At 71.9% G+C, this 56436-nt stretch carries 54 protein-coding genes (1 of these 54 only partly in view); 18 read left to right on the top strand and 36 right to left on the bottom strand.

Translation table 11 applies throughout. From position 1 onward, the window contains the following. Positions 1–1646 carry the 3' portion of an aconitate hydratase gene (locus ACLJN9_RS30445; protein ID WP_410815137.1) on the top strand. 1207 nt of this gene lie to the left of the window's left edge, so only the last 1646 of its 2853 coding nucleotides appear in the window; its start codon lies beyond the left edge, outside the window; the stop codon is at positions 1644–1646. Positions 1647–2333: 687 nt separating this feature from the next. On the opposite strand, the gene ACLJN9_RS30440 is transcribed toward ACLJN9_RS30445, so the two are convergent. The 8 genes from ACLJN9_RS30440 to ACLJN9_RS30405 all read right to left on the bottom strand — a co-directional run bounded on the left by ACLJN9_RS30440 (position 2334) and on the right by ACLJN9_RS30405 (position 11076). Further along, positions 2334–2849: a GNAT family N-acetyltransferase gene (locus tag ACLJN9_RS30440; RefSeq protein ID WP_410815136.1), complete on the bottom strand. Its 516-nt coding sequence runs from the start codon at positions 2847–2849 to the stop codon at positions 2334–2336. Positions 2850–2913: 64 nt separating this feature from the next. Continuing rightward, positions 2914–3525, bottom strand: coding sequence for a GTP-binding protein (locus ACLJN9_RS30435; RefSeq protein WP_410815135.1), 612 nt, complete (start codon positions 3523–3525; stop codon positions 2914–2916). Next, positions 3506–3892: a DUF742 domain-containing protein gene (locus ACLJN9_RS30430; RefSeq protein ID WP_410815134.1), complete on the bottom strand. Its 387-nt coding sequence runs from the start codon at positions 3890–3892 to the stop codon at positions 3506–3508. The genes ACLJN9_RS30435 and ACLJN9_RS30430 overlap by 20 nt, the downstream gene beginning before the upstream one ends. Before the next feature lie 5 nt (positions 3893–3897). After that, the gene (locus tag ACLJN9_RS30425; protein WP_410815133.1) at positions 3898–4320 is read right to left on the bottom strand and encodes a roadblock/LC7 domain-containing protein; all 423 of its coding nucleotides are present in this window, start codon (positions 4318–4320) and stop codon (positions 3898–3900) included. Positions 4321–4403: 83 nt separating this feature from the next. After that, entirely contained in the window at positions 4404–7076 is a 2673-nt protein-coding gene (locus tag ACLJN9_RS30420) for a nitrate- and nitrite sensing domain-containing protein (RefSeq protein WP_410815132.1), read from the bottom strand. 124 nt (positions 7077–7200) lie between these two features. Further along, positions 7201–8835, bottom strand: coding sequence for a prenyltransferase/squalene oxidase repeat-containing protein (locus tag ACLJN9_RS30415; RefSeq protein WP_410815131.1), 1635 nt, complete (start codon positions 8833–8835; stop codon positions 7201–7203). Next, positions 8828–9742 (bottom strand): terpene synthase family protein, encoded by a 915-nt coding sequence (locus ACLJN9_RS30410; protein ID WP_410815129.1) that lies wholly within the window; start codon positions 9740–9742, stop codon positions 8828–8830. The genes ACLJN9_RS30415 and ACLJN9_RS30410 overlap by 8 nt, the downstream gene beginning before the upstream one ends. After that, positions 9739–11076, bottom strand: coding sequence for a cytochrome P450 (locus ACLJN9_RS30405; protein ID WP_410815144.1), 1338 nt, complete (start codon positions 11074–11076; stop codon positions 9739–9741). Before ACLJN9_RS30405 ends, ACLJN9_RS30410 begins: the two co-directional genes overlap by 4 nt. Positions 11077–11529: 453 nt before the next feature. Between ACLJN9_RS30405 and ACLJN9_RS30400 the strand changes: the two genes are divergently transcribed. Then, on the top strand, positions 11530–11778 hold the full coding sequence (locus ACLJN9_RS30400; protein ID WP_410815128.1) for a DUF2630 family protein: 249 nt from the start codon (positions 11530–11532) through the stop codon (positions 11776–11778). A 50-nt stretch (positions 11779–11828) separates the two neighbouring features. On the opposite strand, the gene ACLJN9_RS30395 is transcribed toward ACLJN9_RS30400, so the two are convergent. The 3 genes from ACLJN9_RS30395 to ACLJN9_RS30385 form a co-directional block, all read right to left on the bottom strand. Continuing rightward, positions 11829–12761 carry a serine protein kinase RIO gene (locus ACLJN9_RS30395; protein WP_410815126.1) on the bottom strand — a complete coding sequence of 311 codons (933 nt, stop codon included), beginning with the start codon at positions 12759–12761 and terminating at the stop codon, positions 11829–11831. 187 nt (positions 12762–12948) lie between these two features. Further along, on the bottom strand, positions 12949–13593 hold the full coding sequence (locus tag ACLJN9_RS30390; RefSeq protein WP_410815125.1) for an HAD family hydrolase: 645 nt from the start codon (positions 13591–13593) through the stop codon (positions 12949–12951). 65 nt (positions 13594–13658) lie between these two features. Continuing rightward, a complete protein-coding gene (locus tag ACLJN9_RS30385) occupies positions 13659–14519 on the bottom strand; it encodes a carbon-nitrogen hydrolase family protein (RefSeq protein ID WP_410815124.1) in 861 nt (286 codons plus the stop codon). Between the two features lie 89 nt (positions 14520–14608). On the opposite strand from ACLJN9_RS30385, the gene ACLJN9_RS30380 reads away from it, so the two are divergent. The 6 genes from ACLJN9_RS30380 (at position 14609) to mug (ending at position 18934) form a co-directional block, all read left to right on the top strand. Then, positions 14609–15181 (top strand): TetR/AcrR family transcriptional regulator, encoded by a 573-nt coding sequence (locus tag ACLJN9_RS30380; RefSeq protein WP_410815123.1) that lies wholly within the window; start codon positions 14609–14611, stop codon positions 15179–15181. Positions 15182–15257: 76 nt separating this feature from the next. Continuing rightward, entirely contained in the window at positions 15258–16193 is a 936-nt protein-coding gene (locus ACLJN9_RS30375) for a TIGR04222 domain-containing membrane protein (protein WP_410815121.1), read from the top strand. Next, positions 16190–17008 carry a DUF692 domain-containing protein gene (locus ACLJN9_RS30370; protein WP_410815120.1) on the top strand — a complete coding sequence of 273 codons (819 nt, stop codon included), beginning with the start codon at positions 16190–16192 and terminating at the stop codon, positions 17006–17008. Before ACLJN9_RS30375 ends, ACLJN9_RS30370 begins: the two co-directional genes overlap by 4 nt. Then, positions 17005–17592, top strand: coding sequence for a hypothetical protein (locus tag ACLJN9_RS30365; protein WP_410815119.1), 588 nt, complete (start codon positions 17005–17007; stop codon positions 17590–17592). The genes ACLJN9_RS30370 and ACLJN9_RS30365 overlap by 4 nt, the downstream gene beginning before the upstream one ends. Next, a complete protein-coding gene (locus ACLJN9_RS30360; RefSeq protein ID WP_410815118.1) occupies positions 17577–18338 on the top strand; it encodes an SDR family oxidoreductase in 762 nt (253 codons plus the stop codon). Before ACLJN9_RS30365 ends, ACLJN9_RS30360 begins: the two co-directional genes overlap by 16 nt. After that, positions 18335–18934, top strand: coding sequence for a G/U mismatch-specific DNA glycosylase (mug, locus tag ACLJN9_RS30355; RefSeq protein ID WP_410815117.1), 600 nt, complete (start codon positions 18335–18337; stop codon positions 18932–18934). The genes ACLJN9_RS30360 and mug overlap by 4 nt, the downstream gene beginning before the upstream one ends. Positions 18935–18960: 26 nt before the next feature. Here the strand turns inward: mug and ACLJN9_RS30350 are convergent, their stop codons facing one another. From ACLJN9_RS30350 to ACLJN9_RS30335, 4 genes are all read right to left on the bottom strand, one after another. Beyond that, on the bottom strand, positions 18961–20937 hold the full coding sequence (locus ACLJN9_RS30350; protein ID WP_410815143.1) for an ABC transporter ATP-binding protein: 1977 nt from the start codon (positions 20935–20937) through the stop codon (positions 18961–18963). Positions 20938–21050: 113 nt separating this feature from the next. Then, on the bottom strand, positions 21051–21818 hold the full coding sequence (locus ACLJN9_RS30345) for an enoyl-CoA hydratase/isomerase family protein (protein ID WP_410815115.1): 768 nt from the start codon (positions 21816–21818) through the stop codon (positions 21051–21053). A gap of 46 nt (positions 21819–21864) precedes the next feature. Then, positions 21865–22092: a helix-turn-helix domain-containing protein gene (locus ACLJN9_RS30340; protein WP_007462679.1), complete on the bottom strand. Its 228-nt coding sequence runs from the start codon at positions 22090–22092 to the stop codon at positions 21865–21867. 280 nt (positions 22093–22372) lie between these two features. Continuing rightward, positions 22373–23977 (bottom strand): ABC-F family ATP-binding cassette domain-containing protein, encoded by a 1605-nt coding sequence (locus ACLJN9_RS30335; protein ID WP_410815114.1) that lies wholly within the window; start codon positions 23975–23977, stop codon positions 22373–22375. Positions 23978–24241: 264 nt separating this feature from the next. Here ACLJN9_RS30335 and ACLJN9_RS30330 point away from each other — a divergent pair, with 264 nt between their 5' ends. After that, the gene (locus ACLJN9_RS30330) at positions 24242–25168 is read left to right on the top strand and encodes a neutral zinc metallopeptidase (RefSeq protein ID WP_410815113.1); all 927 of its coding nucleotides are present in this window, start codon (positions 24242–24244) and stop codon (positions 25166–25168) included. A gap of 119 nt (positions 25169–25287) precedes the next feature. Here the strand turns inward: ACLJN9_RS30330 and ACLJN9_RS30325 are convergent, their stop codons facing one another. The 10 genes from ACLJN9_RS30325 to ACLJN9_RS30280 all read right to left on the bottom strand — a co-directional run bounded on the left by ACLJN9_RS30325 (position 25288) and on the right by ACLJN9_RS30280 (position 33801). After that, positions 25288–25944, bottom strand: a complete 657-nt coding sequence (locus tag ACLJN9_RS30325) for an acVLRF1 family peptidyl-tRNA hydrolase (RefSeq protein ID WP_410815111.1) — start codon at positions 25942–25944, stop codon at positions 25288–25290. A 259-nt stretch (positions 25945–26203) separates the two neighbouring features. Further along, complete coding sequence (locus ACLJN9_RS30320) at positions 26204–26827, bottom strand: LysE family transporter (protein WP_410815110.1); 624 nt, start codon at positions 26825–26827, stop codon at positions 26204–26206. Between the two features lie 248 nt (positions 26828–27075). Beyond that, positions 27076–27501 (bottom strand): metal-sulfur cluster assembly factor, encoded by a 426-nt coding sequence (locus ACLJN9_RS30315; RefSeq protein ID WP_410815109.1) that lies wholly within the window; start codon positions 27499–27501, stop codon positions 27076–27078. Next, entirely contained in the window at positions 27498–27974 is a 477-nt protein-coding gene (sufU, locus tag ACLJN9_RS30310) for a Fe-S cluster assembly sulfur transfer protein SufU (protein ID WP_410815108.1), read from the bottom strand. Before sufU ends, ACLJN9_RS30315 begins: the two co-directional genes overlap by 4 nt. Next, a complete protein-coding gene (locus ACLJN9_RS30305) occupies positions 27974–29278 on the bottom strand; it encodes a cysteine desulfurase (RefSeq protein ID WP_410815107.1) in 1305 nt (434 codons plus the stop codon). The genes sufU and ACLJN9_RS30305 overlap by 1 nt, the downstream gene beginning before the upstream one ends. Positions 29279–29298: 20 nt before the next feature. Then, positions 29299–30072, bottom strand: a complete 774-nt coding sequence (sufC, locus tag ACLJN9_RS30300) for a Fe-S cluster assembly ATPase SufC (protein WP_410815105.1) — start codon at positions 30070–30072, stop codon at positions 29299–29301. Then, complete coding sequence (locus ACLJN9_RS30295; protein ID WP_410815104.1) at positions 30072–30398, bottom strand: non-heme iron oxygenase ferredoxin subunit; 327 nt, start codon at positions 30396–30398, stop codon at positions 30072–30074. Before ACLJN9_RS30295 ends, sufC begins: the two co-directional genes overlap by 1 nt. Further along, positions 30398–31546, bottom strand: a complete 1149-nt coding sequence (gene sufD / locus ACLJN9_RS30290; RefSeq protein ID WP_410815103.1) for a Fe-S cluster assembly protein SufD — start codon at positions 31544–31546, stop codon at positions 30398–30400. The genes ACLJN9_RS30295 and sufD overlap by 1 nt, the downstream gene beginning before the upstream one ends. A 96-nt stretch (positions 31547–31642) precedes the next feature. Continuing rightward, on the bottom strand, positions 31643–33073 hold the full coding sequence (gene sufB / locus ACLJN9_RS30285) for a Fe-S cluster assembly protein SufB (protein ID WP_410815102.1): 1431 nt from the start codon (positions 33071–33073) through the stop codon (positions 31643–31645). Further along, the gene (locus ACLJN9_RS30280) at positions 33070–33801 is read right to left on the bottom strand and encodes a helix-turn-helix transcriptional regulator (RefSeq protein WP_410815141.1); all 732 of its coding nucleotides are present in this window, start codon (positions 33799–33801) and stop codon (positions 33070–33072) included. The genes sufB and ACLJN9_RS30280 overlap by 4 nt, the downstream gene beginning before the upstream one ends. Before the next feature lie 167 nt (positions 33802–33968). On the opposite strand from ACLJN9_RS30280, the gene ACLJN9_RS30275 reads away from it, so the two are divergent. Next, on the top strand, positions 33969–34934 hold the full coding sequence (locus ACLJN9_RS30275; RefSeq protein ID WP_410815101.1) for a COX15/CtaA family protein: 966 nt from the start codon (positions 33969–33971) through the stop codon (positions 34932–34934). 262 nt (positions 34935–35196) lie between these two features. Here the strand turns inward: ACLJN9_RS30275 and ACLJN9_RS30270 are convergent, their stop codons facing one another. The 3 genes from ACLJN9_RS30270 to ACLJN9_RS30260 all read right to left on the bottom strand — a co-directional run bounded on the left by ACLJN9_RS30270 (position 35197) and on the right by ACLJN9_RS30260 (position 37725). Beyond that, complete coding sequence (locus tag ACLJN9_RS30270; protein WP_410815100.1) at positions 35197–36117, bottom strand: RimK family alpha-L-glutamate ligase; 921 nt, start codon at positions 36115–36117, stop codon at positions 35197–35199. Positions 36118–36131: 14 nt separating this feature from the next. Then, complete coding sequence (locus ACLJN9_RS30265; RefSeq protein ID WP_410815099.1) at positions 36132–36467, bottom strand: hypothetical protein; 336 nt, start codon at positions 36465–36467, stop codon at positions 36132–36134. Between the two features lie 304 nt (positions 36468–36771). Next, positions 36772–37725: a heme o synthase gene (locus ACLJN9_RS30260; RefSeq protein WP_410815098.1), complete on the bottom strand. Its 954-nt coding sequence runs from the start codon at positions 37723–37725 to the stop codon at positions 36772–36774. Between the two features lie 265 nt (positions 37726–37990). On the opposite strand from ACLJN9_RS30260, the gene tkt reads away from it, so the two are divergent. The 6 genes from tkt (at position 37991) to pgl (ending at position 46699) form a co-directional block, all read left to right on the top strand. Then, on the top strand, positions 37991–40129 hold the full coding sequence (gene tkt, locus ACLJN9_RS30255) for a transketolase (RefSeq protein ID WP_410815097.1): 2139 nt from the start codon (positions 37991–37993) through the stop codon (positions 40127–40129). 16 nt (positions 40130–40145) lie between these two features. Then, a complete protein-coding gene (gene tal / locus ACLJN9_RS30250) occupies positions 40146–41321 on the top strand; it encodes a transaldolase (protein ID WP_410815096.1) in 1176 nt (391 codons plus the stop codon). Positions 41322–41385: 64 nt separating this feature from the next. After that, the gene (locus ACLJN9_RS30245; RefSeq protein ID WP_410815095.1) at positions 41386–43035 is read left to right on the top strand and encodes a glucose-6-phosphate isomerase; all 1650 of its coding nucleotides are present in this window, start codon (positions 41386–41388) and stop codon (positions 43033–43035) included. A gap of 2 nt (positions 43036–43037) precedes the next feature. Next, on the top strand, positions 43038–44588 hold the full coding sequence (gene zwf / locus ACLJN9_RS30240) for a glucose-6-phosphate dehydrogenase (protein ID WP_410815094.1): 1551 nt from the start codon (positions 43038–43040) through the stop codon (positions 44586–44588). A gap of 169 nt (positions 44589–44757) precedes the next feature. Further along, positions 44758–45774, top strand: coding sequence for a glucose-6-phosphate dehydrogenase assembly protein OpcA (locus ACLJN9_RS30235; RefSeq protein ID WP_410815093.1), 1017 nt, complete (start codon positions 44758–44760; stop codon positions 45772–45774). Positions 45775–45928: 154 nt separating this feature from the next. Then, complete coding sequence (gene pgl, locus ACLJN9_RS30230) at positions 45929–46699, top strand: 6-phosphogluconolactonase (protein WP_410815092.1); 771 nt, start codon at positions 45929–45931, stop codon at positions 46697–46699. A 50-nt stretch (positions 46700–46749) separates the two neighbouring features. On the opposite strand, the gene ACLJN9_RS30225 is transcribed toward pgl, so the two are convergent. The 8 genes from ACLJN9_RS30225 to rapZ form a co-directional block, all read right to left on the bottom strand. Next, entirely contained in the window at positions 46750–47094 is a 345-nt protein-coding gene (locus ACLJN9_RS30225) for an RNA polymerase-binding protein RbpA (protein ID WP_410815091.1), read from the bottom strand. A gap of 137 nt (positions 47095–47231) precedes the next feature. Continuing rightward, positions 47232–47492: a preprotein translocase subunit SecG gene (gene secG, locus ACLJN9_RS30220; protein WP_410815090.1), complete on the bottom strand. Its 261-nt coding sequence runs from the start codon at positions 47490–47492 to the stop codon at positions 47232–47234. 95 nt (positions 47493–47587) lie between these two features. Then, positions 47588–48379, bottom strand: coding sequence for a triose-phosphate isomerase (gene tpiA, locus ACLJN9_RS30215; RefSeq protein WP_410815088.1), 792 nt, complete (start codon positions 48377–48379; stop codon positions 47588–47590). After that, complete coding sequence (locus tag ACLJN9_RS30210) at positions 48380–49582, bottom strand: phosphoglycerate kinase (RefSeq protein ID WP_410815087.1); 1203 nt, start codon at positions 49580–49582, stop codon at positions 48380–48382. It abuts the gene before it with no gap. Between the two features lie 52 nt (positions 49583–49634). Then, positions 49635–50639, bottom strand: a complete 1005-nt coding sequence (gene gap / locus ACLJN9_RS30205) for a type I glyceraldehyde-3-phosphate dehydrogenase (protein ID WP_410815086.1) — start codon at positions 50637–50639, stop codon at positions 49635–49637. A gap of 263 nt (positions 50640–50902) precedes the next feature. Continuing rightward, positions 50903–51883, bottom strand: coding sequence for a DNA-binding protein WhiA (gene whiA / locus ACLJN9_RS30200; protein ID WP_387204572.1), 981 nt, complete (start codon positions 51881–51883; stop codon positions 50903–50905). Between the two features lie 54 nt (positions 51884–51937). After that, complete coding sequence (locus tag ACLJN9_RS30195; protein WP_410815084.1) at positions 51938–52987, bottom strand: gluconeogenesis factor YvcK family protein; 1050 nt, start codon at positions 52985–52987, stop codon at positions 51938–51940. Beyond that, complete coding sequence (gene rapZ, locus ACLJN9_RS30190) at positions 52984–53868, bottom strand: RNase adapter RapZ (RefSeq protein ID WP_410815139.1); 885 nt, start codon at positions 53866–53868, stop codon at positions 52984–52986. The genes ACLJN9_RS30195 and rapZ overlap by 4 nt, the downstream gene beginning before the upstream one ends. A 271-nt stretch (positions 53869–54139) precedes the next feature. Here rapZ and ACLJN9_RS30185 point away from each other — a divergent pair, with 271 nt between their 5' ends. Continuing rightward, on the top strand, positions 54140–54484 hold the full coding sequence (locus ACLJN9_RS30185) for a hypothetical protein (RefSeq protein ID WP_410815083.1): 345 nt from the start codon (positions 54140–54142) through the stop codon (positions 54482–54484). Between the two features lie 75 nt (positions 54485–54559). Next, positions 54560–56413: a DNA helicase RecQ gene (gene recQ / locus ACLJN9_RS30180; protein ID WP_410815081.1), complete on the top strand. Its 1854-nt coding sequence runs from the start codon at positions 54560–54562 to the stop codon at positions 56411–56413. The last annotated feature ends 23 nt before the right edge of the window (positions 56414–56436 follow it).

Raw genomic sequence — 56436 nt, 5'->3', positions numbered from 1 at the left:
CCGGTGACCGCGACCTCAAGCCGGGTGTGCCCCGCGAGCAGCTGCCGGTGGGCGCCAACGGTCCCGCCGACGAGGCCAGCGCCGAGTCCTTCCCGGCCAGCGACCCGCCGGCCAACGAGTTCAGCGACCCGGCCGACGAGCCCCGCGACCTGGAGACGGCGGCGGTCGGCTCCGGCGGTCGGGTCACCAACCCGATCCGGGTCACCGGCTCCGACGGCGTCGAGTACGAGCTGGACCACGGCGCCGTGGTGATCGCCGCGATCACCTCCTGCACCAACACGTCCAACCCGCAGGTGATGATCGGTGCCGCGCTGCTGGCCCGCAACGCCGTGGAGAAGGGCCTGACCCGCAAGCCGTGGGTCAAGACGACGCTGGCGCCCGGCTCCAAGGTCGTCATGGACTACTACGAGCGCGCCGGCCTGACGCCCTACCTGGACAAGCTCGGCTTCAACCTGGTCGGCTACGGCTGCACCACCTGCATCGGCAACTCCGGCCCGCTGCCCGAGGAGGTGTCCGCCGCGGTCAACGAGAACGACCTCGCCGTCGTCTCCGTGCTGTCCGGCAACCGGAACTTCGAGGGCCGGATCAACCCGGACGTCAAGATGAACTACCTGGCGTCCCCACCGCTGGTGGTCGCGTACGCGCTGGCCGGAACGATGGACATCGACCTCGCAAACGAGCCGATCGGCGAGGACACCGAGGGCAACCCGGTCTACCTGCGCGAGATCTGGCCGAACAGCGCCGAGATCCAGGACGTCATCGCCCAGGCGATCGGCGCCACCGGGTTCAGCGCCGCGTACGCCGACGTCTTCACCGGCGACGAGCGGTGGCAGTCGCTGCCCACCCCGACCGGCGACACGTTCGCCTGGGAGAACGACTCCACCTACGTGCGCAAGCCCCCCTACTTCGAGGGCATGCAACAGGAGCCGGCGCCGGTGTCCGACATCGGTCCCGCCCGGGTCCTGGCCAGGCTGGGTGACTCGGTGACCACCGACCACATCTCGCCGGCCGGCTCCATCAAGGCCGACTCCCCCGCCGGGGCGTACCTCGCCGAGCACGGCGTGCCGCGGCACGAGTTCAACTCGTACGGCTCCCGCCGGGGCAACCACGAGGTGATGATCCGGGGCACCTTCGCCAACATCCGGCTGCGCAACCAGCTGGTGCCCGGGGTCGAGGGCGGCTTCACCGTCAACCACCTCACCGGCGAGCAGACGTCGATCTACGACGCCTCGGTGGCCTACCAGGAGGCCGGCGTCCCGCTGGTCGTGCTGGCCGGCAAGGAGTACGGCTCGGGCTCGTCCCGGGACTGGGCGGCCAAGGGCACCATGCTGCTGGGCGTCCGGGCGGTCATCGCCGAGTCGTACGAGCGGATCCACCGCTCCAACCTGATCGGCATGGGCGTGCTGCCGCTGCAGTTCCCGGTGGACACCACCGCCGAGTCGCTCGGCCTCACCGGCACCGAGACGTTCACCATCACCGGGGTGACGGCGCTCAACGACGGCGAGACCCCGCGTACGGTGACGGTCACCACCGACACGGGCGTCGAGTTCGACGCGGTGGTCCGGATCGACACGCCGGGTGAGGCGGACTACTACCGGCACGGCGGCATCCTGCAGTACGTGCTGCGCCGCATGATCGCCAACTGACGTCGTACACCCGATAAGGGGCCGCTGACCGCGATCGCGGGCAGCGGCCCCTTTCACGTTCCTGTCGGCGGACGCTCGCTCCCGAACCGGCAGCGGTCTGAAATGGCCGGCTGGGCAGGTGAGCACTGCCCCCGCGGTGCCTGTAGAGCTGCCCCAGATGTGGACCGGGTCGGGCCGCCACGGCAGTCCGGTCGGCGGCGCGTGACCGTCTGCCTTCGCGATGATCGTGGCGTGCGCCGCCGGACGTGAGGCCCCCGCCGGACGTGAGGGCACCCCGCTCGACGTGCAGCCCCACCGGGCGTCAGCCCCACCCGGGCCCAGCCCACCCGGCCTGAGCCCACCGTCGGCGACGTCGTCATTGCCCCAGTTATGGGGCAGCTCTACAGGCAAGCACCGGAGGGGGTCGGTCCGCACAGCCCGCCGGAGCAGAGGCTCGCCGGGCAGACGAACCGCCGGGTGAGGAGGGGCAGTGCGCCGTTCCGAATGGTTCCTCGCGTCCGACGACACGACGTACCGGTTCTCCCGGCCTGACCCGGTCGGCGACTCGCCGCGGCAGCCGCGCTTCACCTGGTCCTGCTGTGAGCGGCCGCGGTGTTGCCCGAGACGTACCAGCGGTTCTGCCGGCCGTGCCACGAACAGTCGCTGGCTCCGGCCGGAGCGGCGGCGACCTTCCTGCCCTGTCGCAGCCTAGGGAGCGAGCGTGTCCGCGTCGGGCCCAGCCGACGTGCGGAGATCCTTGCGCATCTGCTGGGTCGTCACCCGGTAGCCCGCCGAGCCGTACAGGGTGAGCGCCGTCGTGTTGTAACCGAACACGTTGAGTTCGAGGGCGTGGGCACCTCGTTCCCGAGCCACCCGCTCCCCGGCCGTGAGCAGGGCGCGCCCGAGGCCCCGACCGCGATGCTCGGCCGCCACCTCGATGTCGTACAGGAAGGCGCAGTGCGCGACGCCCCGCGGATGCGTCAGACCGATCCACAGTCGTCCGATCGGTGTCCCGTCGGCCAGCAGGCCGAGCAGGAAGATCATGCTGGGCGTGTCCATTCCCTGGGGAAGCAGGGCCGCGTTGGCGTCCTGCGAGCGGCCCAGAGCCTCGTCAGCGGTCCAGTTGCCGGCCTCGACCTGCTCCTGCGCGTAGGCGTCGACGACCTCGGTCTGCCACGTGTCGAACTCTTCGCGCGACATCGCTCGCACGTCCACCTCGATCATGCGGGCATCCTGTCACGAATCGCGGAAGCGGCGGTCCCCGTTCTCCGGCGGTTGATCAAGTCGCTCACTCGTGGCCGGCGGCGCGGCGGCGGGCCTCCCTGGTCTTCATGGCGTGCTCCATGAGCGTCACGAGCACGTCCTTGCTGGACTCGCGCTGGCGGGCGTCGCAGAGCAGCACCGGCACCCCCGGGTCCAGGTTCAGTGCGGTCTGCACCTCGTCGAGCCGGAACTGCCGGGCGCCCTCGAAACAGTTCACCGCGACCACGAACGGGGTGCCCCGCCCCTCGAAGTAGTCGATCGACGGAAAGCAGTCGGCCAGCCGACGCGTGTCGGCCAGCACCACCGCGCCGATGGCACCCAGCGCCAGCTCGTCCCAGACGAACCAGAACCGGTCCTGCCCCGGGGTGCCGAACAGGTAGAGCACCAGGTCGTCACTGATGGTGATGCGGCCGAAGTCCATCGCCACGGTGGTGGTGGTCTTGCCCTCCACCCCGGACAGGTCGTCGATGCCGACGCCCGACTCGGTCAGCACCTCCTCGGTGCGCAACGGCCGGGTCTCGCTCACCGCGCCGACCATGGTGGTCTTTCCCACCCCGAAGCCACCGGCGACCAGGATCTTGATCGCGGTGGGCAGTGGGGTCGCTCCCGCCGGCCGGTCAGAGTGCCCGTAGTCCATTGATTACCGCCTCGAAGATGCTGTTGTCGGGAAGACCGGCCGTGGTCTGCGGCTCGCGGACCTGCACCAGGCTGCGAGCCGCCAGGTCACCGAGGAGCACCCGGATGGTGCCCACCGGCAGGTCGAGATGGGCGGCGATCTCGGCGACGGACTGCATGCGCTGACACAGCCCGACGATCGCCAGGTGCTCCGGACCGAGACCGACCTCCGGTGTGACCTCGGCTCGGGTCGCGGTGACCAGGGAGATCAGGTCGAACGTGCCGGTGACCGGGCGTGCCCGGCCGCGCGTCATCGCGTACGGGCGCACGACCGGACCGGCATGGTCATCCACCCACTGATGGTCCGCGGACTCTCCCTGCGCCGTCATGGCCGCTACTTCTCGCCGGCCGGCTGATCGGCCCCACGAGATGGTGAGGCCACGTACTTGCCGACCCTGGTGACCAGCATCGCCATCTCGTAGGCGATCAGGCCGACGTCGGCGTCCTCGCTGGCCAGGACCGCCAGGCAGGCGTTGCGGCCGGCCGCGGTGACGAACAGGAAGGAGGACTGCATCTCGATGATGGTCTGCTGCACCTGACCACCGCCGAAGCGCTTGCCGGCGCCCCGGGCCAGGCTCTGGATGCCCGCCGCCATCGCCGCGAGGTGCTCGCCGTCGTCCCGGCTCAGCCCCTGGGAGGAGGCCATCAACAGCCCGTCGGTCGAGAGCGCGACCGCATGCTCGGCCTGCTTCACCCGGCCCACCAGATCATCCAGCAACCACGTCAGGTCGGCACTCGTTGCCGTCTTCTGGGCCACTCGTCGTCCTCTTCTCCCCCGGCTGCTCGCCGTGCTCGTCTGGGGCTGACCGTCACACCACGCGAGAATCGCCTCGGCGCCGGTCAGGTAGCTTGCGGATCCTCGTCGGTCGGCTCCGGTGCTGCCGCCTCCGGCGCGCCGGAGGCGCCGCCGAGCAGTCGCGCCGCGTCGGTCCGACCGCGCCGGGTGCCGGTCTGGTAGGAGCTCATCATCCGGCGTACCTGCTCCGGCGGGCGCGTCACGTCCTCGTCGTCGGTGGTCTCGGTCGTCGCCGGGTCGTCGCGCAGCTCGGCGACGATGTTCGCCTGTCGGATCCGGACCGGCAGGCCCGAGTCGGTCCGGTCCGAGTCGGCCCGGGCCGGGTCGACCCGGGCCGGCGCGGGGCGGCCCCCGTCGCCGTTGGCGCCCAGCGTGCCGGCGTCACGGCTGTCCCGGGCGGCGCGGTCCACCGCCGGCAGGCCGGTGGCCACCGTCGGGCCGTCCAGGGCCGGCTGACCCAGGTCGCGCCGGACCCGGCTGGGCAGGTCCGTCGTCGCCCTGGCCGACAACTCGGTGGCCGGCGACGCGGTGGCCGGGGTGGCGGTGGCCGGGGTGGCGGTGGCCGGGGTTGTGGTGGCCGCCGACGTCCGCTGGCGGGTGGGCAGGGCGGCCTCCACGGTGCCGTCGGCCTGCGCCGTCGGGGTGCGGATGTCGTCCGCCACCGTGGCGGTCGGCGCCGGTACGTCGGGCGTCGTCGGCGCGGCGGCCAACGCGACAGGAGTACGCAGGGCCGGGCGGCCGGTGTCGGCGGTGCCCGTGGGGCTGGCGGTCGAGGCCGAGGGCAGCGCGGTGGCCGGCGATCCGGAACGGAACGCGCCGGAGTCCTCCGGATCCACGCCGTCACCGGTGACCAGCGCCAGCGGGATCAGCACGACGGCCGTGGTGCCGCCGTACGCCGACTCCTTGAGCCGAACCCGCACGCCGTGCCGCTCGGTCAGCCGGCTCACGACGTAGAGCCCGAGGCGGGCGGCGTTGGCGAGGTTCAGCTCCGACTGGTCGACGATCCGGTGGTTGGCGGCGGCCAGATCCTCCTCGCTCATGCCGAGGCCCCGGTCCTCGATCTCGAGGGCGAACCCGTTGGCCACCAGCTGACCGCGGACCTCCACGCTGGTGTGCGGCGGAGAGAACGACAGGCCGTTCTCGATCAGCTCGGCGAGCAGGTGGATGATGTCACCGACCGCGCGGCCGGCGAGCGAGACCGGCCCGAGCGGCAACACGTTGACCCGGGTGTAGTCCTCCACCTCGGCCACGGCGCCGCGCACCACGTCGACCATCGGCACGTTGCGCCGCCAGGCGCGGCCCGGGGTGGAGCCGGAGAGCACGATCAGGTTCTCCGCGTTGCGCCGCATCCGGGTGGCCAGGTGGTCGACCCGGAACAGGTCCTCCAGCTCCTCCGCGTCGTGTTCGCGCCGCTCCATCGCGTCCAGCAGGGTGAGCTGTCGGTGCACCAGGGCCTGGGTGCGCCGGGCCAGGCTGAGGAAGACCTCGCGGACGTTGCGGCGCAGCTCGGCCTGCTCGACGGCCGTGCGTACGGCGGTCTCCTGGACGGCGTTGAACGCCTTGCCGACCTGACCGATCTCGTCGGTGCCGAACTCCAGCGGAGGCGCCTCGGTGGCCACGTCGACCTCCTCGCCACGGCCGAGCCGCTCGACCACCCGGGGCAACCGCTCGTCGGCGAGCTGCCAGGCGGCCTGCCGTAGCCGCTCCAGCTGGCGCAGCAGGGTCCGGGCCGTGGTGACCGAGACGACGACGGAGGCGATGACGGCGAGCAGGCCCAGACCGGTGGCGAGCACCAGCCGGACGACGACCATCACGGCGACGCCGGTGGCCCGGTCCACGATGCCCTCGCCGCCGGCGGTCACCGCCTCGTTCACCTCGGCCAGCGCCGGCTCGACCGTGCCGCGCCACTGCTCGGCGCTGATCGGCAACTGGGTCGCGGGACGGCCCTCACGGATGATGCCGTCCTGCACGCTCCGCAGCCGGGTGAACTCCTCCCCCTCGACGAGCCGCTGGTAGCGGCGCTGGTCGGCGTCGCTCAACCGGGCCCGGGTCTCCTCGCCGAGGAACCGCTCGGCGCCGACCAGGGTGACGTACCGGGCGTACTCCGGCCCGCTCATCCGGCCGTTGCCGAACAGGCCGCTGAGCAGCGCATCCTCCTGAGAGATCAACTCTTTCATCCGGTTGAGCTGGATGAGGGCGGCCGCGTCGGCGGCGATCACCTTGTCGTCCAGGCTGCCGGTGACGTCGTAGATCTGGAAGATCGACTCGATCGCGTCGGTGTACGCGTCGGCGGCGGCGATCCGGTCGATCCTGCGGCCCAGCACCTCCGCGCGGGTCTGCTCAAGCGCGTCGATCCGGGTGATGGTCGTGGCCAACTGGGTGTCGAGCGCCGAGCTGCCGGCCACCTCGACCTGCCAGTTGCGGACCGAGTCGGCGAAGTCGCCCGCCAACTGTGCGGCCCTGCCCTGCTCGGCCTCCAGCGCCGTCCGCTGCGCGGCGTCGGGGGTGCTCAGGTACGCCTGGGTCAGCCGTCGCTCCAGCTGGAGCTCCCGCAGCAGCGGTTCACTCGGCGCATAGACCTTGCTGTTGAGCAACTGGACACCGAGCAGGTTGAAGCCGTCCCGCAGGGTCACCCATGCCGCGAACATCCAGAGCGCGACAAGGGAGAGCAGCAGGGCGACGACCTTGGTGCGGATACTCGTACCGCGAGAACGCATTGAACCGTCCCAGGCAGGGCGTTGACTCAGCTCATCAACGGGTGATCATGGAGGGTGACGTCCCGCCGCAGCGCGGCACACGGGGCTGGGGCTCTGCGTACGCTAGCAGTGTCCACACAACCCCTCAAGTTGCTGTTTTTGTTGCCTGGTAACCACAATCCACCACCGATCGGCCGGTGCCCACGGTGCGGGCGGCGGCCAGCCGGCAGGCGGCAAGAACCGCCGCGCGGACGATGGCGGTCGGACAGTACAGCTCCTTGCCGTACCACAGTGGAGGGTGTTCCCGGCTAGCCGGTTCGTGCAGGTAGGCGTGCCCGCGAGTCACCGCCTCGTCGATCCGCGCCGGTTCCGTCGGTGCCGCCAGCAGGACCTGCAGGGCGTACGCCGTCTCCTCGACGGTGCCGGCCCACCGCCCCCACGAGCCGTCCGGGCGCTGGGTGTCCAGAACCCAGCGGGCCGCCCGCCGCACCGACCCGGTCGCCGCCGCACCCCGGCCGAAGTCCACCAGCGCCAGTACGCAGCAGGCGGTGGCGTAGTACGGCGAGGCGTGCCACCGGTCCTGCCAGCCGCCGTCGGCGCCCTGGTGCCCGGGCAGCACGACGCTCAGCCGGTCGACCGCCCTCCGGTACCGCCGGTCGGCGTCCGGATGCGCGGCCAGGTGCTGACCCAGGGCGTCCAGCACGTGGGCGTTGGTGGTGACCGAGAAGCCGTCCTCACTTCCCGCCCAGGTGCAGAAGCCGTCCACCGTCTCGTACGCCCACAGGCTCGCGGGATCGGCCGGCCGGCCGAGACGGGCCAGCGCGTCCAGCGCCACCGACGTGGTGTCGGCGTCGGTCGGCAGGCCGTCGCCGGTGGCGATGCCCCCGGCGCCGGCGGCCCCGGTCAGGGTCTCCAGCACGGCGGCTGGCGGATTGACCGCCACGCCGGCGCGACGCAGTCCACTGAGCACCCAGGCCCGTTCGAAGACGGTGATCGGGGCCGGACAGGGAACCGGCCCTCCGCCGTCGCGGATCAGCGTCCGCAGGAAGGCGTGCGCGGTGGGGCCGGCGTCCGGGCCGGCCGTGGTCAGCCAGGCGGCGGTCGCGGCGGGCGACGCGCCGACGGCGGTGAGGGTGGGCCCGGCGTCGACCGGCGTCGCGTCCAACACCTCGTAGAAGTGGGCGAGCTTCGGCGGCAACACCGCACCGGCGGCCACCGCCGTCCGCACCGCGCGCAGCCGGTCCGGGCCGAGGCCGGCGGGCAGCACCAACGGTGGACGGCGTAGCCGCTCGGCGTTCGCCCCGTCCAGCCCGGCCAGTCGGTCGTTGATCGAGTCGACCAGCGCCGGGACGATGAGGTCCAGCGCCGGGGTGTCCGGCAGCGTCCCGGCGTCGGTCGCGAGCAGCGTCCCGGCGAGCGCGGCCAGCCCACGCGCGACCGACGCGACCAGGTGCGTTTCCGCCCGGCCGTCGGCCAGCGCGGCGAGCAGCGCGTCGGTGGCGCTCAGGGTGGGCACCAGGGCGTACCCCTCGGGTGGGCCCCACGCGCCGTCCGGGCGTTGGCCGCGCAGCAGGAACCCGATCCGTTGCTGGTGCCCGGTCAGCCAGGGAGCATCGGCGACCAGCCGGCCGGTCTCGTAGACCGAGGGGGCGACCTGGCCCCAGGGCCGCAGCGCCATACCAGCGATCAGCTCGCGGGCGGCGTCGGTGGCCGGGTCGTCGGCCGCCGGGCTGCCGCTGGTCACCGGGTCGGCCAGCACCGGGTACGCGCCGTCACTCATCGCGGACCCCCCAGAAGTCCGACACCTGGTAGAAGCCGCCGGTGAAGGAGATCTGCCGGTGCAGGTAGTCCGCCTGGCGGGGGCACCGCTCGCCGAGCGCGGCCAGTTCCGCCCGGGACCGGGCGGTCAGCTCGGCCAGCCTGGTGTGCACCTGCGCCGGGTCGGCGACCAGCAGCGCGTTCAGGTCACCCCATTCGGCGTCCCGGCCGTGCGTGGCCAGGTCGTTGACCAGCCGCAACACCCGCTGTACGCCGCGCCCGACGGCCAGCAGGTCGGTCAACCGGGCAAGGGTCTCGTCGTCGCCGGTCGCGATCCAGTGGGTGACGTTGACGAAGGAGCAGGCGAGGTTGTCGGCGTTGTCCAGGTAGCCGTCGAGGGTGGGCAGAGGCTGCCCGCCGACCGGGTCGGCCGACAGTTTCTTCCAGTCCCACTCCCGCGCCACGGCGGCGAGCATGCGGGCAAGCTCGTCGCGCCAGACCGGCTGCAACCGGGCGAAGGCCGGCACGGCGGCCAGCTCGTCGCGCAGGTCCGCCAGCAGCCGCGCCAGGTGCCGCCCCGGTGGTGGCGCGGCCCCGTCGGCCACCGCCAGGCAGTCGGTCACCACCGCCTGGACGTCGTCGGCGGACCGGGCGAGGTAGTCGACCTGCCAGTCGGCGGCGAAGACCCAGAGCAGGGTACGAGTGGTGATCCGCAGCTCGGCGGCGGTGTGCCAGGGCGCGGTGAAGGCGATCGCGGTGGACACCGCGCTGAGCAGCGCCGGGTCGAACGGCCCCGCGTCGAACAGCTCGGGGTGGGCGGCGGTGACGTCCTGCAGGTCGCGTACGCCGCGCACGGCGAGTGCGCACACCCGGCCCTGCTCGGCGACGGCGTCCCGGTCGGTCTGCACCGGCCGCGGCGCACCCGTCACGACACGACCGGGCGCTCGACCGGGGTGAGGATCAGCTCGGCCCGCTGTTTGGGTTGCAGGGAGGCGCCCATCCGGGGCGTCAGATCGACGGGCTGGCGCAGCCGGAAGCGGTAGCGGCTCAGCACGGTACTGACGATGAGTTGCGCCTCCAGCAGGAAGAGGTACTGCCCGAGGCACTGGTGCGGCCCACCGCCGAAGGGGAAGTAGGAGTAGCGGTAGGGCCGTCGAGGCCGCTCCGGGGCGAAACGTTCCGGGTCGAAGAGCTCCGGGTCGTCCCAGAACGTCGACATCCGCTGCGTGACGTACGGGCTGACCAGCACGGTGCCACCGGCTTTGATCCGTACGCCGCCCAGCACGTCGTCGCCGACCGCGGTCCGCGGGATCATCCAGCCGGCCGGGTAGAGCCGCAGCATCTCGTCGAGCACCATCCGGCCGTAGCGCAGCTCGGGCAGGTGCTCACGGCGGACCTGGTCGCCGCCGACCACGCGTTCGATCTCGTCGGTCATCAGCTCGGCCACGTCGGGTCGGGACGACAGCACCGGCCAGAGCCAGGAGAGCAGCGCGATGGTGGTCTCGGTGGCGGTGGAGAACATGGCGACCACATCGCCGCGGATCGCGTACTCGTCGGGCACCTTTCCGTCCGCCCGGGGCCGGCAGAGGGTGGAGATGATGTCGTCGCCGTCGGTGGGCCGCGCCCGGGCTTCCCGGATGATCGGCAGCACCACCTCGTCGATGGTCCGCACCGCCTCGCGGAAGGGCCGGTCGCCGGGCATCGGCACCGCGTACGGCACGAAGGGCACCAGCAGGCGCGGAAGCATCGCGGTGGTGACGGTGTCCAGTGCGGCGCTGATCCGCAGCGCGTCCGGCACCGAGATCCGGTCGGCGAACAGCACCCGCATGGTGGTACGCAGCACGATCCGGGTCAGCTCGGCGCCGCCGTCAACCGGGCGGCCGTCCCGGGCGGGCTCCAGCCACTCGTCGACCGCCTCGTTGATCGCCTCGGCCATCCTGTCGACGAGCGTCTCGGCGCGCTTGGCGGTGAACAGTGGTTGCAGCGCCCCTCGACTGGATTCCCAGACCTCACCCTCGGCGACCAGGATGGCGTCGCCGACGATCCGGCGGACCGGCCGCCAGAGCAGGCCGTCCCCGTCGCGGGTGTAGTTGGCAACGTTGTCCCGCAGCACTCTCTGCAGGTGCTCCGGGTGGCTGACCAGGTAGGGGCGGAACGAGCCGAGGTTCAGCCGGACGACCTCGCCGCCGGCGGCGTCCGCGAAGCCGACCAGCGCGGCGAGCGGGTCGCGGACCATCGCCGGCAGGACGCGACGGAGCGGGATCATTCGGGGTTCGGTGCTGACGGGGGCGGGGCCGACATCGGACACCTGGGACATCGAAAACTCGTCTCCTCGTCGAACCGCCGGCCGCAGCGGTCCACTTCGGCCGGTCGGGACTGTGGAACTTTCACCTTCTGGGCGACGGAAGCATCTCATCAAAAACGAGGCACCTCCAGACCTGTGGCCGGTGCAATTCCGCCGCCGCACCGACCACCCGTCGATGGCGTGAGTCCCGCGACGTCCTGAGTGGACACTCAGGCCGGCATGCGGTGCAGGTCGGGACGCGCCCACTGCGACGGCGTGTGGGCGCCCGCCCGGGCGGCCACCTCCGCCGACCGATCGACGGGCGGGACGGACGGGCGACGTCGGACGGGTCGGGTCCGCGCCCGTGACCAGGCACCACCCGGTCCCTGCGAATCCGGGCGATGCCGGGCACCCTGTGCCAGGCTCTGTGGCATGGACGACAAGACCATCCTGAACCGGATCTCCGAGCTGGTCGACGAGGAACACAAGCTGCGCTCGGCGGCCCAGGCCCACGAGTCGGGCACCGAGGGCGAGGCCAGCGAGCGGCTACGCAAGCTGGAGGAGTCCCTCGACCAGTGCTGGGACCTCCTGCGCCGCCGCCGGGCCGCCCGGGACACCCACGGCGACCCGGATTCCCAGGGCGAACGCCCCAAGCCCGAGGTGGAGCGCTACCTGCAGTGACCCATGCGGGCTGGTCGGGCGGCCCGACCGGGCCGCCCGACCGGTCAGGGTCAGCGCAGGCCCGCCTCGCGCAGCAGGTCCGCGGTCAGCGCGCCCGGGTCGACCAGCTCGGCGGCCAGCCCCCGGGCCACGAACCACGCGCTCACCACCCGCACGTCGCGGGCCAGGAACTCGGGTCCCTGCGGGTTCGCCACCACGTCGACCACCTGCGGCAGGTCGATCACGACCAGCCGGCCCCGGTGCACGAGCAGGTTGTACGGCGACAGGTCGCCGTGCGCGTAGCCGGCCCGGGCCAGCACCCGCAGCGCCTCCACCAGTTGGGCCCAGAGGTCGCGCAGTTGCGCCGGGTCGGGCCGCAGCTGGGCCAGCCGGGGCGCGGCCTGCCCCGACTCGGCGTCGCCGACGAACTCCAGCATCAGCTCGGTGCCGCGCAGCTGCACCGGGTACGGCACCGCGATCCGGTCGTGCCCGGCGCCGATCTCCCAGAGCCGGGCCAGGGCGTCGAACTCGGCCGCCGCCCACTGCCCGGCGATCATCTGTCGGCCGAAGACCGTCCGGCCGGCCATCGCACGGTTCTCCCGGGACCGACGGACCCGGCGGCCCTCCAGGTAGCCGGCGTCCCGATGGAACAGCCGGTGCTCTGCGTCGCGGTACCGCTTGACCGCCAGCAGGCAGGACCGGTCGGTGTCGGGCACCGCACGGCGGACCAGGTGGACGTCCGCCTCCTTGCCGGTCTTCAGCACACCCAGCTCGGTGTCCCTGGCTGCCAGCTCGGTGATCAGCCAGTCCGGATGCGGCTGTGGCCCGTGCACGGCGTCGTCCCAGGACGACCAGTGGTCGCCGGTGTCCGGGTCAGGTTCGCCGTCCGGGTCGGCGGGCGGCTCGATGGGCCGCCCGCGCTTCAGAAACTGCGGTTCGTCGTCGTCGAAGCGGCTCTTGCCGCGGCTCCGGCGCCCGAGCGCCGGAAGATCGTGATCGCGCACTGTGGTGAGGTTCCCTTGGTCGAGGCTGAGAAAGGCAGCTGGAAGCGACCTGCGAAGACGGCCATGACCGACCCCCTCTCCTCGACCGGGCGCACGCCCGGGTGCACGATGCGCCGCCAATGGTCGCCGCCGACCCGTCGGCCGGTCAACCGAATTACCGCAGCGCCAGCGCACGCACGACGACTCGTCAGCCGGCGAGCACGGTGGCGACCGCGGCGATCAGCCCGTCCGCCGTACGGCTCGGCGCGAACCGGACATCCGACCAGGTACGCCCCCGGTGCAGCCACACACTGGGCAGTCCGACCGCGGCGGCACCGCCGATGTCCGCCTCCGGGCTGTCGCCGACCACCCAGGCCCCCCGCAGCGGCATCCGGACCCGCTGCGCGGCGAGCGCGAAGATGCGCGGGTTGGGCTTGCTGACCCCGGCCTCCTCGGAGATCACCCAGTCCGCGACGTAACGGTCCAGGCCGGTTTGGCGGATCTTGGCGTCGTCGACGCGTACCGTGCCGTTGCAGACCACCACCGGCACCCAACCGGCGTCGTCGGCGATCCGCAGCGCGCAGGCGGTCAGCGGATCGAGCCGGGTCTGCGCCACGACCCCGTCGTGCAACTCCTCCACCAGGTCGATCGAGGGGATGCGCAGCTCGTAGCGGTCCCGGATGGCGTCGGCCAGATCCCAGCGGTCGGTCAGGCCGTCGGCATCGATCGAGACCAGCCACTCGACGTCGGTGGAGGGCGCGCCGATGCCGTCCAGGAAGCGCTCACACCAGCGGCGGAACGGCCCGGCCCGATCCAGCAGGGTGTTGTCCAGGTCCAGCAGGAGCAGTGGCACTCGGGCACCCTACGGGACCGACGTGTCCGCCAACAGATCCGGCCGGTACCGACCTGACGATGGGCTCAACCGGGCAGCGACACCCGTGTGCCCCCCTGGTGCGGCAACAGATCGGCGAGCATCGAATGGGCCGACCGGGTGGCCGCCAGTTCGGCCGGTTCCAGCGTCGCCACCAGGACCGAGGTGCCCTCGTCGGCACCCCGGGCCAACGGACGTCCCTGCGGGTCGTAGATCGCCGCGCCGCCGTTGAACCGCCACGGGTCGGCACCACCGACGGCGTTGGCGAAGACCACGAACATGGTGTTGTCCAGAGCGCGAGCGGCGTAGTACAGGTTCCGGCGGTGCTCGGAGCCGGCCAGGTAGCCGCTGGGACACAGGTAGCCGTGCGCGCCGTCGAGAGCGGCAGCCCGGCCATGCTCGGGGAAGCAGCCGTCGTAGCAGACTCCCACCCCGAGCCGCCAGGTGTCGACGAGCAGCGTGGCACCCCGCGCACCGGGGCTGAACAGCTCGCGCTCGTCGCCCCACAGTTGCTGCTTGTCGTACCCGACGCGGACCGCGCCGGCCCGGTCGATCACCAGCGCGGCGATGGTCCGCCGGCCATCCGGGTGACGGGCCGCGGCGCCGACCAGCACGGTGACGCCGGCGTCGCGCGCGGCGTCGCGCAGCGGGTCGAGGCGGGGGTCGGCGACCACTCCGGCCGGGTCGGCCGCGACGTCGGTGCCGGCCGGGTCGGCGGCGAGGGTCGGTGGGTGGTACGCGCAGAGGAACAGCTCGGGCAGGACGGCCACCCGGGCCCCCTGTCCGCCCGCCCGACGGACCAGGTCGGCGGCGGCGAGCGCGTTGCCGGCCACGTCACCGGGCGTCGGCGTGGCCTGGACGGCGGCCACCGTCAGCGGAGCGGCGGGCACGGTACGCGGCGGGGTCACCGGGCGATGGTAGCCGTGGGAGGTCCCGGGCGCGCAGCAAGCCGTACGTACGGTTTGCATGACCCGGGGTGACCTGCAACGATCGACGCGTGCCCAGAGTAAGCCAGGATCAGCTCGACGCGCGCCGGCAGGAGATCCTCGCCGCCGCGCGGGCGTGTTTCGCCCGGCACGGCTACGAGGGGGCGACCGTACGCCGCCTCGAGGAGGCCACCGGGCTCTCCCGGGGCGCCATCTTCCACCACTTCCGCGACAAGGACTCGCTCTTCCTGGCCGTCGCCGAGGACGACGCGGCGGCCATGGTCGAGACGGTGGCCCGCAACGGTCTGGTGCAGGTGATGCGCGATCTGCTCGCCCGCGCGGTCTCCCCGGACACCACCGGCTGGCTCGGCAGTCAACTGGAGGTCTCCCGCCGGCTGCGCACCGATCCGGCGTTCGCCCGGCGCTGGACGCAGCGGTCCGCCGCGATCGCCGAGGCGACCCGGGACCGGCTGGCCCGCCAGCGCGACGCCGGGGTGCTGCGCGAGGACGTGGCGATCGACGTGCTGGCCCAGTTCCTGGAGCTGGCCTACGACGGCCTGGTGCTGCATCTGGCGATGGGTCGACCCGCCGGCGAGATGGAACCGGTGCTCGATCTGGTCGAGGAGGCGGTCCGCCGCCGCTGAAACGACCCGTTCCGCGGGACGTGGCGGCACTGCTCCACAATGGGGCCGCCGATCCCTCCGGTGACAGGAGCAGCCCATGATCGTTGTTGCGGCGTCAGGCGACACCTGGGGCATCCCCGGCCCGGCCTTCCTCCGGTACTACCTGGTGGCGGCCGCCGTGGTGCTGGCGATCGCGGTCTACCACCGGATCCGCCTGCTGGCCGTCCCGGGGCACGCCACGTCCGATCCGCTCGGGCCGCAGCAGGTCGCGTACCTCAACGGTGGCCCCCAACTCGCCGTGCACGCCGCGCTCGGCGGGCTGCGCGGCAGCAACGCGATCGGTGTGGGAACGGACCGCCGGCTGAACACCATCGGCCCCACGCCGACCGGGCTCACGCCCCTGGACCAGGCCATCCACTGGGCCGCCCACCAGCGGGCCCGGGTCCGGGACCTGCCGCGCGACGAGCGCGTCCACACCGCACTCGACCAGATCCGCAACGGTCTGGAGCAACGCGGGCTGTTGACCAACGACACCCGGCGCGCACGTGCCGGCCTCTGGAACAGGATCCTCGTCGCCCTGCTGGGCCTCGGCCTGATCCGGCTCTTCTTCGGTCTGGGCAACGGTCGTCCGGTGGGCTACCTGCTCCTGACCCTGGTTGCGCTCGGGGGCGCCGCACTGCTGCTGGGCCGGGCACCGAGGCGCACCCGGGCCGGGCGGGCCGCGCTGCGCGACGTACGCCGCCAGCACCCCCACCTGGTCCCCGCCGACGCGCCGGCCTTCGCCACCTACGGCGCGACCGGCGCGGCGATGGGGGTGGCCCTGTACGGCACCGCTTCGCTCTGGGCCCTCGACCCGGGCTTCGCCGAGCAGGCCGAGGTCCAGCGCCACGCCGTCGGCAACTACGGCTGGACGGGAAGCTCTGACGGGTCGTCCGGCGGCGGGGGCACAGACAGCTCGGGCGGAGGCGGCGGCTCCTGCGGCGGCGGAGGCGGCTGTGGTGGTGGCGGCGGGGGTGGGGGATGCGGCGGATGAGCGGCCCGCAGGGCGTCGGCATCGGCTGGCGTCCGGAGATCGCCGGCTTCGTGTCCGAGCTGCCCGGGCTGCGCTTCGTCGAGGTGGTGGCGGAGTCGGTGCCCGCCACCGGGCCACTCCCGCCGGGCCTGGCGCGGTTGCGCGAGCGCGCGGTGACCGTCGTACCGCACGGGGTGCGGCTCTCCCTGGGCGGCGCCGAGCCGCTCGACCCGGCCCGGGTCGCCCACCTTGCCGCCGTGGCGCAGCGGGTGGACGCGCCGCTGGTCAGCGAGCACATCGCCTTCGTCCGGGCCGGTGGCCTGGAGGCCGGGCACCTGCTGCCGCTGCCGCGCAGCCGGGAGGCAGTCGACGTGGTCTGCGCCAACGTGGCCCGGGCGCAGGCCGAACTGCCGGTGCCGATCGCGCTGGAGCCGATCGCCGCGCTGGTCGACTGGCCCGACGACGAGCTCGACGAGGCGGATTTCCTCACCGAGATCCTGGACCGGACCGGGTCGCTACTGCTGCTGGACGTGGCCAACGTGTACGCCAACGCCCGCAACCGGGGCACCGACCCGCTCGCGTTGCTGGACCGGCTGCCGCTGGACCGGGTCGCGTACGCGCACGTGGCCGGCGGTGGCGAGCACGGCGGTTTCTACCACGACACGCACACCGATGCGGTGCCGCCAGCGGTGCTGGAGCTGGTCGGCGCGCTCTGCGCCCGCCAGCGGCCGCCGGCGCTGCTACTGGAGCGCGACGGAGGCTACCCGCCGGCGGCGGAGCTCCGCGCCGAGCTGGACGCCCTGGCCGCCGCCGCGGGCTTCCCGGGGGTGACATGACCGGCTCGTCACCGCCCATCAAACCCGGCCCGTCGGCGCCCGGCGATCGCGAGAGCGACCCGCACGGTGGCCCGCTTGCACAGCGGCAGGCGGAGCTGGTCGCTGCGCTGGTCGCCGGGGGTCCGCCGCCGGCCGGCTTCGCACCGGCGGCGCTGGCCGCCACCCGGGCCGCGCTGCTGCGTAAACGGGCCGGCGAGGTGGCCCGGCACTGGCCACTGCTCGCCGCCGGCCTCGGCACCGGCTGGTTGTCGACCTTCGCCGGCTGGGCCGCCGGCCGTCCCACCGCCGGCTCGCTGCGCGACGGTTGGGACCTGGCCCGGTCGCTGCACGCGCGGGGCGCGCTGCCCCCGGTGGGCGCCGAGGAGCTGGCCACCCGCGAGGCCCGCCTGCGCTACGACGGGCGGCGCGCACCGCGTCCCCGCCGGCTGCCGGCGGTGGCCCGCGCCGGTGGTGCCGTGGCAGTGCAGATCACCGGCCGGGTACGCCTGCTGCGCCCCGCCCCGCGGCCACCGGCGACGCAGCCCACAGCCGATGGTCATGGGGTGCCGGATGCGGCAGGATCGGCGTCATGGATCTCGGACTGACCGACCGGGTGTACGTGCTCACCGGCGCCTCCCGCGGCCTGGGTTACGCGACGGCGCAGTGCCTGGTGGCCGACGGTGCCCGGGTGGTCCTCTCATCCCGCAACGCGGACGCGGTGGCGTCCGCCGCCGAGCGTCTGGGTGGACCGCAGCGGGCGGTCGGGCTGACGGCGGACCTGACCGACCCGGAGACCCCCGGGCAGCTGGTCGCGGCGGCCCAGGAACACTTCGGCCGGCTCGACGGCGCGTTGATCTCGGTCGGCGGGCCACCGCCGGGCAACGCCGCCTCGGTCAGCGACGAGCAGTGGCGGCGGTCCTTCGAGACCATCTTCCTGGGCACCGTCCGCGCGGTACGGACGGTCGCCGACGCGCTGCCCGAGGGCGGCGCGATCGGGCTGGTGCTCTCCACCTCGGCCCGCAGTCCGATGCCCGGGCTCGGCATCTCCAACGGCCTGCGGCCCGGCCTGGTCGGCGTCGCCAAGGACGTCGCCGACGACTACGGCCCGCGCGGCGTACGAGTTCTCGGGCTGCTGCCCGGCCGGATCCTGACCGACCGCAGCCAGCAGCTCTTCGACGCCAGCGGCGACCCGGAGCGGACCCGCGCCGAGGCGGAGGCCCGCATTCCGCTCCGGCGCATCGGCGACCCGACCGAGTTCGGCAGGGTGGCCGCGTTCGTGCTGTCCCCCGCGGCCAGCTACCTGACCGGCCTCACCGTGCCGGTCGACGGTGGCGCGCTGCGCGCGCTGTGACACTCGGCCCGCCGCGACCCGCCGAGGACGGGCACCCTCGGCCCACCCGCGCCGAGCTGGCCGCCGCCGCCGACCGGACCATCCCCGACGTCCTCGCCCCGGAGTTGGCGGTGCTCTTCGTCGGTATCAACCCGGGCCTCTGGTCGGCCGCCACGGGCTGGCACTTCGCCCGGCCCGGCAACCGGTTCTGGCCGGCGCTGCACCTGGGCGGGTTCACCTCCCGGCTGCTGCACCCGAGCGAACAGGACGAGCTGCCCGCCGTCGGGCTCGGCATCACCAACATGGCGGCTCGGGCCAGCGCCCGCGCGGACGAGCTGAGCATCGAGGAACTCCTCGACGGCGCCGCGATCCTGACCGACAGGGTAACCCGGTACCGGCCGCGCTGGGTGGCGGTGGTGGGGGTGACCGCGTACCGGATCGGTTTTCGCCGGCCGAAGGCGACCTTCGGGCCGCAACCGGAGTCGTTGGCCGGGGCGCGGTTGTGGGTGCTGCCCAATCCGAGCGGCCTGAACGCGCACTTCACGCCGGTCACCCTGGGCGCCGCGTTCGCCGAGCTGCGGGTCGCGACCGCTCTCCCCGACCGCCGCCCGGGCTGAGCCGACGGGCGGTGGCCGGTGGTGGGTCAGTTGGCCGCGGCGGGCGGCATCGCCTCGTCGGCGACGTACGTGCCCAGCGGCAGGACCACCGGCTCGGGACCGGTCGCGTCCACGAACGGGGTGGGCGAGTCGACGACCGCGAACTGGGTGCGGTACAGCTCGGCGTAGAGCCCACCGACCGCGACCAGCTCGTCGTGGCGCCCCCGCTCGACGACGCGGCCGCCGTCGAGGACCAGGATCTGGTCGGCGTCGCGGACCGTGGAGAGCCGGTGCGCGATCACCAGGGCCGTACGCCCGGCCAGTGCCACGGACAGCGCCCGCTGCACCGCGGCCTCGCTCTCCGAGTCGAGGTGCGCGGTCGCCTCGTCGAGGATGACGATCGACGGGGCCTTGAGCAGCACCCGGGCGATGGCGATGCGCTGCTTCTCGCCGCCGGAGAACCGGTAGCCGCGCTCCCCCACGGTGGTGTCCAGACCGTCGGGCAGCGACCGGACCAGGTCGGCGACCTGCGCGCCGGCCAGCGCCGCCCAGATCTCGTCGTCGGTCGCGTCCGGCTTGGCGTACCGCAGGTTCTCGGCGATCGACTCGTGGAACAGGTGCGAGTCCTGGGTGACCACGCCGATCTCGTCGCGCAGGGAGGTGAGCGTCGCGTCGCGCACGTCCACCCCGCCGACCAGCACCTGACCGTCGGTGACGTCGTAGATGCGGGAGATGAGCATGGACAGCGTCGACTTGCCGGCACCGGACGGGCCGACCAGGGCCACCATCTGGCCCGGCTCGACGCTGAACGAGACACCCTTGAGCACCGGCTCGTTGACGGTCCGGTCGAGCGTGGCGACCTCCTCCAGCGAGGCGAGGGAGACCTCGGCGGCGCTGGGGTAGCGGAACCGTACGTCACGGAAGTCGACCCGGCCGGCGCCCCGGGGCACCGGCATCGCGTCGGGCTGCTCCACGATGCCCGGCTGAAGGTCGAGCACCTCGAAGACCCGGTCGAAGGAGACCAGCGCGCTCATCACGTCCACCCGGACGTTGGAGAGCGCGGTGAGCGGCCCGTAGAGGCGGGTGAGCAGCAGCGCCATGGTGACCACCGTGCCCGCGCTGACGCCCCCGGTGACCGCGAGCCAGCCGCCGAGACCGTACGTGAGGGCCTGGGCCAGCGAGGCGACCAGCAGCATCGCCACGAAGAACGTGCGGGAGTACATGGCGGACTGGATACCGATGTCCCGCACACGTTCGGCCCGGGCCGCGAACCGGCGGGCCTCGATCTCGGGCTGGCCGAAGAGCTTCACCAGCAGCGCGCCGGCCACCCCGAACCGTTCGGTCATGGTGGTGTTCATCTTGGCGTCGAGGTTGTACGCCTCGCGGGTGATGTCGGCCAGCCGCCGGCCGACGCGGCGGGCGGGGATGATGAAGATCGGCAGCAGCACCAGCGAGAGCGCGGTGATCTGCCACGAGAGGGTGAACATCACCGCGGCGGTGAGCACCAGTTGGATGACGTTGCTGACCACGCCGGACAGGGTGGAGGTGAACGCCCGCTGGGCGCCGAGCACGTCGTTGTTGAGCCTGCTGACCAGCGCGCCGGTCTGGGTACGCGTGAAGAACTGCAACGGCATCCGCTGCACGTGGTCGTAGACCCGGGTGCGCAGGTTGAGGATGATGCCCTCGCCGATCCGGGCGGAGTACCACCGCTGGGCCAGTGAGAGCAGCGCGTCGGCGATCGCCAGGCCGGCGATGAACAGGGCCAGCCGGACCACCAGCCGACCCGCCTCGGTGCCACCCCGGTTGATCGCGTTGATCACGTCGCCGGCGAGCACCGGTGTGGCCACGCCGATGATGGCAGCCAGCACCACGGTGGCCAGGAAGACCACGATGTCGCGTCGGTAGGGGTGGGCGAAGGCGACGATCCGCCGGGCCACCCCGCGCTTCAGCCGGTGGGTGGATACCTCGTCGCGGTTGCGCATCGACCGGAGCATGCTCCAGCCCGCCATGCCACCGCCGGACATCGGGTTGGACACCGCTCACCTCCGGGTCGTCGGGCGGACCGCACCGTCAGGTCAATTCTCCCGACGACTCTGACAACCTCGGTCGTAACCCGAACCTTCCCGTACGGTCCTTACTATTCTCCCCGGCCGGCGAGGTCACGCAGTCGGCGGGTCTGCGCCTCCCGTTCGGCGCGCTGCTGGTCGACGTGCGACCGTCCGGCCGCGCCGGCGATCAACGCCTTGATCTCCACCACCGCGTCACGGGCACCGGCGAGCAGGCCGGCGGTCAGGTCGCTGACCGCACCGTCGATCTCGGCGGCTGGTACGACCAGGGTGGCCAACCCGATCCGGTCCGCCTCGGCGGCGTCGAGACGGCGACCGGTCGCGCAGATCTCCAACGCCCGGGCATAGCCGACCAGTTCGACGAGCCGCTTGGTGCCGGCCAGGTCGGGCACGAGACCGAGGGTGACCTCGGCCATCGACAGCTTCGCATCGGCGGCCAGGACCCGAAGGTCGCAGGCGAGGGCGAGCTGGAAACCGGCGCCGATCGCGTGGCCCTGCACGGCTGCCACGGAGATGACATCGGGTCGGTGCAGCCAGGTGAAACCGGCCTGGAACTCGGCGATCCGGGCGGCGCACTCCTGCTCGGGCAGGGTGGCCAACTCGGCGAAGGAACCTGGGCCGGACGCGCCGGCCACCGCGAGGTCGAGGCCGGCGGAGAACGCGCGACCCTCGCCTCGGACGACAACCACCCGCACGTCGCCGGGCAGGTCGCGGGAGAACTCGCTCATCGCCCGCCACATGGCGGGCGTCTGGGCGTTGAGCACGTCGGGCCGGCACAACGTCACCGTGGCAACCGGCCCGTCGCAACTCAGCCGGACCCCGGTCGCTTCGGCGGTCACCGGGCGGGCCGGGGCGCGGCGCTGGTGGACGACGCTGGGGGGCGGGTCACGCCTTCTTGCGGCGCCGGGCACCGCCGCGCTGACGCAGCTGAACCCCGGACTCGGTGAGCACTCGGTGGATGAACCCGTAGGAACGGCCGGTAGAGGCCGCCAGCGCGCGGATGCTCTCCCCCGAGGTGTACCGCTTTACCAGGTCCTTGGCGAGCGTCTGACGCTCGGCTCCGACGATCCGGCGACCCTTCTCAGTGCTGGTGGCTGTGCCAGTGGCTGCCATGCTGTGTCCTCACGTCCCAGACTGTGCGGTTCGGATACGGTCCCACCTATTAGACCGTCTCGAACGATCATGCGCCAGATATCAACTCTTCGCCAACCGACACGCTATGCAATGTCACCTTCCCGATAGAGTGATGCTGGCGATCGGCCCCCGTCAGGCCCGGCGCCCGTGCCAGGGCCGGCCAAACCCATCGCCCCGCGTGGATGGCCACTCGGCGTGCGGTCGAGCTTGTCGACTGTCGAACGGCCCCCACCCGCAGGCCGGTCGTGCGGGACGACGGTCAGGCCAGCTCGACCAGTTCGAGCAGGTCGTCGCTCCAGGCGTCCTCGTCGCCGTCGGGCAGCAGGATGGCCCGGTCCGGCTTGAGCGCCAGCACCGCACCCGGGTCGTGGGTGACCAGCACGATCGCGCCGGGGTAGTTGGCGATCGCGTCGAGCACCTGCTCCCGGCTGATCGGGTCGAGGTTGTTCGTCGGTTCGTCGAGCAGCAGCACGTTGGCGCCGGAACAGACCAGGGTCGACAGGGCGAGCCGGGTCTTCTCGCCGCCGGAGAGCACCCCGGCGGGCTTGTTCACGTCGTCGCCGGAGAAGAGGAACGCGCCGAGAATCTTGCGCAGGTCGGTGTCGGACTGTTCGATGGCGGCGGCGCGCATGTTCTCCAGCACCGTCCGCTCCACGTCCAGGGTTTCGTGCTCCTGGGCGTAGTAGCCCAACCGCAGCCCGTGCCCGGAGTGCACCTCCCCGGTGTCCGGCGTCAGCAGCCCGCCGAGCATCCGCAGCAGGGTGGTCTTGCCGGCGCCGTTGAGCCCGAGGATCGCCACCCGGGAGCCGCGGTCCACCGCCACGTTGACGTCGGTGAAGATCTCCAGCGAGCCGTACGACTTGGACAGGCCGGTCGCGGTCAGCGGGGTCTTGCCGCACGGCGCGGGGTTGGGAAAGCGCACCTTGGCGACCCGGTCGGAGACCCGCACCTCCTCCAGACCGGAGATCAGCTTCTCGGCACGGCGGGCCATGTTCTGCGCGGCGACGGTCTTGGTGGCCTTGGCCCGCATCTTGTCGGCCTGCGCCATCAGCGCGCCGGCCTTCTTCTCCGCGTTGGCCCGCTCCCGGCGGCGGCGCCGCTCGTCGGTCTCCCGCGCCTCCAGGTACGCCTTCCAGCCCAGGTTGTAGACGTCGACCACGGACCGGGTGGCGTCCAGGAACCAGACCTTGTTGACCACCGACTGCAACAGCGCGCCGTCGTGGGAGATCACGATGAGGCCGCCCTTGTGGTTGGCGAGGAAGCTGCGCAGCCAGGTGATCGAGTCGGCGTCGAGGTGGTTGGTCGGCTCGTCGAGCAGCAGGATGCCGCCGCCGTTCTCGCCGGCGTCGCGGAACAGGATCCGGGCGAGCTCGATGCGGCGGCGCTGACCGCCGGAGAGGGTGCCGATGGTCTGCGCGAGCGCGCGGTCCGGCAGGCCGAGGTTGGCGCAGATCCGGGCGGCCTCGGCCTCGGCGGCGTACCCACCCAGGGAGGCGAACTGGTCCTCCAACGCGCCGTAGCGGCGGACCAACTTCTCGTCGGCGTCCTCGGCGAGCTTGGCCTCGATCTCCGACATCTGGGCCATCAGCACGTCCAGGCCACGGGCGGAGAGCACCCGGTCGCGGCCGGTCACCTCCAGGTCGCCGGTGCGTGGGTCCTGCGGCAGGTAGCCGATGGCGCTGCGCTGGTCGATCTGCCCGGCGTACGGCTGCCCCTCGCCGGCGAGCACCTTCAACGTGGTGGTCTTGCCGGCACCGTTGCGGCCGACGAGGCCGATCCGGTCACCGGGCTGCACCCGCAGGGTGGTGTCGGACAGCAGAATCCGGGAGCCGGCTCGGAGCTCCAGGCCGGTGGCGGTGATCATTTCTTCGGGCTCGCTCTCGGGGAGTGGAAGGCTGACTCGGGGCACGCGAAACGGCCGGCGGGCCCGGTGGCCCGGCGGCGCGGGGCGGTTCAGCCTTCGCAGCGCAGCACCCGACAAGTGTACCGGGCGCTCCCGGACGGCCCGCCCGGATTAGCAATCAAGATCATCGGGTACGGAATTGCGGCATCCGGACCCGGTCCGGCACTGCGACGACACAGTGGGAATCCGCGTCACAGCGACGGACAGACGGCGATCGGGGTCAGCATGGAACTCAACGAGCGGGCCGAGCTCGACACCTCCCAGGTCAACGACCTCGGGCGGGGTGGCGGCTCGGGCGGCGGTGGCGGCATGGGCATCCCGATCCCCGGCGGCGGCGGTCGGGGCGGTCTGATCGGCATCGTGGTGACCGTGCTGATCGCCCTGCTCGGCGGCGGTTTCGGCCTGAATGCGATGACCAACGGCGAGGACGGCGGTGGGCAGTCCACCGGCAAGCCGCTGCAGGGGTGCGACAGGAGCAACGCGCAGCGCTTCGACGACGCGAGGTGCCGCAACCTGCTCTACGTCAACAGCATCCAGGACTACTGGGAGAAGGAGTACCCGGAGCTGGGCAAGGGGAAGTACGAGCCGACCAGCACCAACTACTTCGAGGCCGCGGTGAACACCGGCTGCGGTCAGGCGGATTCCGGCGTCGGCCCGTTCTACTGCCCGGCCGACCGCAAGGTGTACATCGACCTGAGCTTCTACAACGAGCTGGCCTCCCGCTTCGGCGCCAAGGGCGAGTTCGCCGCGCCGTACGTGCTGGCCCACGAGTACGGCCACCACATCCAGAACCTGCTCGGCACCAACGAGCGGGCCGGCCAGGGCGACCAGAGCGGCCCCCGTTCCGCCTCGGTACGCCTGGAGTTGCAGGCCGACTGCTACGCCGGCTCCTGGGCCAAGCACGCGACCGAGAGCAAGGACGAGACCGGCCAGGAGGCGCTCTTCACGTCGATCACCCCGAGCGACGTCGCGGAGGCCGTGCAGACCGCCGAGGCGATCGGCGACGACACCATCCAGCAGCGCTCCGGTGGACGGATCAACCCCGACCAGTTCACCCACGGCACCTCCGCGCAGCGGCAGCGCTGGTTCCAGCAGGGCTACGACCGTGGTGATCCCAAGGCCTGCGACACCTTCGCCACCGACCAGCTCTGACCAATTCCCACCCGGGCGCTCCGACGGTCATTCTCGACACGTCGGGGCGCCCTTCGGTGTGATCGGGCGGACTGCCGGTTTCGGCACCCGCGCCGGCGATCCCGGTCCCGTCGGCGACCTCAGTCGGGCGGGGCGGGATCGCGGACCAGGATCCGGACCGCCCGGGCGGCCGCGATCGCGGCGACCAGCACGGCGTGCCGGGGCTCGGGCACATCGAGCAGCCGGTCTGCCCGCAGCGCGGCGAGCCGGGCCAGCCGCCGGTCGGCGAGGATGCCGTCCACCGTGCGTCGGTCGCCGCCAACCACGACCGCGTCGAGCGTGCCGGCCTGCGGCAGCAGCAGCCGTACCGCCAGCTCGACCGCGTCACCGAGGGCGGCCTTCGCCTGGTTGTCGCGGCGACGGGCGAAGCGGTGCTGCGACCAGCCACCCGCGGCGGTACGGCCCTGCACGTAGCTGCTGTCCACCTTGGACAGCGTCAACGTCTCTCCCTCGGCCACACCGACGGCCACCGCGCTCTTGCGGGCGAGCAGCAGACCGATCCGGCGCGGTGTGGCGGCGGCGGCCAGGAACCCGGGCAGGTCACCTCCCGCGGAAGCACCGGGTGGCACGTACAACTGCGCGGTGGTGCCGTCGGGCGCGGAGAGCAGCAGGCCGTCTTCCCGAGGGGTCACGGTGGGCGGGCCGTGCCGGTCGACGAAGCCCTCGACCCAGCGGGCCAGCCGGTGCGGGTCGACCTCGACCCAGCGGCCACCCCCGGCTGCGGGCCGTCCACCCACCTCGACCCCCTCCGGTCGCCATTGCCCGACAGACTGCCGGGCGTCACTCGGCGGCACAACACCGAGGAGCGCGGTGGCCAGCTACGACCTACCCCGGCGGGCCGGCGGGATCCTGCTGCTCCTGGTGCTTGTCGGCCTCTGACTGCGGGGTTGCGCTCGGCCAGCACGCGCTGGCTCGCCGGACGCCTGTGCTCCGATCGACGCCCGGTCGGACCGTACCAGCCGTTGCCCGGCCCGGTCGCCCGACGCCGGTGGCTGGTCACCGGGGCCACACGATGCCGGCCGCGAGCCCGGCCATGATGGCGCTGGAGACGAGCGCGGTGGCCATCCGGCCTTTCGGGCCGGTGATCAGGCGGCCGACCAGCGTGCCGCCCCCGGCGATGAGGAGTTGCCAGCTCGCCGAGGCCACGAACGCGCCGAGCACGAAGAGCGCGGCCGTCGACCCGGCCGCATCGATGGCGTCGCCGCGGCCGAGCACCAGCGCGGCGAAGTAGACGACCGTCGCCGGGTTGAGCAGGGTCAGCGCGAGAATGCCGCCGAACGCGCGCAGCGGCGTGTCCAGGCCCCGGCGGGTCCGCACGTGGGTCGCGGGGGGCGGTCGCACCGCGCGCCAGGCGCCGTGCCCGGCGAGCGCGAGCAGCACTGCCGCGGCCGTCACCCGCAGCGGGCCGGCAAGCGGTTCGACGACCCCGGCCACGGCCGCGCCGCCGAGGGCGGCAAGCGCCGCGTACAGGCCGTCGGCGGTGGCCACGCCGAGAGCCCCGGCCGCGCCGACCCGGAACGAGGTACGGGCACTGAGCCCGACGATGAGCACCGCGATCGCGCCGACGGGAACGGCGACGCCGTAGCCTGCGACGAGGCCGGCGAGGAACGCGCTGGTCACGATCGTCGGTGGCGGGTCGAGTCGCGGCCCGGGCGCGTGCGCTGTCGGAGCGCGGCGGTGGCCGCGCCGACAGGAAGCCGCTTCGGGTACGTCTCGATCACCCGCCCATCCTGCGCGCGCTCCCCCATCGAACGCGACCCCAATTTCCGCTCGTGACAGTGCGCACGACACGACGGGCGGAGGCGAAAGGCGTCGAGCGCGGCACCCGTGACGGGCGCCGCGCTCGATGGTGCCGAACCGGGATCGACTCAGACGTTGAAGCCGAGGGAACGCAGCTGGTCCCGGCCCTCATCGGTGATCTTGTCCGGGCCCCACGGCGGGAGCCACACCCAGTTGATCCGGATGTCGTTGACCAGGCCGCCACCGGGGCCGGTGGTCAGCGCCTGCCGGGTCTGGTCCTCGATCACGTCGGTCAACGGGCACGCCGCCGACGTGAGCGTCATGTCCAGGGTGGCGACGTTCTCGTCGTCGACGTGCACCCCGTACACCAGGCCCAGGTCGACCACGTTGATGCCGAGCTCCGGGTCGACGACGTCCTTCATCGCCTCCTCGATCTCGGCGATGACGGCCTTGCCGACGCCGGCCACCGGGGTGGCGGCGGCGTCACCGGCCACCTGAGTGCCGGCGGCGTCACCGGCCTCCGGCGTCGCTGCGGTAGCGGTATTTTCGCTCATGCCTTCACCTCCGGGCTCACGCCCACCCCGGCGCGTGCCGCGGCGTCCTTGAACGCCATCCACGGCAGCAGCGCGCATTTGACCCGAGCGGGGTAGCGGGCAACGCCCGCGAAAGCCACCCCGTCACCGAGCACGTCCTCGTCCGGCGTGACCTGGCCACGGCCGGACATCAACTCGACGAACGCCTCGTGCACCGCGAACGCCTCCCCCGCGCCCCGACCGCGCAACAACTCGTGCAGCACGCTCGCCGAGGCCTGGCTGATCGAACAGCCCATCCCGTCGTACGAGATGTCGTGCAGCACGGTGCCGTCGGTGGCAACCCGGATGGTGATCTCGTCGCCGCAGGTCGGGTTGACGTGGTGCGCCTCCGCCACCTGGTCACCCGAGTCCTCCGCGTCGCGCAGGCCACGCCCGTGCGGGCGCTTGTAGTGGTCCAGGATGATCTCCTGGTAGAGCTGGTCGAGCTGTGCCATCAGCCGAACACCTTCCGCACCTGCTCCAGACCGGCCACCAGAGCGTCGATCTCACCGGTGGTGGTGTAGAGGTAGAACGAGGCCCGCGTCATCGCCGGGACGCCGAACCGGCTGCACACCGGCTTGGCGCAGTGGTGGCCCACCCGCACCTGCACACCGAGCGAGTCGAGCACCTGACCCACGTCGTGCGGGTGCACGTCGCCGAGCGCGAACGAGATGGTGCCACCCCGGCCCACCGGCACGGTCGGGCCGAAGATCCGCAGGTCGGGCACCGATCCGAGAGCGTCCAGCGCGTACGCCGTCAGCTCCTTCTCGTGCCACTGGATGGCCGGCATCCCGATGCCGGTGAGGTAGTCCACCGCGGCACCGAGTGCGACAGCCTCGGCGATCGGCGGGGTACCCGCCTCGAAGCGGGCCGGCGGCGCCGCGAACGTCGAGCGGGCCATGGTGACCGTCTCGATCATCGAGCCGCCGCCGAACACCGGGGGCATGGCCGCCAGCAGCTCGCCCCGGCCCCAGAGCACACCGATGCCGGTCGGGCCGCACATCTTGTGCCCGGTGAAGACGATGTAGTCGGCGTCCAGGTCGACCACGTCGATGGGCAGGTGCGGCACGGACTGCGAGCAGTCCAGCAGCAGCAGCGCGCCCACCTCGCGGACCCGCGCGGTGATCCGGGCGGTGGCGTTGACCGTGCCGAGGATGTTCGACATGTGCACCAGCGAGACGATCTTCGTCCGCTCGGTGATCAGGTCGTCCAGGCCGGACTCGTCGAGCCGTCCGCCGTCGGTGACGCCGAACCAGCGCAGGGTCGCGCCGGTCCGTTCGCAGAGCAACTGCCACGGGACGATGTTCGAGTGGTGCTCCATCTCGGAGATCACCACCTCGTCGCCGGGGCCCAGCCGGAACCGGGGGTCGGCGTCCGGACGCAGCGAGGCGTTGGAGAAGGCGTACGCCACGATGTTGATCGCCTCGGTGGAGTTCTTGGTGAACACCACCTCGTCCACGCTCGGCGCGTTGACGAACGCGGCGATCCTGGCCCGCGCCCCCTCGTACGCCTCGGTGGCCTCGGTGCCCAGGGTGTGCACCGACCGCGAGACGTTGGCGTTGTGCCGCGTGTAGTGCTCGTCGAGAACGTCGAGCACCTGGCGGGGCTTGTGCGAGGTGTTGGCGCTGTCGAGGTAGACCAGCGGGTGCCCGTTGATCTCCCGGTCCAGGATCGGGAAGTCGGCGCGCACCCGGGCCACGTCGAAACGCGGCACCTCGTCGTACTGCGGCATCCCCGCTGGAATCGCGATGCTGGTCATCTCGGCAGCGCCTCTCTCGCTCAGGCCTTGGCCGTGCCGGCCCCGGCGGCGTACCGCTCGTAGCCCTCGGCCTCGAGCTTGTCGGCCAGCTCCGGGCCGCCCTGCTCGACGATCCGGCCGGCCACGAAGACGTGCACGAAGTCCGGCTTGATGTAGCGCAGGATCCGCGTGTAGTGGGTGATCAGCAGCATGCCGGTGTCACCGGTGTCGCGGACCCGGTTGACGCCCTCGCTGACCACGCGCAGCGCGTCGACGTCGAGGCCGGAGTCGGTCTCGTCGAGGATGGCGATCTTCGGCTTGAGCAGCTCCAGCTGGACGATCTCGTGGCGCTTCTTCTCGCCGCCGGAGAAGCCCTCGTTGACGTTGCGCTGCGCGAACGCCGGGTCCATCTGCAGGCGCTCCATGGCCCCGCGCAGCTCGCCGCCCCAGGTGCGCAGCTTCGGCGCCTCGCCGTCGATCGCGGTCTTCGCGGTGCGCAGGAAGTTCGCCACCGACACGCCGGGCACCTCGACCGGGTACTGCATGGCCAGGAAGAGGCCGGCGCGGGCCCGCTCGTCGACGGTCATCGCGAGGACGTCGGAGCCGTCGAGGGTGACGGTGCCGCCGGTGATCTCGTACTTGGGGTGACCGGCGATCGAGTACGCCAGCGTGGACTTGCCGGAGCCGTTCGGGCCCATGATGGCGTGGGTCTCACCCGACTTCACGGTCAGGTCGACTCCGGCCAGGATCGGCTTGAGCTCACCCTCGGGCAGCTTGACCGACACCTTCAGGTCGCGGATCTCCAGGGTGCTCATTATCGGGTCACTCCATTACTCGGCGTCAGGCTGAGGTAGATGTCGCCGTCGCGGACTTCGACGGGATAGACGGGTACGGGTTCGGTGGCCGGCAGACCGGAAGGCCGCCCGGTGCGCAGGTCGAAGCGCGAGCCGTGCAGCCAGCACTCGAGCGTGCAGCCGTCGACCTCGCCCTCGGAGAGGGCGACCGAGGCGTGCGAGCACTCGTCGTAGGCGGCGTAGAACTCGCCGTCCTCGCCGTGCACCAGCGCGATCGGGGTGCCGTCGACGTCCGCGCTGATCGCGGTGCCCTTCGGCACGTCCTCGGTGGAGCAGATGCGGATCATCAGGCGCCGGCCTTGGTCAGCCGGGCCTCGATAGCGTCTCCCAGGCGCTCGCGCAGGTCCTCGACCGGGATCTTGTTGATCAGTTCGGCGAAGAAGCCACGGACCACCAGGCGGCGGGCCTCGCTCTCCGGGATACCCCGGGCCATCAGGTAGAACAACTGCTCGTCGTCGAAGCGGCCGGTCGCGCTGGCGTGGCCGGCGCCGGCGATCTCGCCGGTCTCGATCTCCAGATTGGGTACGGAGTCCGCCCGCGCGCCGTCGGTGAGCAGCAGGTTCCGGTTGATCTCGTACGTGTCGGTGCCGGTCGCCTCGGCTCGGATCACCACGTCACCCACCCAGACGGTGTGCGCGTCCTCGCCCTGCAGGGCGCCCCGGTAGCCGACGTAGCTGCGGCAGTCCGGAACGCTGTGGTCGACCAGCTGCCGGTGCTCCAGGTGCTGGCCGGAGTCGGCGAAGTAGACGCCGTACAGCTCGGCCTCGCCACCCCGACCGGTGTACTCCACCGAGGTGAACTGCCGCACCAGGTCGCCACCGAGGGTGACCTGGACGTGCACCACCCGGGCGTCCCGACCCAGCTTGATCGTGACGTGCTGGGCCTGCACCGTGTCCTCGGCCCAGTCCGCCACGGTGACGAGGGTCAGCTTGGCCCCGTCGGCGACCGTCACCTCGACGTTGTCGGCCAGCGTGGCCGAGCCCTCCTGGGAGAACACCACCGTGGCCTCCGCGAACCGGCCCACCTGCACCTGGGTCCGGGCGAGAGACAGCTCCTCGGGGTACGCGCCCAGCAGCCGTACGACCACCGGCTCGGACACCACGGCCTCGGCCGCCACCTCGACCAGCGCGACCCGCGCCGCCCCGCCGTGGGCCAGCGCGCTGACCCGGTCGACCGGCAGCGGCGCGGTCACGACACCGGCGTCACTCGGCTCGACGAGCCGCACCGACACCCCGGCCGGCAGCCGCGGGTGCTCGATGGTGACGCCCCGGCCGGTGGCGGCCGACGTGTCCGCCGTGGCCAGGCCGCGGAGGCGCTTGAGCGGGGTGAAACGCCACTCCTCCTCCAGGCCGGTGAGGGCCGGGAAGTCGGCGACGTCGTACGAGCGCAGCGCCTGCGACTTGGTGCTGGGCGGCGCGGAAGCCTGGGTAGTCATGTCTTCCTTGGTCTGTTCTGCAACGACGGTGTCATTAACCGGAGGGGCGGGCGGGCTGGTCGCGGACTGGCGCGACGGGGCCGGTGCCCGCCGGGATCAGCCGACGGCACCTTCCATCTGGAGTTCGATCAGGCGGTTGAGCTCCAGGGCGTACTCCATCGGGAGTTCCTTGGCGATCGGCTCGATGAAGCCGCGGACGATCATGGCCATCGCCTCGTCCTCGCTCAGGCCCCGGCTCATCAGGTAGAAGAGCTGGTCGTCGCTGATCTTGGAGACGGTCGCCTCGTGCCCCATCGACACGTCGTCCTCGCGGATGTCGACGTACGGGTAGGTGTCCGAGCGGGAGATGGTGTCGACCAGCAGCGCGTCGCACTTGACCGTGCTCCGGCTGTGGTGCGAACCCTCCAGCACCTGCACCAGACCGCGGTACGAGGTGCGGCCGCCGCCCCGGGCGATCGACTTCGAGATGATGGTGCTGCTCGTGTGGGGTGCGGCGTGCACCATCTTGGCGCCGGCGTCCTGGTGCTGGCCCTCGCCGGCCATCGCCACCGAGAGCACCTCGCCCTTGGCGTGCTCGCCGGTCATGTAGACCGCCGGGTACTTCATGGTCACCTTGGAGCCGATGTTGCCGTCGACCCACTCCATGGTCGCGCCCTCGTGGCAGACGGCGCGCTTGGTGACCAGGTTGTAGACGTTGTTCGACCAGTTCTGGATGGTCGTGTAGCGGCAGCGCGCGTCCTTCTTGACGATGATCTCCACGACCGCGCTGTGCAGCGAGTCGGAGGAGTAGAGCGGCGCGGTGCAACCCTCGACGTAGTGCACGTACGCACCCTCGTCGACGATGATCAGCGTCCGCTCGAACTGGCCCATGTTCTCCGTGTTGATCCGGAAGTAGGCCTGCAGGGGGATCTCCACCTGCACACCCTTCGGCACGTAGATGAACGAGCCACCGGACCACACGGAGGTGTTCAGAGCGGCGAACTTGTTGTCGCCGACCGGGATCACCGTGCCGAAGTACTCCTTGAAGACGTCCTCGTGCTCGCGCAGCGCGGTGTCGGTGTCCAGGAAGAGGACGCCCTGCTCCTCAAGGTCCTCACGGATCTTGTGGTAGACGACCTCGGACTCGTACTGCGCGGCGACGCCCGCGACCAGCCGCTGCTTCTCCGCCTCCGGGATGCCCAGCCGGTCGTAGGTGTTCTTGATGTCCTCGGGCAGGTCCTCCCAGCTGGTGGCCTGCTTCTCGGTGGACCGCACGAAGTACTTGATGTTGTCGAAGTCGATCCCGGTGAGGTCCGCTCCCCAGGCCGGCATCGGCTTGCGACCGAACAGCCGCAGACCCTTCAGGCGCAGGTCGAGCATCCACGCGGGCTCGTTCTTCTTGGCCGAGATGTCCCGCACCACCGCCTCGTTGATGCCGCGCTGGGCGACCGCCCCGGCGGCGTCCGGGTCGGACCAGCCGTACTCGTAGCGACCCAGGGCGGCGAGCTGCTCTTCCTGGGTCAGGGGCTGGACGATCTGCTCGGTCATCTATCTGTCCTCACAGTGGTGACGGGATTACCGGATTGGGCGCGTACCTGCTGGGTGGGGATGTGCGTGGTGCACACCCCGTCGCCGTGCGCGATGGTGGCCAGGCGCTGCACGTGGGTGCCGACCAGACGGGAGATCACCGCGGTCTCGGCCTCGCACAGCTGGGGAAACTCGGCGGCCACGTGCGCCACCGGGCAGTGGTGCTGGCAGAGCTGGCCGCCAGAGGCGATCGTGGTCGCGTTGGCAGCGTAACCCTCGGCGGTGAGCGCGTCGGCTAGTGCCTCCGCCCGCGCGAGAGGGTCGTCGCCGGCGTCCTCCATGGCGGCCCGGCAGCGGGACTCCAGGGCGGCCACCTGCTCGGTGGCGAACGCCTCGACCGCGTCCGCGCCGCCACTGCGGGCGATCCAGCGCAACGCGGCGGTGGCCATGTTGTCGTAGTGGTGAGTGCCACAGCGGACCCGGGCGGCCTCGGTCAGCAGGAACACCTTGGCGGGACGCCCCCGACCACGGCTGCCCTGCACCGTCTGCTCCCGGGCGAACACGTCACCCTCGGCGAGCATCGCGTCGAGGTGCCGACGGATCGCCGCCGGGCTGAGGCCGAGCGCCGAACCGAGCTGCGCGGCGGTGGTGGCACCCCGCTCCAGCAGCAGCTGGGTGACCCGGTCCCGGGTCGAGATCTCGGTGAGCACCGGACCGACGAGCGCGGCCGCCGGGGTCACGACAGGCACGGACGCGGACACACCGACGACCGGAGCGGCCGTCGGCTGCTGCCCCGAGAGCGCCGCCGTGTTTTTCACAACGCCAACGTTACGTAATTACTCGGAGGGTCGCAAACCCGGGCCCCGGTGATCCGAACCACCGACCGGGCGGAGTCCGACGAACCTCGATCACTACGGTGCGTAGGATTTGCGCCGTGAACCGATACGTCCGTCCGGTCTCCGGCACCCTGCTGCGCCGCCTCGCACTCGCCTCGATCATCGCGAACGTGGGCATCGTCGTCACCGGCGGGGCCGTCCGGTTGACCGCCTCGGGCCTCGGCTGCCCCACCTGGCCCCGGTGCACCGACGCGTCGTACACCACCACGTCCGAGATGGGCGTCCACGGGGTGATCGAGTTCGGCAACCGGATGCTGACGTTCGCGGTGGCCCTGATCGCGCTCGCCACCGTGCTGGCCGTCCTGGCGCACCGGCCACGCCGGCCCGGGCTGCTCACGCTCGCCGTCGCGGTCTTCCTGGGCATCCCCGCCCAGGCGGTGATCGGTGGCATCACGGTGCTCACCAACCTCAACCCGTGGGTCGTCGGGCTGCACTTCCTCGCCTCGATGGCGGTGATCGCCGCCTCGTACGCCCTCTGGCGCCGGATCGCCGAACCGGACGGCCCGGCGGTGGCCGTCGTGCCGGCGCCGCTGCGCGCCCTGACGCGGATCACCACGGCGGTCGGTGTCGCGGTGCTGGTCATCGGCACCTGGGTGACCGGCAGCGGCCCACACGCCGGCGACCAGGGCGCGGCCCGCAACGGGCTCGACCCGGAGTCGATCTCCCAGGTGCACGCGGACAGCGTCTTCCTGCTCCTCGGCCTCTCGGTGGCGCTGGTCTTCGCGTTCCGCGCGGTCGGCGCACGACGGGCCACCCGGGCCGCGGTCATCCTGGTCGCGGTGGAGCTGGGTCAGGGCCTGATCGGCTTCGTGCAGTACTTCACCCACGTGCCGGCGATCCTGGTCGGCGCGCACATGCTCGGCTCCTGCCTGGTGCTGCTGGCCGCCCTCGCGGTGCAGTGGTCCACCCGCGAACGCCGCCCGGTCGCGCCGGCACCCCGGGCCGCTCCGAGCGACGCCGCCGCCCCGGTGACGGTAACCGCCTGATCTCCCGCGCCCCGCGCCCCGCGCCCCGCGCCCCGCGCCCCGCGCCCCGCGCCCCGCGCCAAGATCGTGCTCGAACCAGGATGTAGTGGCCTCAGCGACGCGCCGTTGCCACTACATCCTGGATGTCGCGCGATCTTGTTGGCGGGAGGTCCTCCGGTCGGAGATCCGCGCAACTGTGGGGAAGATGCGTGGTCCCGGCGTGCCGAGGCACCAACGTGCACGGAGCTTGGCGGTGCCACCGTGACCGCCGCCGGCGGACGGGTCAGGCGTTGCGGGCCAGGTGGGTGGCGATCGCGTCGGCCAGGCGCTCGGGGGCGCCGTCGGCGTACCCGATGAACAGGGACGGCTCGGTCAGCTCCAGCTCGACCAGGACGGGCGTGCCGTCCGGGCCGGGGATCAGGTCGACGCGGGCGTAGAGCAGCTGCCGTGTGCCGCCCGGGACCCCGGCGAGAGTCTTCTCGGCCACCGCGAGCTGTTCGGGCCGGGCGGTGCGGGCGGTGATCTCCTCGGCCTTGTAGAGCCCGTCCGGGCCGAGGTCCGGGCCGGTCAGCATCGGACCCTTGCGGATGGCGTGGCTGAACGTGAGCCCCTCCGGACCGGCCAGGAAGAGCAGTGCCGTCTCGCCCTCGGTGTCGACGGCGGTCAGGTACGGCTGGATCATCGTCACCCGACCGGCGTCGGCCAGGCGGCGCACGTGCGCGCCGGCCAGTTCCCGGTGCTCCGGGTCGGCCAGGTCGTACCGGCCGGTGTCCTGGCTACCCGCACTGACCGCTGGTTTGATCACGTACTCACCGGTGTCGGCCGGCAGGCGCCAACTCTCCCCCGGCTCGACCCAGAACGTCGGCACGGTCGGCACGCCGGCCGCGCTCAGCTCGGCGAGGTAGCGCTTGTCGGTGTTCCAGCGCACCACCTCGGACGGGTTGACCAGCGCCGTGACGGTGGCGGCCCAGGCGACGAACTCGTTGCGACGCAGCGCGTAGTCCCAGGGTGAGCGGAGCACGACCAGGTCGTACGAGGACCAGTCCGCGTCGGGGTCGTCCCAGGCGACCGCCTCGGCGGTGATCCCCCGGTCGGTGAGCGGCGTGAGGACCAGACGGTCGTCCGGGTCGAGGTCGGCGAGTTCGGCACAGGTGACGAGGGCGACCCGGGGTTCCCCCCGGGTCGACTGGTGGTGGTTGGTCAATTCAGCTCTCTATCTCAGCGGGACATGGTGCGCCGGGCCATCGACCGCCACAGGTCGTTGCTCGGACGCATCTGGTCCATCAGTTCACGCTCCCAGGCGTTCTCGACGGTGACTCCCGCCTTGGCGCACGCCTCCCGGGCGGTGACGGTGTCGTCGGCGAACTGGTCGCCCCACTCACCGTCGGAACCCACGAGGACGATCCGTGCGCCACGCTTGCCGACGTACTCGATGACCGCCTTCGCGCCGCCGTGCCCGGCGGCGAATGACCTGAGGCCCGCGACCAGGCCGTGCGGCGCCTGGTCGCCGGCGGTCTGTTCGGCCGTCAGCGTCGTATCGGAACCATCTGCCATGACGCGAAGCCTAAGCAGAACTCCACTCGGGCGGGCGAGAACCATGAACCTTTTGTGATGCCAATTACCTACAGGTTTAAGGAACACCACAGGTCAGCTGTCCTAATATTTCCGGACTTAACACCTCAAAGCACGGCGGCAAATCAGGGCCCAGCCTCCGGAGGTTGAGCCGATCCGACTCATGCCGAAAGTTACTCTGATGTGACATTAAACCCGGACAACTCATCTATGACCGTGATTAGTCAAGAGATTGCCAGCTGCACCGCGAAAAGGGTGGAGCAAAGCCCACTGCCTGAGAATTGGTTCAGATCAACGCGTCGAGCGCGACGGCCACGAAGACGATCGTCAGATACGTCGTCGACCAGTGGAACAGCCGCATCGGCCTGACCGCCTCGCCGCGGGTCGCCCGCCCGCAGAGACGGTGCGCCTCGACCAGGAAGATCGCACCCACCACCAGGGTCGGCACGCCGTAGATCGCGCTGAGCCCCAGCGGCCAGACGGCCAGGGAGGTCAGCACGGTGAGCCAGGCGAAGATCAGGATCTCGGCGTTGACCCGACGGGTGGAGGCCACCACCGGCAACATCGGGATGCCCGCCCGGGCGTAGTCGTCCTTGTACTTCATGGCGAGCGGGTAGAAGTGCGGCATCTGCCAGAAGAAGACCACCGCGAACAGCCCCCAGGCGGCGGGCGCCAGCGAGCCGGTCACCGCCGCCCACCCGATCAGCACCGGAGCCGCCCCGCAGGCCCCGCCCCAGAAGGTGTTCGTCGGGGTGGAGCGCTTGAGCCACAGGGTGTAGACGAGGTCGTAGTACGCGATCGCGGCGAGCGTCAGCCCGGCGGCCAGCAGGTTGGTCAACGCCGCCATCAGCGCCACCGAGACCACCGCGAGCACCAGACCGAAGACCAGGGCGTTGCGCGGCGACACGGTGTGCGCCGGAAGCGGGCGACGCTTGGTACGCCGCATCAACTGGTCGATGTCCCGGTCGATGTAGCAGTTGAGCACGCTGGCCGCGCCCGCGGCGAGCGAGCCACCGATCAGCACCACGGCCATCAGCCACAGCGACGGCAGGCCGCCCTCGGCGAGCATCATCGCCGGAACGGTGGTGACCAGTAGCAGCTCGACGATCCGCGGCTTGGTGAGCGACACGTACGCCGAGAGGACCGCGCGTACGTCCCGCCGGGCCACCGGGCCCTCGGCCGCCCGCGCCGGGGTCTGCCCGGCGGGGTTGCTCGCGGGGCGCTCGGTGATCATGCTCACGGATTGCCACCTTCCGGCATCGGCACGGGGAGATCTCGTCGGCCGGGCCCGCTCCGGGGCCGCGCACCGACCCACACACTACGCGTTGTCGTTTTGGCTGCCCGGCCGACCCGACAACGGTGCGGGCCGTCACACCACCGGGTTGAACGGTGCGGTTGATTGCCACGTACCGCACACCATGCAGAGATCCCTGGGCGGACGTTTAGTCACGCTCGATAGGGTCATCAGTGAGGGTTCCGCCCATCTGCCGAGGAGCACAACCATCGTGGCTGCCAACCGACCCGAGCACTCCGCACTCAACTGGTCCGACCTCGATCGTCGGGCTGTCGACACCGTCCGCGTGCTGGCCATGGATGCCGTGGAGAAATCCGGCAACGGCCACCCGGGCACCGCGATGAGCCTGGCGCCCGCGGCCTACCTCCTCTTCAACCGGGTCATGCGGCACAACCCCGCCGACCCGAACTGGCCCGGCCGCGACCGCTTCGTGCTCTCCGCCGGGCACTCCAGCCTGACGCTCTACATCCAGCTGTTCCTGTCCGGTTACCCGCTGAGCCTGTCCGACCTCCAGTCGCTGCGGCAGTGGGGTTCGCTCACACCGGGTCACCCCGAGCACGGGCACACCCCGGGCGTCGAGACCACCACCGGCCCGCTCGGGCAGGGCCTGGGCAACGCGGTCGGCATGGCCATGGCGGCCCGCCGTGAGCGCGGCCTGTTCGACCCCGAGGCCGAGCCCGGCGCGTCGATCTTCGACCACAACATCTGGTGCATCGTCTCGGACGGAGACATCGAGGAGGGCATCAGCCACGAGGCCAGCTCGCTCGCCGGGCACCAGCAGCTGGGCAGCCTCACGGTGATCTACGACGACAACGAGATCTCCATCGAGGACGACACCCGCATCGCCAAGAGCGAGGACGTGGCCGCCCGCTACGAGGCGTACGGCTGGCACGTGCAGACCGTCGACTGGCGCACCGGCGACGCCGACCAGGGCGACTACCACGAGGACGTCGAGGCCCTGCACCAGGCGCTGCTGGCCGCCAAGGCGGAGACCGGTCGTCCCTCCTTCATCGCGCTGCGCACGATCATCGGCTGGCCCGCACCCAACAAGCAGAACACCGGTAAGGCCCACGGCTCGGCGCTCGGCGCCGACGAGGTGAAGGCCACCAAGCAGATCCTCGACTTCGACCCGGAGCAGACCTTCCAGGTCGACGAGGAGGTCCTCGCCCACGCCCGCAACGTGATGGGTCGCGGATCCGCCGCCGAGCAGGAGTGGACCACCGCGTTCGACGCCTGGAAGGTGGCGAACCCGGAGCGCACCGCGCTCTACGAGCGGATGGCCGGCCGGGTGCTGCCGGACGGCTGGGCCGACGCGCTGCCGACCTTCCCCGCCGACGCCAAGGGTGTGGCCACCCGGGCCGCGTCCGGCAAGGTGCTGGAGGCGCTCGCGCCGGTGCTGCCCGAGCTGTGGGGCGGCTCGGCCGACCTGGCCGAGAGCAACAACACCACCATGAAGGGCGAGCCGTCGTTCATCCCGGCCTCGCACGCCACCAAGGACTTCCCCGGTCACGAGTACGGCCGCACGCTGCACTTCGGCATCCGTGAGCACGCGATGGGCGCGATCCTCAACGGCATCGCCCTGCACGGCGGCACCCGCGTGTACGGCGGCACGTTCCTGGTGTTCAGCGACTACATGCGCCCGGCGGTGCGGCTGGCCGCGCTGATGAAGCTTCCGGTGACCTTCGTGTGGACGCACGACTCGATCGGCCTCGGCGAGGACGGCCCGACCCACCAGCCGGTGGAGCATCTGACCGCCCTGCGCGCCATTCCGGGTCTGGACGTGGTCCGCCCGGCCGACGCCAACGAGACCGCCTGGGCCTGGCGCCAGGCGCTGGAGCACACCGACCGGCCGACCGCGCTGGCGCTCAGCCGTCAGCCCTTGCCGACCCTGGACCGTGAGGTGCTGGGCGACGCGTCCGGGGTGGCCAAGGGCGGCTACGTGCTGGCCGAGGCGTCCAACGGCAAGCCGCAGGTGATCATCGTGGGCACCGGCTCCGAGGTGCAGCTCTGCCTGACCGCCCGGGAGCGGTTGGAGGCCGACGGAACCCCCACCCGGGTCGTCTCGATGCCCTGCCAGGAGTGGTTCTACGAGCAGGACGAGTCCTACCGCGAGTCGGTGCTGCCGCGCGGGGTAAAGGCACGGGTGAGCGTGGAGGCGGGCATCGGGATGTCCTGGCGCGGCGTCGTCGGTGACCTCGGCGAGAGCGTCAGCCTGGAGCACTACGGGGCGAGCGCCCCGCACACCGTGCTCTTCGAGCAGTTCGGGTTCACTCCCGACCGGATCGTGGCGGCGGCGCACGCCTCGCTGGCCCGGGTGGGCGACATCACCGGTTTCACGACAGGCAGTTGAGGGGAGCGTGGACGGCATGACGGACAACTTGGGTGAGCTCACCGCCGCGGGTGTGGCGGTCTGGCTCGACGACCTTTCCCGCGTACGACTGAGCTCCGGCGGGTTGGACCAGCTCCGCCGCGAGAAGCACGTGGCCGGGGTCACCACCAACCCGACGATCTTCGCGAAGGCGTTGAGCGACGCCGACGAGTACAACTGGCAGTTGCGCGATCTCGCCACCCGTGGGGTGGAGGTCGAAGAGGCGGTGCGCATGCTCACCACGTACGACGTGCGGTGGGCCTGCGACGTGATGCGCCCGTCGTACGACGGCAGCGCCGGTGTCGACGGCCGGGTCTCCATCGAGGTGGACCCGGGGGTCGCGCACGACGCCGACAAGACCGTCGCCGAGGCCAAGGCGCTGTGGTGGCTGGTCGACCGGCCCAACCTCTTCATCAAGATCCCGGCCACCGAGGAGGGCCTGTCGGCGATCACCGACACGCTGGCCGAGGGGATCAGCGTCAACGTCACGCTGATCTTCGGTCTGGACCGCTACTCGGCGGTGATGGAGGCGTTCCTGGCCGGTCTGGAGCAGGCCAAGGCCAACGGCCACGACCTGTCCACCATCGGCTCGGTGGCGTCGTTCTTCGTCTCCCGCGTCGACGCCGAGGTCGACAAGAGGCTGGAGAAGGTCGGCTCCGAGCAGGCCAAGTCGCTGCGGGGCAAGGCCGCCGTCGCGAACGCCCAGCTCGCGTACGAGCGCTACGGCGAGGTGTTCTCCTCCGACCGCTGGAAGGCCCTCGCCGACGCCGGCGCGCACCCGCAGCGGCCGTTGTGGGCCTCCACCTCGACGAAGAACCCGGACTACCGGGACGTCATCTACGTCGAGGAACTGGTCGCCCCCGGCACGGTCAACACGATGCCGGAGCCGGTCATCCACGCGTACGCCGACCACGGCGAGACCCGGGGTGACACCATCACCGGTTCCTACGACGCGGCCCGGAAGGTCTTCGCGGACCTGGAGTCGGTCGGGGTGGACCTCGCTGACGTGATCGCCACCCTCGAGCGTGAGGGTGTGGAGAAGTTCGAGGCCAGCTGGCAGGAACTGCTCGACGGCGTCCGCAAGTCGCTGACGGCAGCGGCCAGCGGCAAGGGTTCCCCGAACAAGGCCGCCAAGGGCAACGCCAAGGCCGCCGAGAAGGCTGGTAACGCATGAGCGAGCGCAGCGAACTCAGCGTCCGGGAGTCTCGTACCGCCGCAGCGCGAAGCGGGGTGGCGGCATGAGCGACCTTCTCGCCGGGCCGGTGGAAGCCGCCGCCGGGCTCTCGGTGTACGGCGCGGACGCCGTCGACAAGTCCGCTCCCGCCTCGACCCGGGACGCACTGGTCCGGGCCGGGGTCCCCGGCAAGCTGGCCGCCAGGGACCCGAGCCTGTGGGGCCCGGACGCCGAGGCCGAGGCGAAGGTCCGCCTCGGCTGGGTGGACACGCACCAGCGCAGCCGGGAGCTGCTGGTCCAGCTCGCCGAGCTGAAGGCGGAGCTGGCCGACCTGGACCACGTGGTGCTCGCCGGGATGGGCGGCTCCTCACTGGCCCCCGAGGTGATCACCCGGACCCTGGGTCGACCGTTGACCGTGCTGGACACCACCGACCCGGGCCAGGTCCGGGCCGCCCTGGGTGACCGTCTGGAGCGCACCGTCGTGGTGGTGGCCAGCAAGTCGGGCTCGACGGTGGAGACCGACAGCCACCGGCGCGCGTACTGGCAGGCGTTCCTGGACGCCGGAATGACCGAGGCGGAGGCCGGCCGGCACTTCGTCATCGTCACCGACCCCGGTTCGCCGTTGCAGACCACCGCCACGGAGATGGGGGCGTTCACCGTGCTGGCCGACCCGAACGTGGGCGGCCGGTACTCGGCGCTGACCGCGTTCGGGTTGGTGCCCTCGGCGCTGGCCGGGGTGGACGTGGCCGAGCTGATCGACCAGGCCGACGCCCTGGTCGCGTCGCTCGGCGGGGATCAGGACAATCCGGCGCTGGCGTTGGGCGCCGCGCTGGGTGCGGCCGCCACGCTGGCACGGGACAAGGTCGCGCTAATCTCCGACGGCACCGGCATCGACGGGTTCGGCGACTGGGCCGAGCAGCTGATCGCCGAGTCGACCGGCAAGGCCGGGGTGGGCATCCTTCCCGTCGTGGTGGAGTCCCCGCGGAGCCCCGGCGCCAGCGGGCCGGACGTGCTGACCGTCACCTACGGTGGCGCGCTGACCGCCGGCGACGTTCCCGGCGGCGGCACCGACCCGGACGTGGCGGTGAACGGCCCGCTCGGCGCACAGTTCCTGGCCTGGGAGTACGCCACCGCGGTGGCCGGTGTGGTGCTCGGCATCGACCCGTTCAACCAGCCGAACGTCACCGAGTCCAAGGAGAACACCAACACCATCCTGGCCTCGGGCCTGCCCGCGGAGACGCCGTCGTTCACCGAGGGCGCAGTCGAGGTGTACGCGCCGCAGGGCGCCCCGGGTGACCTGGCCGGTGTGCTGCGCTGGCTGCTCGACGGCCTGGGCGACGACGGCTACCTCGCGGTGATGGCGTACCTGGACCGTTTCGGCGACGCCGACGCGGCCAAGCTGCGGCCACTGCTCTCCGGTGCGTCCGGCCGGCCGGTCACCTTTGGCTGGGGGCCGCGGTTCCTGCACTCCACCGGCCAGTACCACAAGGGCGGCCCGCAGGTCGGCAGCTTCTTCCAGGTGACCGGCGCGGTCGCCGAGGACCTGCCGGTGCCGGGCAAGCCGTACACCTTTGGCGAGTTGCAGGCGGCGCAGGCGGCCGGCGACCGGGAGGCCCTCGCGGGGCGGGAGCGGCCGCTGCTGCGGTTGCACCTGACCGACCGGGCCGCCGGTATCGCCCAACTGCTCGACGCGGCCGGTCAGCTGCGGGCGTGAGGATGGACGACGTGACACAAGCGGAGCGAGGAACCGGCGTGAACCCCCTGCGCGACCCGCAGGACCGCCGGTTGCCGCGGATCCCCGAGCCGTGCGCTCTGGTGATCTTCGGGGTGACCGGCGACCTGGCCCGCAAGAAGCTGCTCCCCGCGGTCTACGACCTGGCCAACCGGGGGCTGCTGCCACCCGGTTTCGTGGTGCTCGGTTTCGCCCGCCGCGACTGGGGTGACGGCGACTTCGAGACGCTGGCCTGCGAGGCGGCCCGCAAGCACGCCCGTACCCCGTGGCGGGACGAGGTCTGGGCGCGACTGGAGGGCAACATCAAGTTCGTCGGCGGGTCGTTCGACGACGACGCCGCGTTCGACCAGCTCGCCACGACGCTGGACGAGCTGCGGCAGACCCACGGCATCGCCGGCAACGCCGCGTTCTACTTCTCCATCCCCCCGGCCGCGTTCCCCGTCGTGCTCAAGCAGCTCGCGCGCACCGGGATGGCCGACAACGAGAAGTCCGGCGGCTGGCGCCGAGTGGTGGTGGAGAAGCCGTTCGGCAACGACCTGCCCTCGGCGAAGGCGCTCAACGACCTCGTCGACGACGTCTTCACCCGCAAGGACGTCTTCCGGATCGACCACTACCTGGGCAAGGAGACGGTCCAGAACATCCTCGCCCTGCGGTTCGCCAACAACCTGTTCGAACCCCTGTGGAACTCCAAGTACGTCGACTCGGTGCAGATCACCATGGCCGAGGACGTCGGCATCGGCAGCCGGGCCGGCTTCTACGACACCGTCGGCACGGCCCGCGACGTGCTGCAGAACCACCTGCTCCAGCTCCTCGCCCTGGTGGCCATGGAGGAGCCGACCAGCTTCGACGCCGACGAGATCCGGGCTGAGAAGCTGAAGGTGCTCAAGGCCATCACCCTGCCCAAGGACGTGGCCCGGGACACCGTACGCGGCCAGTACCTGCCCGGCTGGGTGGGCGGCGAGCGCGCGGTCGGCTACCTGGACGAGCAGGGCGTTCCCGCCGACTCCACCACCGAGACGTACGTGGCGGTGCGGCTGGGCGTCCAGAACCGCCGCTGGGCCGGGGTGCCGTTCTACATCCGGGCCGGTAAGCGCCTCCCCCGCCGGGTCACCGAGGTGGCCATCATGTTCAAGAAGGCGCCGCACCTGCCGTTCAACGACGCCGACATGGAGTCGCTGGGCAACAACCAGTTGGTCATCCGGGTGCAGCCGGACGAGGGCGTGGTGCTCAAGTTCGGCTCGAAGGTGCCGGGCACCACCATGGAGGTCCGCGACATCGCGATGGACTTCCAGTACGGCGAGGCGTTCACCGAGTCCAGCCCGGAGGCGTACGAGCGGCTGGTGCTGGACGTGTTGATCGGTGACCGCACCCTGTTCCCGGACGCGGCCGAGGTGGAGCAGAGCTGGCAGGCGATCGACCCACTGGAGCACGCCTGGGTGGGCACCCGACCCGAGCCGTACCGCGGCGGGGAGTGGGGGCCGCGGGCGGCCGACGAGATGCTGGCCCGCGAGGGCCGCGCGTGGCGGCGGGCGTGAGCGAGCGCAGCGAGCGAACCAGCAGGCACAGCAGCGGGGCGCTCGCGCCGCCGCGAAGCGGTGGCGTGAGCGAGCGCAGCGAGCGAACCAGCAGGCACAGCAGCGGGGCGCTCGCGCCGCCGCGAAGCGGTGGCGTGAGCGAGCGCAGCGAGCGAACCAGGAGGCTCCAGTGATCGGGCTGTGGGACACCACCGGAAGTGAGGTGGTCAAGGCGCTGGCCGCCGAGCGGCGAAGCGCCGGCGGGGTGGCCAGCGGCATGGCGCTCACCCTCATCGTGGTGGTGGACGAGAAGCGGGTCCGCGAGGCGGAGGCGGCGGCGACCATCGCCGCCGCTGCCCACCCGTGCCGGCTGGTGGTGGTGGTGCGCTCGGAGATCGAGCGGGACCGCAACCGCCTGGACGCGGAGATCGTGGTCGGTGGCCGGCTCGGGCCGTGTGAGGCGGTGGTCACCCGGATGTACGGGCGACTGGCCCTGCACGCCGAGTCGGTGGTGATGCCGCTGCTGGTTCCGGACGTGCCGGTGGTCACCTGGTGGCACGGCGAGCCTCCGGCGGAGATCGCCACCGACTTCCTCGGCGTGGTCGCCGACCGACGGATCACCGACACGGCGCAGGCCACCGATCCGGTGGAGGCGCTGCGGCAGCGGGCACGGGACTACGCCCCGGGTGACACCGACCTGGCGTGGACCCGGATCACCCCGTGGCGGACCCTGGTCGCCGGGGCGTTCGACACCACCGAGGAGCAGATCTCCGAGGCGACCGTGGTCGCCCCGACCAGCGACCCGACGGCGGCACTGATGGTGGGTTGGCTGGGCAGCCGGCTCGGCATCACGCCCCGCCGGGTGGACACCGACGAGTACCCACGGATGCGTGAGGTGCAGCTGAACTGCGCCAACGGCGACCAGTTGACGCTGACCCGCGAGGACAGCATGGCGGTGTTCCGGCGGACCGGCCAGGACGACCGCATCCTGCCCCTGGTCCGCCGGCCGCTCGGTGACGAACTGGCCGAGGAGCTGCGCCGGCTCGACGCCGACCAGGTGTACGCGGAGGCCCTGGGCGCCACCGTCGGGCTGCGCGGGCTGGAGCAGCGTTCCCCGCAGCGGGTGCACGTCTGGAAGGATCCGGCCACCGCACGACGCGCAGAGGCCGGGGTCACCGCGCACTCCGGCACCAGCGGCGAGAGCTGACCGGCGACGTCCGTACCACGTCGGGGCGGGGCCGGGCTTGTCCCGGGCCCTGCCTCGGACCCCCGGGGCCCCCGCCCCGCCACGTCCGGGCGCACCCAGCCCGGGCACGACGCGACAGCGACCGCCCCGCGGTCGGGAAACGAAGGAACAACCGATGAGTGAGGCGACTGTCGCCGTGCACGCCGACGCCGACCTGCTCGCGCAGGCCGTGGCGGCCCGGCTGCTGGTGAAGCTGCTCGACGCCCAGGCCGACCGGGGTGAGGCCTCGGTGGTGCTCACCGGCGGCCGGATCGCCGCGGCCGTCTACCGGGCGGTGGCCCAGCTGCCGGCTCGGGACGCGGTGGACTGGTCGCGGGTCGACGTGTGGTGGGGCGACGAGCGGTTCCTGCCCGCCGGCGACCCGGAGCGCAACGAGACCCAGGCCCGCGCCGCCCTGCTGGACCTGGTGCCGCTGGACCCGGCCCGGGTGCATCCGATGCCGGCCTCCGACGGCCCGGCCGGCTACGACCCCGAGGCCGCCGCCGCCGGGTACGCCGAGGAGTTGGCGCGCGCCGCCCGGCCGGGGCACGCCGCGCTGCCGCACTTCGACGTGCTGATGCTGGGCGTCGGCGAGGACGGGCATGTCGCCTCGGTCTTCCCGGAACACCCGGTGCACTACGACAGCCGGCCGTGCAGCGCGGTGCGGGGTAGCCCCAAGCCGCCGTCGGTGCGGACCACGCTCACCCTGTCGGCGATCAACACCGCCGAGGAGGTCTGGCTGGTGGCCGGCGGAGCGGACAAGGCCCGGGCCGTGGGCATGGCGCTGGCCGGTGCCGGGGCGATGCAGCTACCGGCCGCCGGGGTGCACGGCGTGGACCGTACCCGCTGGCTCCTGGACCGGGCGGCGGCCGCCGACGTCCCCGCCCGCTTTCGCAGCCTGCGCTGACCGGTCGGTAGGGCCCCCTGATGTCGCTCGGGCGACGACAGGGGGCCTTGTCAGCTCTCGCCGCGGCGGCGGCGCAGCGCGGCCAGCGCCTCGGCCAGCAGCGCCTCACCCTCCTCGGCGGTGCGCCGCTCCTTCACGTACGCCAGGTGGCTCTTGTAGGGCTCGGCGCGGGTCCGACCCGGCGGGTTCTGGGCGTCCTGGCCGGCCGGGAGGCCACAGCGGGGGCAGTCCCAGAGCGGCGGCACGGCGGCGTCCGCGGCGATCCGGATGCTGGTCCGATGGTCGTTGCGGCACCAGTAGGTGACGTCCTGTCGGGGGGCGGGAAGGTGCCGCTCGTCCGGGCGGACGGGTGCCGACCCGACCCGGGCGCCGCGGATGACGTTGCCACTCGGCACGGCTGCTCGCTCCTGTCGTCGGAGGGACCCGCCGCCGGAGGGGATGCGGCGGCGGGCGACGCGGTGCAGCGGAGAAAAGCCTGCGCGCGGCCCGTCGTAACGGACCGCGCGCAGATTGTACGACTTGACGGGCGTGCTCAGGCGCCGCTGTTCATCTGCAGGCGGAGCCAGAGCCCCAGCCCGACGATGGCCGCGAACCAGACGATGCCCACCAGAACGGTGTAACGGTCCAGGTTCTTCTCCGCCACCGACGAGCCGGCGAGGCTGGAGCTGACGCCACCGCCGAACATGCTCGACAGACCGCCACCCTTGCCGCGGTGCAGCAGGATGAGCAGGGTGAGCAGGACGCTCGTGATGATCAGCAACACGATCAACGTGTATGCGAACCAGATCGGCATGGCTGGGGTCAGTCCTCTCGTAGCGATCCTCGCCCGGTCAGATCGGGCACGGCGGCACCGACCGGCGGACGGGCGGGGTCAAGGATACCGAGCGATCAGCGGGCGATGTGCTCCGGGAACCGGCAGATCTGCGCGAATTCCTCCGCGTCCAGGCTGGCGCCGCCCACGAGGCCCCCGTCGACGTCCTGCTTGGCCATGATCGAGGCGATGTTGGACGCCTTGACCGAGCCCCCGTAGAGGACCCGGACCTGGTCGGCGGTGTCCTGGTCGAAGCGCTTCGCCAGTCGCTGGCGGACCGCACCGCAGACCTCCTGGGCGTCCTCCGGCGTCGCGGTCTTGCCGGTGCCGATCGCCCAGACCGGTTCGTACGCGATCACGACCTGGCGGACCTGCTCGGCGGTGAGCCCGGCGAGGCCCCCGTCGAGCTGGTCGGAGCAGTGCGCCACGTGGGTGCCCTGCTCGCGTACGTCCAGCCCCTCCCCCACGCAGAGGATCGGGGTCAGGCCGTGCGTCAGCGCCGCCTTCACCTTGGCGTTGACCACCGTGTCGTCCTCGTGGTGGTACGCGCGCCGCTCGGAGTGCCCGACCACGACGTACGTGCAGCCGAGCTTTGCCAGCAGCGCACCGGAGATGTCCCCGGTGTACGCGCCCGACGCGTGCGGGGAGAGGTCCTGCCCGCCGTAGCCGATCAGCAGCTTGTCCCCGTCCACCGCCGTCTGCACCGTGCGCAGGTCGGTGAAGGGCGGCAACACGACCGTCTCCACGTCGGTGAGCTGCTTCTCGGTGAGGCTCGCGGCCAGCTTCTGCACGAGCAGGTTGGCCTCGAGGTGGTTGAGGTTCATCTTCCAGTTGCCGGCCATCAGGGGCCGGCGGGTGGTGCTCGCCATTCAGTTCTCCAGGGCCGCGATGCCGGGGAGGGACTTGCCCTCGAGGTATTCCAGGGAGGCGCCGCCGCCCGTGGAGATGTGCCCGAAGGACGACTCGTCCAACCCCAGGGCACGGACCGCGGCGGCGGAGTCGCCGCCACCCACGACGGTGAACGCGTCGGCCTTGGTGATCGCCTCGGCGACGCCCCGGGTGCCGGCCGCGAACGCCGGCATCTCGAACACGCCCATCGGGCCGTTCCAGAAGATCGTCCTGGCCTGGGACAGCACGGCGGCGAAACCGGCCACCGTCTCCGGGCCGATGTCCAACCCGAGCCGGTGGCTCGGGATGCCGTCGACGCGGACCGTGTCGTGCGTGGCGTCCGGGGCGAACGCGTCCGCCGCCACCACGTCGACCGGGAGCATGATCTTGCCCCCGGACCGCTCCAGCAGGCTGCCGCAGGTCTCGACCATGTCCTTCTCCAGCAGCGAGGTGCCCACCTCCAGGCCCTGGGCCTTGAGGAAGGTGAAGCACATGCCGCCACCGATGAGCAGTCGGTCGACCGTGGGCAGCAGGGCCTCGATCACCGCCAGCTTGTCGGAGACCTTGGAGCCGCCGAGCACCACCACGTACGGCCGCTCGGGGTCGCCGGTGAGCTTGGAGAGGACCTCGACCTCGCGCAGCACCAGCCGGCCCGCCACGTGCGGCAGCCGGGCCGGCACGTCGTGGACGCTGGCGTGCCTGCGGTGCACGGCGCCGAACGCGTCATCCACGTAGGCGTCGCCGAACGCGGCGAGCTGATCGGCGAAGGCGCCCCGCTCGGCGTCGTCCTTGCTGGTCTCACCGGCGTTGAAGCGCAGGTTCTCCAGAAGGGCGACCTGACCGTCGGCCAGGTCGGCGACGGTGGACCGGGCGGAGTCACCGACGGTGTCGGTGGCGAAGTGCACCGGCGCACCGAGCAGCTCACCGAGCCGCCCGGCGACCGGGCGGAGGCTGAACTGCGGGTCGGGCACGCCCTTCGGACGGCCCAGGTGCGAGCAGACGACCACCTTCGCGCCCGCCTCGACCAGCGCGCCGAGGGTCGGCAGCACCGCGCGGATCCGGCCATCGTCAGTGATGTCACCGGTCTGCTTGTCGAGCGGGACGTTCAGGTCGGCGCGCACCAGCACACGCCGACCCGACACCCCCTCGGCGAGCAGGTCGTCGAGGGACCGGACGGCACTCACAGAGCTAGCCTTCCGTTCGCGACTGCGGCGCTCGCAAGCTCACTCCTCGCGCTCACAGCGACGAACCCACCAGCTTGACCAGGTCGACGAGCCGGTTGGAGTAGCCCCACTCGTTGTCGTACCAACCGACGACCTTGACCTGGTTGCCGACCACCTTGGTCAGCGGCGCGTCGAAGATGCACGACGCCGGGTCGGTGACGATGTCGGTGGAGACGATCGGGTCCTCGTTGTAGACCAGGATGCCCTTGAGCGGGCCGTCCGCGGCGGCCTTCAGCGCGGCGTTGACCTCGTCCACGGTGGTCTCGCGGCCCACGTTGACGGTGAGGTCGGTGACCGAGCCGGTCGGGATCGGCACCCGCAGGGCGTACCCGTCGAGCTTGCCCTTGAGCTCCGGCAGCACCAGACCGATCGCCTTCGCGGCGCCGGTGGAGGTCGGCACGATGTTCAGCGCGGCGGCGCGGGCCCGACGCAGATCCGAGTGCGGCGCGTCCTGCAGGTTCTGGTCCTGGGTGTACGCGTGGATCGTCGTCATCAGACCGTGCTGGATGCCGAACGTGTCGTGCAGGACCTTCGCCATCGGCGCGAGGCAGTTGGTGGTGCACGAGGCGTTGGAGATGATGGTGTGCTTGGCCGGGTCGTAGGTGTCGTGGTTGACACCCATGACGACGGTGACGTCCTCGTTCTTCGCCGGAGCGGAGATGATGACCTTCTTGGCCCCGCCGTCGACGTGGGCCTTGGCCTTGGTGGCGTCGGTGAAGAAGCCGGTCGACTCGATGACGACGTCCGCGCCGACCTCGCCCCACGGCAGCGACGCCGGGTTCTTCTCGGCGTACGCCTTGATGGTCTTGCCACCGACGGTGATCTCGTCGGCGGTGGCCTTCACCTCGTACGGCAGGCGACCCAGGATGCTGTCGTACTTGAGCAGGTGGGCGAGCGTGGCGTTGTCGGTGAGGTCGTTCACCGCCACGACCTCGATGTCGGCGTCGGACGCCAGCACTGCCCGGAAGAAGTTACGGCCGATCCGGCCGAAGCCGTTGATGCCAACCCGGATGGTCACAGGTCCCATCTCCTCGCGTTTGGTCTGCCGGCGTCAGACAACGGGCCGGCGACGTGGTGTGCGCCGACCGTTGGAGCCGGCCGTGAACGGTTCATCTCGGCCACCCCGCCGCGGTCTGAGAACCTGACCGCCGAAGAGGCGGTGGCACGACGAGGAGTGCCTGTGCCGGCCCCCTTGCCGTACGCAGCGACCCTATCCGAGCGCGCGAGGCCACGCTGCGCCGGGTCGTTCGCCCGTGTGCACCGTGCGGCCCCGCTGTCCTATCAGACCACGAGCATGTCGGGCGTGACGGCTGCTTCGGTATCCGGGATGCCCAGGTCCCGGGCCCGCTTGTCGGCCAGCGCCAGCAACCGACGGATCCGCCCGGCGATGGCGTCCTTGGTCAGCGGCGGCTCCGCCAGCGCGCCCAACTCCTCCAGCGACGCCTGCCGGTGCTCCAGGCGCAGCCGACCGGCGTCGGTGAGGTGGTTGGGCGCCTCCTCGGCGAGGATCTCCAACGCCCGGGTCACCCGGGCGGCGGCGGCCACCGCGGCGCGCGCCGAGCGGCGCAGGTTGGCGTCGTCGAAGTTGGCCAGCCGGTTGGCGGTGGCCCGCACCTCCCGGCGTACCCGGCGCTCCTCCCAGGCGAGCACGCTGGAGTGCGCCCCGATCCGGGTGAGCAGCGCGGCGATCGCGTCGCCGTCCTTGACCACCACCCGGTCCACCCCGCGTACCTCGCGGTTCTTGGCCGTGATGCCGATCCGGCGGGCCGCGCCGACCAGCGCCAGCGCCGATTCCGGCCCCGGGCAGGTGATCTCCAGGGCGCTGGACCGGCCGGGCTCGGTGAGCGAGCCGTGCGCCATGAACGCGCCCCGCCAGGCCGAGACCGCGCAGCAGACGTTCGCGGCCACCACGTGCGGGGGCAGCCCCCGTACCGGCCGGCCGCGCACATCCAGCAATCCGGTCTGCCGGGCCAGGGCCTCGCCGTCCTTGACCACCCGGACGATGAAGTGGCTGCCCTTGCGCAGACCGCCGGAGGCCAGCACGTGGATCTCGCTGGGGTAACCGTAGACCTCGGCCACCTCCCGGCGCAGCCGGCGGGCCACCGCCCCGGTGTCCAACTCCGCCTCCACCACCACGCGGCCGGAGACGATGTGCAGGCCGCCCGCAAAACGCAGCAGCGCGGCCATCTCCGCCCGCCGACAGCAGGGCTTGGGCACGTCGACCCGACTCAGCTCGTCCTTGACCGCAGCCGTCATCGCCATTGTGCGTCCCCTCACGGACCGGTTCCGGCGTGTCGCCGGAGATTACGTACGTGTCTAACGATCGGCACCCAGGACAGGCACCAGTGCGGCGCCCAGCGCGGCTGGATCATGGCGGGGAGTCCCGTCGACAACGGCGACGGGGGCGAGGACCAGGCGGGCACCCAGCGATTCTGCCGCACGTTCGACCGGTTCGGGGTCACCGACCGCCAGGGCATCGGCCAGCACGAGATCCACCTTGAGCTCGGGCAGGTGCCAGCGCAGCGCCGCGAGGTGGTCGGCGACGGACAACCCCAGAGTCTCCTTCTCCGCGGCGAGGTTCAGGGTGACCAGTCGGCGGGCCGGGCTGGACACGATCGCGTCGGCCAGCTGCGGCACCAGCAGGTGCGGCAGCACGCTGGTGTACCAACTGCCCGGCCCGAAGATCAACCAGTCCGCCGCCCCGATTGCCGCGAGGGCCTCGGCGCAGGCCGCCGGGGCGGCCGGGGTCAGTCGCAGCGACTCCACCCGCCCCGTCGTGACCGCCACCTGGTGCTGACCGCGCACGGTACGCACCTCGTCGGGCGCGGCCGGGTCGACACCGCGTACCCGAGCCTCGATGCCCACCGGCTGGCGGGACATCGGCAGCACACGGCCGACCGTGCCCAACATCGCGCCGGCGTGCTCCAGCGCGGCCACCGGGTCGCCGAGCAGCTCCATCAGGCCGCAGATCACCAGGTTGCCCACCGCGTGCCCGGCCAGCCCGTCCACGCTGGCCGCGCCACCCCCGCCCGGGCCGCCGGTGCCGTCGATCGCCGCCGGGCCAGGACCACCTTCACCGAGCTGGTGTACGCCTACCGTCGCGGCGGCGAAGCGGTGCTGGAACAGCCCGGCGCTGCGTCGCGTGGCCGGATGGTCGCCGGCCAGCGCCACCAGGGCCTGCCGCAGGTCACCCGGCGGCAGCCCGCCACGCTCGGCGCGCAGCCGGCCACTGGAGCCACCGTCGTCGCCGACCGTGACCACCGCGGTGATGTCCAGGTCGAGTTCGGGTGCGCAGTGACGCAGCGCACGCAGCGAGGCGGACAGGCCGTGCCCGCCGCCGAACGCCACCACCCGGCGGGACGTCACTCGCGCCCCAGGTCGCGGTGCTGGGCGTTGGCCGCCAACCCGGAGTGGCGCAACCGGCCGGCCAGCTCCTCGGCGATCGCCACGCTGCGGTGCTTGCCGCCGGTACAGCCCACGGCGACCGTCAGGTAGCGCTTGCCCTCCCGCTCGAAACCGCTGGTGGTGGCGTTGACCAGGTCGGCGTACGAGGCGACGAAGGCGTCCGCGCCCTCCTGGCCCAGCACGTACGCGCTGACCGCCTCCTCCCGCCCGGTGTGCTCGCGCAACTCCGGCACCCAGTACGGATTGGGCAGGAAGCGGGCGTCGAGCACGAAGTCGGCGTCCGGCGGGAGGCCGTACTTGAAGCCGAACGACAACACGGTGACCCGCAGCCGGCGGGCGTCCTCCCCGCCGAACAGCTCCTCGATGCGCCGACGCAGCTGGTTGACGTTCAGGTGGCTCGTGTCGATGATCACGTCGGCCTGGTCACGGGCCTCCTCGAGGAGCCCGCGCTCCACGGCGATGCCGTCGGCGAGCCGCCCGTCGCCCTGCAACGGGTGCGAGCGCCGCACGCTCTCGAACCGCCGGATCAGCACCTCGTCATCGGCGTCGACGAAGACCACCCGGGGCGAGAAGCCACGCTCCTTGAGCTCGCGGATCGCCCCGACCAGGTCGGTGGAGAAGGCGCGCGAGCGCACATCCAGCACCATCGCGGTACGTCGGGCCGCGCCGCCGGCCTTGAACGCCAGCTCGGCCATGTCGAGCATCAGCGCCTGCGGCAGGTTGTCCACCACGTAGTAGCCGACATTCTCCAGTGCCCGGGCAACCGTGCTGCGGCCACCACCGGAGAGACCGGTGACCACGACGAGTGTGGTCTCCGACTCCGCAGTCGGCTGCCCGTCGATGGTCGCCGCGACGTCGAACCCGTCGCCGGCTGTGCGCGCCTCGCTCACCCGTACCCCCAAGCCGTGGCGCCGCGGCCGCCCTCGGCCGCGATTGGTCAATCAGCGACTCTATCCCGCCGCCCCGCCGAGGTCCGGCACCCGCCGCGCCCGCGCGGGCAACCGACGGCCCCGGGTCGCCCTCCCGACAGCCGCCACTCTTGATGACGATCTGTCATTGTCAATACGCTCCTCGTGATCGCCGCAGGTCAAGGCCGACATCTGGGAGGGTGCGATGCACGATCTGGCGGACAAGAACAAGTACATCGGCTTCCTGTTCATGCGGATCAACCCGGAATACTTCGCCCTCGGCCGAGAGGGCATCCACGAGGTCTCCGCCGAGCACGCCCGGGACCTGGGCCGCTTCGCCAAGCAGCTCACCCACGTCGTGTGCACCGGGGTGAACGGCAGGTACGACCAGGTCACCATGGTCGAGGCCGACACCCTCGAGGAGATCAACGCGGCGGCGACCGCGTTCCGGATGGGCAACAAGGCCCGCTACATCGAGATCGTCGACATCGTGGTGGGGATGAAAGCCCCGCCGCGCGGCCTGGCGAACCGGTCCAGCCAGCCCGGCTGACCGCGCCACCCGCCCGGCTCGCCCGCTCGGGTGCGCCGGGCGGGTGCTGTCGGGGTCAGCTCGTAGACTCCGCGGATGGCTTCCCCCACCGACCTGCGTAGCGAGGACGCGCTGCGGGTGCTGCGCCGGGTGTTCGGCTACGACGCCTTCCGCGGCTTCCAGCAGGAGGTGATCGACCACGTGGTCGCCGGCGGGGACGCGCTGGTGCTGATGCCGACCGGTGGCGGCAAGTCCCTGTGCTACCAGATCCCGGCCCTGGTCCGCAGCGGCGTGGCCGTCGTCGTGTCCCCGCTGATCGCCCTCATGCAGGACCAGGTGGACGCGCTCACCGCGGTCGGCGTACGAGCCGGTTTCCTCAACTCGACCCAGACGCTCGACGCTCGGCGGCGGGTCGAGGCGGCCTTCCTGGCCGGCGAGGTGGACCTGCTCTACCTGGCCCCGGAGGCGCTCGGCACACGCGCGGCGCAGCAGCTGCTCGACCGCGGCACGATCGGCCTGTTCGCGATCGACGAGGCACACTGCGTGTCCCAGTGGGGGCACGACTTCCGCCCCGACTACCTGGCGCTGTCGATGCTGCACGAGCGGTGGCCGCAGGTCCCCCGGATCGCGCTCACCGCCACCGCGACCAGCGCCACCCGCACCGAGATCGCCACCCGGCTCAAGCTCGACGACGCCCGACACTTCGTGGCCAGCTTCGACCGACCCAACATCCAGTACCGGATCGTGCCCAAGCACGAGCCACGCAAGCAGCTGCTGGCGCTCCTGCGCGACGAGCACCCCGGCGACGCCGGGATCGTCTACTGCCTGTCCCGCGCCTCGGTGGACAAGACGGCCGAGTTCCTCACCGCCAACGGGGTCGCCGCTCTGCCCTACCACGCCGGGTTGGACGCGGCGACCCGCGCCCGCAACCAGCAGCGCTTCCTGCGCGAGGACGGCCTGGTGATGGTGGCCACCATCGCCTTCGGCATGGGCATCGACAAACCCGACGTCCGCTTCGTCGCCCACCTCGACCTGCCCAAGTCGGTGGAGGGCTACTACCAGGAGACCGGCCGCGCCGGCCGGGACGGGCTGCCGTCCACCGCCTGGCTGGCGTACGGGCTCCAGGACGTGGTCCAGCAACGCAAGATGATCGAGACGTCCGAGGGTGACCTCGCGCACCGCCGCAACCTCGCCGCACACCTGGACGCCATGCTCGCGCTCTGCGAGACGGTGCGCTGCCGACGGGTCCAGCTGCTCGAATACTTCGGCGAGACGACGACGGCGGCGTGCGGCAACTGCGACACCTGCCTCACCCCACCGGAGTCCTGGGACGGCACGGTGGCCGCGCAGAAGCTGCTCTCCGCCGTCTTCCGCCTCGACCGCGAACGCAACCAGCGGTTCGGCGCCGGGCACTGCATCGACATCCTGCTCGGCAAGCAGACCGACAAGATCAGTCAGTACGGCCACGACGCGCTGAGCGTCTTCGGCATCGGCACCGAGCTGCGTGAGGCCGAGTGGCGCGGCGTCGTCCGGCAACTGCTCGCCGAAGGGCTGCTCGCCGTGCAGGGCGACTACGGCACGCTGACACTGACCGAGGCGAGCGCCGACGTGCTGGGCCGCCGACGCACCGTCACGATGCGCCGCGAGCCGGAGAGGCCGACGTCGAGCCGATCGGCGAAGCCACGCGGCGCGGCCACCGTGGTCGCCGAGTTGGCCCCGGCCGCCGCGCCGGTCTTCGAGCGGTTGCGCGGCTGGCGGGCGGCCACCGCCAAGGAGCAGGGCGTCCCGGCGTACGTGGTCTTCCACGACGCCACGCTGCGGCAGATCGCCAGCGACGCGCCCGCCTCACTGGCCGAGCTGTCGCAGGTCGGCGGGGTCGGCGAGAACAAGCTCGCCAAGTACGGCGAGCAGATCCTGGCCGTCCTCGCCGCCGACGCCGCGCCGGCCTGAGCGGTCGGTGTTCTGATCCGGGT

Source organism: Micromonospora sp. 067-2 (assembly GCF_046549295.1).
In the GTDB taxonomy this organism is placed as follows: Bacteria; Actinomycetota; Actinomycetes; order Mycobacteriales; family Micromonosporaceae; genus Micromonospora.
Note: the sequence above shows the minus strand (reverse complement) of the source record. Positions and strands in the feature narration are given on the sequence as shown.

Bases quoted from the DNA above. Each gene is read 5' to 3' on its own strand.
- ACLJN9_RS30305 (WP_410815107.1), bottom strand. From the start codon at position 29,278: ATGACCAGCATCGCGATTCCAGCGGGGATGCCGCAGTACGACGAGGTG.
- ACLJN9_RS30330 (WP_410815113.1), top strand. From the start codon at position 24,242: ATGGAACTCAACGAGCGGGCCGAGCTCGACACCTCCCAGGTCAACGAC.
- ACLJN9_RS30420 (WP_410815132.1), bottom strand. From the start codon at position 7,076: ATGCGTTCTCGCGGTACGAGTATCCGCACCAAGGTCGTCGCCCTGCTG.
- sufB (WP_410815102.1), bottom strand. From the start codon at position 33,073: ATGACCGAGCAGATCGTCCAGCCCCTGACCCAGGAAGAGCAGCTCGCC.
- zwf (WP_410815094.1), top strand. From the start codon at position 43,038: ATGGACGACGTGACACAAGCGGAGCGAGGAACCGGCGTGAACCCCCTG.
- ACLJN9_RS30350 (WP_410815143.1), bottom strand. From the start codon at position 20,937: ATGTCCGGCGGTGGCATGGCGGGCTGGAGCATGCTCCGGTCGATGCGC.
- ACLJN9_RS30435 (WP_410815135.1), bottom strand. From the start codon at position 3,525: ATGGACTACGGGCACTCTGACCGGCCGGCGGGAGCGACCCCACTGCCC.
- recQ (WP_410815081.1), top strand. From the start codon at position 54,560: ATGGCTTCCCCCACCGACCTGCGTAGCGAGGACGCGCTGCGGGTGCTG.
- tpiA (WP_410815088.1), bottom strand. From the start codon at position 48,379: ATGGCGAGCACCACCCGCCGGCCCCTGATGGCCGGCAACTGGAAGATG.
- sufD (WP_410815103.1), bottom strand. From the start codon at position 31,546: ATGACTACCCAGGCTTCCGCGCCGCCCAGCACCAAGTCGCAGGCGCTG.
- ACLJN9_RS30185 (WP_410815083.1), top strand. From the start codon at position 54,140: ATGCACGATCTGGCGGACAAGAACAAGTACATCGGCTTCCTGTTCATG.
- ACLJN9_RS30335 (WP_410815114.1), bottom strand. From the start codon at position 23,977: ATGATCACCGCCACCGGCCTGGAGCTCCGAGCCGGCTCCCGGATTCTG.
- sufC (WP_410815105.1), bottom strand. From the start codon at position 30,072: ATGAGCACCCTGGAGATCCGCGACCTGAAGGTGTCGGTCAAGCTGCCC.
- ACLJN9_RS30400 (WP_410815128.1), top strand. From the start codon at position 11,530: ATGGACGACAAGACCATCCTGAACCGGATCTCCGAGCTGGTCGACGAG.
- ACLJN9_RS30315 (WP_410815109.1), bottom strand. From the start codon at position 27,501: ATGAGCGAAAATACCGCTACCGCAGCGACGCCGGAGGCCGGTGACGCC.
- sufU (WP_410815108.1), bottom strand. From the start codon at position 27,974: ATGGCACAGCTCGACCAGCTCTACCAGGAGATCATCCTGGACCACTAC.
- ACLJN9_RS30340 (WP_007462679.1), bottom strand. From the start codon at position 22,092: ATGGCAGCCACTGGCACAGCCACCAGCACTGAGAAGGGTCGCCGGATC.
- ACLJN9_RS30360 (WP_410815118.1), top strand. From the start codon at position 17,577: ATGGATCTCGGACTGACCGACCGGGTGTACGTGCTCACCGGCGCCTCC.
- pgl (WP_410815092.1), top strand. From the start codon at position 45,929: ATGAGTGAGGCGACTGTCGCCGTGCACGCCGACGCCGACCTGCTCGCG.
- ACLJN9_RS30415 (WP_410815131.1), bottom strand. From the start codon at position 8,835: ATGAGTGACGGCGCGTACCCGGTGCTGGCCGACCCGGTGACCAGCGGC.
- ACLJN9_RS30370 (WP_410815120.1), top strand. From the start codon at position 16,190: ATGAGCGGCCCGCAGGGCGTCGGCATCGGCTGGCGTCCGGAGATCGCC.
- secG (WP_410815090.1), bottom strand. From the start codon at position 47,492: ATGCCGATCTGGTTCGCATACACGTTGATCGTGTTGCTGATCATCACG.
- whiA (WP_387204572.1), bottom strand. From the start codon at position 51,883: ATGGCGATGACGGCTGCGGTCAAGGACGAGCTGAGTCGGGTCGACGTG.
- ACLJN9_RS30375 (WP_410815121.1), top strand. From the start codon at position 15,258: ATGATCGTTGTTGCGGCGTCAGGCGACACCTGGGGCATCCCCGGCCCG.
- ACLJN9_RS30265 (WP_410815099.1), bottom strand. From the start codon at position 36,467: ATGGCAGATGGTTCCGATACGACGCTGACGGCCGAACAGACCGCCGGC.
- ACLJN9_RS30440 (WP_410815136.1), bottom strand. From the start codon at position 2,849: ATGATCGAGGTGGACGTGCGAGCGATGTCGCGCGAAGAGTTCGACACG.
- ACLJN9_RS30295 (WP_410815104.1), bottom strand. From the start codon at position 30,398: ATGATCCGCATCTGCTCCACCGAGGACGTGCCGAAGGGCACCGCGATC.
- ACLJN9_RS30430 (WP_410815134.1), bottom strand. From the start codon at position 3,892: ATGACGGCGCAGGGAGAGTCCGCGGACCATCAGTGGGTGGATGACCAT.
- ACLJN9_RS30365 (WP_410815119.1), top strand. From the start codon at position 17,005: ATGACCGGCTCGTCACCGCCCATCAAACCCGGCCCGTCGGCGCCCGGC.
- tal (WP_410815096.1), top strand. From the start codon at position 40,146: ATGACGGACAACTTGGGTGAGCTCACCGCCGCGGGTGTGGCGGTCTGG.
- ACLJN9_RS30245 (WP_410815095.1), top strand. From the start codon at position 41,386: ATGAGCGACCTTCTCGCCGGGCCGGTGGAAGCCGCCGCCGGGCTCTCG.